General features: G+C 48.1%; 58 protein-coding genes and 1 tRNA gene (2 of these 59 running past the window's edge). 22 read left to right on the top strand and 37 right to left on the bottom strand.

What is annotated here, in order from left to right; all coding sequences use genetic code 11:
* On the bottom strand, positions 1-1,152 hold the 5' portion of the coding sequence (locus tag H8710_RS04060) for a LacI family DNA-binding transcriptional regulator (RefSeq protein WP_249294125.1). Its footprint begins 906 nt before the window's first position; 1,152 of the gene's 2,058 nt are visible here — the first part of the coding sequence; the start codon lies at positions 1,150-1,152; its stop codon lies beyond the left edge, outside the window.
* A 366-nt stretch (positions 1,153-1,518) separates the two neighbouring features.
* Between H8710_RS04060 and H8710_RS04055 the strand changes: the two genes are divergently transcribed.
* Positions 1,519-2,433 (top strand): sugar phosphate isomerase/epimerase family protein, encoded by a 915-nt coding sequence (locus tag H8710_RS04055; protein WP_249294123.1) that lies wholly within the window; start codon positions 1,519-1,521, stop codon positions 2,431-2,433.
* A 388-nt stretch (positions 2,434-2,821) separates the two neighbouring features.
* On the opposite strand, the gene H8710_RS04050 is transcribed toward H8710_RS04055, so the two are convergent.
* The 5 genes from H8710_RS04050 to H8710_RS04030 form a co-directional block, all read right to left on the bottom strand.
* A complete protein-coding gene (locus H8710_RS04050) occupies positions 2,822-3,994 on the bottom strand; it encodes a Gfo/Idh/MocA family protein (protein WP_249294122.1) in 1,173 nt (390 codons plus the stop codon).
* Positions 3,995-4,279: 285 nt separating this feature from the next.
* Positions 4,280-5,266, bottom strand: a complete 987-nt coding sequence (locus tag H8710_RS04045) for an ABC transporter permease (protein WP_249294121.1) — start codon at positions 5,264-5,266, stop codon at positions 4,280-4,282.
* Positions 5,247-6,752, bottom strand: coding sequence for a sugar ABC transporter ATP-binding protein (locus H8710_RS04040; RefSeq protein ID WP_249294119.1), 1,506 nt, complete (start codon positions 6,750-6,752; stop codon positions 5,247-5,249). The genes H8710_RS04045 and H8710_RS04040 overlap by 20 nt, the downstream gene beginning before the upstream one ends.
* Positions 6,753-6,848: 96 nt before the next feature.
* The gene (locus H8710_RS04035; protein WP_249294117.1) at positions 6,849-8,036 is read right to left on the bottom strand and encodes a substrate-binding domain-containing protein; all 1,188 of its coding nucleotides are present in this window, start codon (positions 8,034-8,036) and stop codon (positions 6,849-6,851) included.
* A 43-nt stretch (positions 8,037-8,079) separates the two neighbouring features.
* On the bottom strand, positions 8,080-8,889 hold the full coding sequence (locus H8710_RS04030; RefSeq protein WP_249294116.1) for a sugar phosphate isomerase/epimerase family protein: 810 nt from the start codon (positions 8,887-8,889) through the stop codon (positions 8,080-8,082).
* Positions 8,890-9,707: 818 nt separating this feature from the next.
* Between H8710_RS04030 and H8710_RS04025 the strand changes: the two genes are divergently transcribed.
* The 14 genes from H8710_RS04025 to H8710_RS03960 all read left to right on the top strand — a co-directional run bounded on the left by H8710_RS04025 (position 9,708) and on the right by H8710_RS03960 (position 26,068).
* The gene (locus H8710_RS04025) at positions 9,708-10,730 is read left to right on the top strand and encodes an ABC transporter substrate-binding protein (protein WP_249294114.1); all 1,023 of its coding nucleotides are present in this window, start codon (positions 9,708-9,710) and stop codon (positions 10,728-10,730) included.
* Between the two features lie 102 nt (positions 10,731-10,832).
* Complete coding sequence (locus H8710_RS04020) at positions 10,833-12,386, top strand: sugar ABC transporter ATP-binding protein (RefSeq protein WP_249294112.1); 1,554 nt, start codon at positions 10,833-10,835, stop codon at positions 12,384-12,386.
* Between the two features lie 59 nt (positions 12,387-12,445).
* Positions 12,446-13,441, top strand: coding sequence for an ABC transporter permease (locus H8710_RS04015; protein ID WP_249294110.1), 996 nt, complete (start codon positions 12,446-12,448; stop codon positions 13,439-13,441).
* Positions 13,442-13,836: 395 nt separating this feature from the next.
* Entirely contained in the window at positions 13,837-14,019 is a 183-nt protein-coding gene (locus tag H8710_RS04010; protein WP_249294109.1) for a CopG family transcriptional regulator, read from the top strand.
* A 382-nt stretch (positions 14,020-14,401) separates the two neighbouring features.
* Positions 14,402-14,881, top strand: coding sequence for a ribosome maturation factor RimP (locus H8710_RS04005; protein ID WP_249294108.1), 480 nt, complete (start codon positions 14,402-14,404; stop codon positions 14,879-14,881).
* 3 nt (positions 14,882-14,884) lie between these two features.
* Complete coding sequence (gene nusA, locus H8710_RS04000; RefSeq protein ID WP_249294106.1) at positions 14,885-15,997, top strand: transcription termination factor NusA; 1,113 nt, start codon at positions 14,885-14,887, stop codon at positions 15,995-15,997.
* A gap of 110 nt (positions 15,998-16,107) precedes the next feature.
* Entirely contained in the window at positions 16,108-16,371 is a 264-nt protein-coding gene (gene rnpM / locus H8710_RS03995) for an RNase P modulator RnpM (protein ID WP_249294104.1), read from the top strand.
* Positions 16,364-16,684, top strand: coding sequence for a L7Ae/L30e/S12e/Gadd45 family ribosomal protein (locus H8710_RS03990; RefSeq protein WP_249294102.1), 321 nt, complete (start codon positions 16,364-16,366; stop codon positions 16,682-16,684). Before rnpM ends, H8710_RS03990 begins: the two co-directional genes overlap by 8 nt.
* Positions 16,681-19,269 (top strand): translation initiation factor IF-2, encoded by a 2,589-nt coding sequence (gene infB, locus H8710_RS03985; protein ID WP_249294100.1) that lies wholly within the window; start codon positions 16,681-16,683, stop codon positions 19,267-19,269. The genes H8710_RS03990 and infB overlap by 4 nt, the downstream gene beginning before the upstream one ends.
* Positions 19,270-19,437: 168 nt before the next feature.
* Complete coding sequence (gene rbfA, locus H8710_RS03980; RefSeq protein ID WP_249294098.1) at positions 19,438-19,794, top strand: 30S ribosome-binding factor RbfA; 357 nt, start codon at positions 19,438-19,440, stop codon at positions 19,792-19,794.
* 60 nt (positions 19,795-19,854) lie between these two features.
* A complete protein-coding gene (locus H8710_RS03975) occupies positions 19,855-20,805 on the top strand; it encodes a DHH family phosphoesterase (RefSeq protein WP_249294096.1) in 951 nt (316 codons plus the stop codon).
* 89 nt (positions 20,806-20,894) lie between these two features.
* Positions 20,895-21,812 carry a tRNA pseudouridine(55) synthase TruB gene (gene truB, locus H8710_RS03970; protein WP_249294095.1) on the top strand — a complete coding sequence of 306 codons (918 nt, stop codon included), beginning with the start codon at positions 20,895-20,897 and terminating at the stop codon, positions 21,810-21,812.
* 6 nt (positions 21,813-21,818) lie between these two features.
* Positions 21,819-22,736: a bifunctional riboflavin kinase/FAD synthetase gene (locus tag H8710_RS03965; protein ID WP_249294094.1), complete on the top strand. Its 918-nt coding sequence runs from the start codon at positions 21,819-21,821 to the stop codon at positions 22,734-22,736.
* A 74-nt stretch (positions 22,737-22,810) separates the two neighbouring features.
* Complete coding sequence (locus tag H8710_RS03960; RefSeq protein ID WP_249294093.1) at positions 22,811-26,068, top strand: UvrD-helicase domain-containing protein; 3,258 nt, start codon at positions 22,811-22,813, stop codon at positions 26,066-26,068.
* 47 nt (positions 26,069-26,115) lie between these two features.
* Here H8710_RS03960 and H8710_RS03955 read toward each other — a convergent pair whose 3' ends face one another.
* The 5 genes from H8710_RS03955 to H8710_RS03935 are packed head-to-tail and all read right to left on the bottom strand — an operon-like array spanning position 26,116 to position 29,542.
* Entirely contained in the window at positions 26,116-26,448 is a 333-nt protein-coding gene (locus tag H8710_RS03955) for a carboxymuconolactone decarboxylase family protein (RefSeq protein ID WP_249294092.1), read from the bottom strand.
* Positions 26,449-26,450: 2 nt separating this feature from the next.
* The gene (locus H8710_RS03950; RefSeq protein ID WP_249294091.1) at positions 26,451-27,623 is read right to left on the bottom strand and encodes an iron-containing alcohol dehydrogenase; all 1,173 of its coding nucleotides are present in this window, start codon (positions 27,621-27,623) and stop codon (positions 26,451-26,453) included.
* Positions 27,624-27,654: 31 nt separating this feature from the next.
* On the bottom strand, positions 27,655-28,032 hold the full coding sequence (locus H8710_RS03945; protein WP_249294090.1) for a MerR family transcriptional regulator: 378 nt from the start codon (positions 28,030-28,032) through the stop codon (positions 27,655-27,657).
* A gap of 14 nt (positions 28,033-28,046) precedes the next feature.
* Positions 28,047-29,009, bottom strand: a complete 963-nt coding sequence (locus tag H8710_RS03940) for an aldo/keto reductase (protein WP_249294089.1) — start codon at positions 29,007-29,009, stop codon at positions 28,047-28,049.
* Complete coding sequence (locus H8710_RS03935; protein ID WP_249294088.1) at positions 29,009-29,542, bottom strand: flavodoxin; 534 nt, start codon at positions 29,540-29,542, stop codon at positions 29,009-29,011. The genes H8710_RS03940 and H8710_RS03935 overlap by 1 nt, the downstream gene beginning before the upstream one ends.
* A gap of 199 nt (positions 29,543-29,741) precedes the next feature.
* Here H8710_RS03935 and H8710_RS03930 point away from each other — a divergent pair.
* Positions 29,742-29,825: transfer RNA gene (locus H8710_RS03930), tRNA-Leu, on the top strand.
* Between the two features lie 157 nt (positions 29,826-29,982).
* Here H8710_RS03930 and H8710_RS03925 read toward each other — a convergent pair.
* The 9 genes from H8710_RS03925 to H8710_RS03885 form a co-directional block, all read right to left on the bottom strand.
* Positions 29,983-30,459, bottom strand: a complete 477-nt coding sequence (locus H8710_RS03925; protein WP_249294087.1) for a tetratricopeptide repeat protein — start codon at positions 30,457-30,459, stop codon at positions 29,983-29,985.
* Between the two features lie 70 nt (positions 30,460-30,529).
* Positions 30,530-32,221 carry a recombinase family protein gene (locus H8710_RS03920; RefSeq protein WP_488154043.1) on the bottom strand — a complete coding sequence of 564 codons (1,692 nt, stop codon included), beginning with the start codon at positions 32,219-32,221 and terminating at the stop codon, positions 30,530-30,532.
* 38 nt (positions 32,222-32,259) lie between these two features.
* Positions 32,260-32,445 (bottom strand): hypothetical protein, encoded by a 186-nt coding sequence (locus tag H8710_RS03915; protein ID WP_004849804.1) that lies wholly within the window; start codon positions 32,443-32,445, stop codon positions 32,260-32,262.
* A 270-nt stretch (positions 32,446-32,715) separates the two neighbouring features.
* Entirely contained in the window at positions 32,716-34,056 is a 1,341-nt protein-coding gene (locus H8710_RS03910; protein WP_249294086.1) for a virulence-associated E family protein, read from the bottom strand.
* Positions 33,941-34,681, bottom strand: a complete 741-nt coding sequence (locus tag H8710_RS03905; RefSeq protein ID WP_144124320.1) for a CHC2 zinc finger domain-containing protein — start codon at positions 34,679-34,681, stop codon at positions 33,941-33,943. The genes H8710_RS03910 and H8710_RS03905 overlap by 116 nt, the downstream gene beginning before the upstream one ends.
* A 47-nt stretch (positions 34,682-34,728) precedes the next feature.
* Positions 34,729-36,201, bottom strand: a complete 1,473-nt coding sequence (mobQ, locus tag H8710_RS03900) for a MobQ family relaxase (protein WP_079746603.1) — start codon at positions 36,199-36,201, stop codon at positions 34,729-34,731.
* Between the two features lie 2 nt (positions 36,202-36,203).
* Entirely contained in the window at positions 36,204-36,521 is a 318-nt protein-coding gene (locus H8710_RS03895; RefSeq protein ID WP_207697956.1) for a DUF3847 domain-containing protein, read from the bottom strand.
* Between the two features lie 286 nt (positions 36,522-36,807).
* On the bottom strand, positions 36,808-37,011 hold the full coding sequence (locus tag H8710_RS03890) for a hypothetical protein (RefSeq protein WP_004614949.1): 204 nt from the start codon (positions 37,009-37,011) through the stop codon (positions 36,808-36,810).
* Positions 37,012-37,157: 146 nt separating this feature from the next.
* The gene (locus H8710_RS03885; RefSeq protein ID WP_120474617.1) at positions 37,158-37,382 is read right to left on the bottom strand and encodes a helix-turn-helix domain-containing protein; all 225 of its coding nucleotides are present in this window, start codon (positions 37,380-37,382) and stop codon (positions 37,158-37,160) included.
* A 302-nt stretch (positions 37,383-37,684) separates the two neighbouring features.
* Here H8710_RS03885 and H8710_RS03880 point away from each other — a divergent pair, with 302 nt between their 5' ends.
* The gene (locus H8710_RS03880) at positions 37,685-38,725 is read left to right on the top strand and encodes a DUF6076 domain-containing protein (protein ID WP_118392959.1); all 1,041 of its coding nucleotides are present in this window, start codon (positions 37,685-37,687) and stop codon (positions 38,723-38,725) included.
* 225 nt (positions 38,726-38,950) lie between these two features.
* Here the strand turns inward: H8710_RS03880 and H8710_RS03875 are convergent, their stop codons facing one another.
* From H8710_RS03875 to H8710_RS03840, 8 genes are all read right to left on the bottom strand, one after another.
* Positions 38,951-41,335 (bottom strand): ABC transporter permease, encoded by a 2,385-nt coding sequence (locus H8710_RS03875; protein WP_249294085.1) that lies wholly within the window; start codon positions 41,333-41,335, stop codon positions 38,951-38,953.
* 14 nt (positions 41,336-41,349) lie between these two features.
* The gene (locus tag H8710_RS03870; RefSeq protein ID WP_249294084.1) at positions 41,350-42,015 is read right to left on the bottom strand and encodes an ABC transporter ATP-binding protein; all 666 of its coding nucleotides are present in this window, start codon (positions 42,013-42,015) and stop codon (positions 41,350-41,352) included.
* A 5-nt stretch (positions 42,016-42,020) separates the two neighbouring features.
* The gene (locus tag H8710_RS03865) at positions 42,021-42,281 is read right to left on the bottom strand and encodes a hypothetical protein (RefSeq protein ID WP_249294083.1); all 261 of its coding nucleotides are present in this window, start codon (positions 42,279-42,281) and stop codon (positions 42,021-42,023) included.
* A gap of 490 nt (positions 42,282-42,771) precedes the next feature.
* Complete coding sequence (locus H8710_RS03860) at positions 42,772-43,803, bottom strand: sensor histidine kinase (protein WP_249294082.1); 1,032 nt, start codon at positions 43,801-43,803, stop codon at positions 42,772-42,774.
* Positions 43,800-44,492, bottom strand: coding sequence for a response regulator transcription factor (locus tag H8710_RS03855; RefSeq protein WP_249294081.1), 693 nt, complete (start codon positions 44,490-44,492; stop codon positions 43,800-43,802). Before H8710_RS03855 ends, H8710_RS03860 begins: the two co-directional genes overlap by 4 nt.
* A 211-nt stretch (positions 44,493-44,703) precedes the next feature.
* A complete protein-coding gene (locus H8710_RS13500; RefSeq protein WP_249294080.1) occupies positions 44,704-44,835 on the bottom strand; it encodes a helix-turn-helix transcriptional regulator in 132 nt (43 codons plus the stop codon).
* 190 nt (positions 44,836-45,025) lie between these two features.
* On the bottom strand, positions 45,026-45,928 hold the full coding sequence (locus H8710_RS03845) for an SIR2 family NAD-dependent protein deacylase (RefSeq protein WP_249294079.1): 903 nt from the start codon (positions 45,926-45,928) through the stop codon (positions 45,026-45,028).
* Positions 45,873-46,661: a protein-ADP-ribose hydrolase gene (locus H8710_RS03840; RefSeq protein WP_249294078.1), complete on the bottom strand. Its 789-nt coding sequence runs from the start codon at positions 46,659-46,661 to the stop codon at positions 45,873-45,875. The genes H8710_RS03845 and H8710_RS03840 overlap by 56 nt, the downstream gene beginning before the upstream one ends.
* A 361-nt stretch (positions 46,662-47,022) precedes the next feature.
* Here H8710_RS03840 and H8710_RS03835 point away from each other — a divergent pair, with 361 nt between their 5' ends.
* Positions 47,023-47,358, top strand: coding sequence for a winged helix-turn-helix transcriptional regulator (locus H8710_RS03835; RefSeq protein ID WP_249294077.1), 336 nt, complete (start codon positions 47,023-47,025; stop codon positions 47,356-47,358).
* 474 nt (positions 47,359-47,832) lie between these two features.
* On the opposite strand, the gene H8710_RS03830 is transcribed toward H8710_RS03835, so the two are convergent.
* The 6 genes from H8710_RS03830 to H8710_RS03805 form a co-directional block, all read right to left on the bottom strand.
* Positions 47,833-48,459, bottom strand: coding sequence for a superoxide dismutase (locus tag H8710_RS03830; protein WP_249294076.1), 627 nt, complete (start codon positions 48,457-48,459; stop codon positions 47,833-47,835).
* A gap of 380 nt (positions 48,460-48,839) precedes the next feature.
* Positions 48,840-49,913, bottom strand: a complete 1,074-nt coding sequence (locus H8710_RS03825; protein WP_249294075.1) for a TRM11 family SAM-dependent methyltransferase — start codon at positions 49,911-49,913, stop codon at positions 48,840-48,842.
* A gap of 424 nt (positions 49,914-50,337) precedes the next feature.
* A complete protein-coding gene (locus H8710_RS03820) occupies positions 50,338-50,436 on the bottom strand; it encodes a dCTP deaminase/dUTPase family protein (RefSeq protein WP_249294074.1) in 99 nt (32 codons plus the stop codon).
* A 23-nt stretch (positions 50,437-50,459) separates the two neighbouring features.
* Positions 50,460-51,215 carry a recombinase family protein gene (locus H8710_RS03815; RefSeq protein WP_249294073.1) on the bottom strand — a complete coding sequence of 252 codons (756 nt, stop codon included), beginning with the start codon at positions 51,213-51,215 and terminating at the stop codon, positions 50,460-50,462.
* Positions 51,215-51,502 (bottom strand): hypothetical protein, encoded by a 288-nt coding sequence (locus H8710_RS03810; protein WP_249294072.1) that lies wholly within the window; start codon positions 51,500-51,502, stop codon positions 51,215-51,217. The genes H8710_RS03815 and H8710_RS03810 overlap by 1 nt, the downstream gene beginning before the upstream one ends.
* A gap of 165 nt (positions 51,503-51,667) precedes the next feature.
* Positions 51,668-51,808: a hypothetical protein gene (locus H8710_RS03805; protein ID WP_249294071.1), complete on the bottom strand. Its 141-nt coding sequence runs from the start codon at positions 51,806-51,808 to the stop codon at positions 51,668-51,670.
* A 149-nt stretch (positions 51,809-51,957) separates the two neighbouring features.
* On the opposite strand from H8710_RS03805, the gene H8710_RS03800 reads away from it, so the two are divergent.
* From H8710_RS03800 to H8710_RS03785, 4 genes are all read left to right on the top strand, one after another.
* Positions 51,958-52,131, top strand: coding sequence for an antitoxin (locus tag H8710_RS03800; RefSeq protein ID WP_249294070.1), 174 nt, complete (start codon positions 51,958-51,960; stop codon positions 52,129-52,131).
* A 222-nt stretch (positions 52,132-52,353) separates the two neighbouring features.
* Positions 52,354-53,592 (top strand): DNA polymerase IV, encoded by a 1,239-nt coding sequence (gene dinB, locus H8710_RS03795; RefSeq protein WP_249294069.1) that lies wholly within the window; start codon positions 52,354-52,356, stop codon positions 53,590-53,592.
* 4 nt (positions 53,593-53,596) lie between these two features.
* Positions 53,597-53,845 carry a hypothetical protein gene (locus H8710_RS03790; protein WP_249294068.1) on the top strand — a complete coding sequence of 83 codons (249 nt, stop codon included), beginning with the start codon at positions 53,597-53,599 and terminating at the stop codon, positions 53,843-53,845.
* On the top strand, positions 53,845-54,420 hold the full coding sequence (locus tag H8710_RS03785) for an SOS response-associated peptidase (protein ID WP_249294067.1): 576 nt from the start codon (positions 53,845-53,847) through the stop codon (positions 54,418-54,420). The genes H8710_RS03790 and H8710_RS03785 overlap by 1 nt, the downstream gene beginning before the upstream one ends.
* 145 nt (positions 54,421-54,565) lie before the next feature.
* Here H8710_RS03785 and H8710_RS03780 read toward each other — a convergent pair whose 3' ends face one another.
* The 3 genes in view from H8710_RS03780 to H8710_RS03770 are tightly spaced (at most 25 nt apart) and all read right to left on the bottom strand, a layout consistent with a single transcriptional unit that may run on beyond the window.
* Positions 54,566-55,084, bottom strand: a complete 519-nt coding sequence (locus H8710_RS03780) for a hypothetical protein (RefSeq protein ID WP_249294066.1) — start codon at positions 55,082-55,084, stop codon at positions 54,566-54,568.
* Positions 55,085-55,107: 23 nt separating this feature from the next.
* A complete protein-coding gene (locus H8710_RS03775; protein WP_249294065.1) occupies positions 55,108-55,824 on the bottom strand; it encodes a hypothetical protein in 717 nt (238 codons plus the stop codon).
* 25 nt (positions 55,825-55,849) lie between these two features.
* A protein-coding gene (locus H8710_RS03770) for an N-acetylmuramoyl-L-alanine amidase family protein (protein WP_249294064.1) crosses the window boundary here: on the bottom strand, positions 55,850-57,064 show its 3' portion. It continues 1,014 nt past the right edge of the window; 1,215 of the gene's 2,229 nt are visible here — the last part of the coding sequence; its start codon lies beyond the right edge, outside the window; the stop codon is at positions 55,850-55,852.

The raw sequence follows: 57,064 nt of genomic DNA, 5'->3' as shown, positions 1-57,064 counted from the left end.
AGTGTAATGGAAAGAGATAGCCGCCGTATATTTACCATCCCGGATTTGTTTTTTTTCACCGTCGGTGAGCTGAAGCTGGTCCAAAGAAGCTGCCTTTTCTCCAAAAGGCCCGCGGCCGATGCCGATAGTGGAGGCCCGCACCCGCAGCTCAGTGGGGACAACGATATGAGCCCGGTTATCTTCTTTAGAGCTGCCTGTTCCTCCGTCACTGGGCTGAATATGCTTTAAGAGCTCCTCTACCACATGTTCGCCAATTTTGTCGGTATTCTGAGCCACTGTCGTAATGTGAGGTTCCAGCAAAGCCGCCCACTCAAAGTCGTTGAATCCAACAATGGACAAGTCTTTGGGGCAGGAAATATTGTTGGCGTCAATAAACCGGAAAATGGCAATAATGGTTTTGTAATTTGCCGCAAAAATAGCGGTGGGCGGGTTTGAGCCTAAGAGCAGGGTTTTCAGTGCACTGAAAATCTGCTCGTCGGTAGTCAAATCCGACACCACATAGCGGGGGTCGAAGCTGATATTGTTTTTCTCCAGCGCTGAGCGGTATCCGTTGATCCGCTCTACATTGGATTCCGAGTTCCGATTGCCGCAAATTAGAGCGATGTTTTCGTGCCCACTTCGAATTAAATGGGTAGTCGCCTTATAAGCGCCGCCAAAATTATCGGAAGTGATAACGTCTGCGCCTAAGCCCTCTATATCTTTCCCCACCAATACCACGGGGATTTTCAACTTGCCCAATTGCTTTGTAAGCACCGTCTCATCTGCGTCAGGAAAAACAATGACCCCCAGAGCGCCAGGGGAAGAGAGCAAAAGCTGCTGATAGATTTCCAGCTTTGCCCCATCTTTGCCATAATCCACTGAAATCAGAGAGATGCCTCTCTGCTTTAGCCCTCGCTCTATTTTCTCCTCCACTTCCAATTGAAAAGAGTTGTGGATATCTGAAGCCAGCAAAACCACAAACTTGCGATTTGTAGCCAGAGCGACCGCCTTGTTCTTCTTGATGACAAAATTAGGTGGAAACTCCAGCGCTTCGATGGCGTCCTCTACTCGTTTGACTAGTTCCGGACTGACATATCTGGTTTTATTTACAACGTGGGAAACAGTGGCGGCAGATACCCCCGCCATTTTTGCGACATCGTTGATGGTAGCCATAATGAATCCCCAATCCTAGATAAAATAAATAAAATCCCAAAAATATACTTTTTATTTTTGCACAATTTTTATAATTTGCTTTTTATTATTATTTTAACGCGATAAAGCCACTCTGTCAATAAAAAATAGAAAAATTTTTGCGTTTTACCAGAAAAAGGCATAAATTTTGCCCCCTTTCCGTTGACTTTTTTACAAAAATGTGATAGGATAAAAACAAGAATAAAGGATTTTGCGCAAAGACAGAAAAATGTATTCGTTTTCTTTTTTGATGGGGAAAACTTAACAAAATAGTTTCTTTGCGGTCACTAATTTTAGTGAATCCTTGTATTAAAATGGTATTATAACAGAAAAAGGAGAATGATCGGCATGAAATTAGGATTTGTCAGCGCAATTTTAGACACCTATTCCTTTGAAGAAGTCATCGACTTCGCAAGCAGCCACGGTTTTGAATGCGTCGAGATGGCCTGCTGGCCCGGCGGCAAAGCGGAACGCAGGTATGCGGGCGTCAGCCACATCAACGTGGATGACATGAGTGAAGAAAATATCGCATACATCAAAGACTACTGCGCCAAGAAAAACGTAGAGATTTCCTCTTTGGCCTTCTACCCCAATACAATGGATGAAGACTTGGAAAAAAGAAACGCAAATATCGAACATTTGAAAAAGGTTATCATCGCTTCTCACAAGTTAGGCGTTGGCATGGTCACTACTTTTATCGGCCGGATGCAGACGAAAAACGTCGACGAAAACATCGAGGAGTTCAAGAAAGTTTGGCCTCCCATCATCAAATTCGCGGAAGAAAACGATGTGAAAGTTGCCATTGAAAACTGCCCCATGCTCTTCGGTTATGATCAGTGGCCCGGCGGACAGAATCTGTTTACTACCCCGGCTATCTGGAGAAAATGCTTTGAGATCATCCCCAGCAAGAACTTCGGCCTCAACTATGATCCTTCCCATTTCGTATGGCAGATGATTGATTACGTCAAACCTATCTACGAGTTCAAAGACCGCATCTTCCACGTCCATTATAAAGACATTAAGGTCTACCGGGACAAACTTAACGACTGCGGCATCATGGCCACTCCCCTTTCGTTTATGTCCCCGAAACTGCCGGGCCTCGGCGATGTAGACTGGGGTAAATATGTATCCGCACTCACCGACATCGGCTACGATGGATATACCTGCCTGGAAATTGAGGACAAAGCCTTTGAAGGCAGCAAAGAACGCGTCGAAGCTTCTCTGGATTTAGCAAAACGCTACATCGAGCAGTTTGTAATCTAAGCCCTTCATTATTTCTCATAAAACTACAACAACGCACCAAATTTTATAGGATTGCCTTTTACAGCACATATGAATAAAGATTTAATGAGTATACGCTCTTCCGAAATTTTATCAATATCGTTTCCCCGTCTACTCTCCAGGTTCCAAACAAATAAAAGCACGAAGCGGAAATAGGAAAACCGCTTCGTGCTTTTTGTTCCGGATGATGGAACCCTTAACTGGAAATAAACGAATTGAGCGCTATGGCCTGTTGCCAGCATGCAAACGTTAGGAGGCCCGCAGCTAGCAACGAGCATATGCATGTTAAGGAAGAGGTTGGAAGACCTTTTTGCAACATTCTCATATCATTGCCGATGTTAAGAAAGACAGGGCGTCAACAGAGCCTTTCTTATACACAGGGCTCCCATTTACCGGATTCAGAAGATTTCATAACAGCATCGCAAACTTTCTCGACCTGATAGCCAACCTGGAAGTTAGTGGTAGGCTGTTTGCCTTCGGTGATGGCTTTGATGAAATCGTAGATTTCGATGGTCTTCAGTTCGCCATAACCGATGTTCATACCGGGAATATTCCAAGTAACTTCGCCGTAGAAGTGGGCGGGACCGGTGTAGATGGTTTTGAAGCCACGGCGGTCGTCGGGATCTTTGGCGAAGCAGACTTGCAGCTCGTTAAGCCGCTCGTAGTTGAAGCAGATAGAACCTTCGGTTCCATGGAGCTCCACAGTGATAAAGTTGTTACGGCCCCAGGCGTTACGGGTCGCTTCAATGCTTCCCACAGCGCCGCTCTTAAATTTAACCAGGAAGGAGTTTTCGTCGTCTACATCAACAGGCGCTTTCTTGGCGTCGGGTCCCAATTTCACAGTACCCAGAAGGTCTACTCCGCCTTCCTGAACGGGTCTCTCGGTGATGTAAGTTTTAACGGTGGAAACGACGGAGTCAATGTCTCCTGCCAGCATCTGAGCAATGTCGATGACATGGGAAGCGATGTCTCCCAAAGTTCCGGCACCGGCAATCTCTTTCTGGAATCTCCAGGAAAGCGGAGAGGATGGATCAGCGGACCAGCTCTGGAGATAAGTGCATCTGACATTGAGGATTTTACCGATGGAGCCTTCGTCGATGAATTTCTTGGCGAGAACCAGAGCGGGAACTCTTCTGTACTGATAAGCGTTCATTGAGATAACGCCCTTCTTCGCAGCCTCAGCAGCGGCGGCAGCCATCGCCTCGGCGTCTTTGCGGGTGCTTGCGATGGGTTTCTCACAGAGAACATGTTTGCCGGCATTCAAAGCGGCAATAGCGATAGGAGCATGGGCGTTGTTGGGAGTACAGATACTGACGATGTCGATCTCAGGATCATTTACAACATCATGCCAGTCAGTGCACCATTTTTCATATCCAAATCTCTCGCAGGAATCTTCCGCGATTTTGGGGTCGATGTCGCAAAGGGTTTTCAGCACCGGATATGCGGGAGCCGGCCAGAAAAATTTCGGCATATTGGAGTAAGCAACGGTGTGAGCCTTGCCCATAAAGCCTGCACCAACCAGAGCAACGTTTAATCTTTTCATTTCAAAAACCTCCATTTGCAATTGTGTTTAATGTACTTTTAAAGCGTTTTCTCCTTTTTTCCGAAAACAGGTGAAAACGCAGCCAATACCTGTGAAAACTTAGCCTAATAAGTTACTATAAACCCTTGAAATTACGGCATTTTTTCTCACTGAATTCAACGCAGAAAGTTTTGCGTAAATTTTTCCTCATATTTATAATATCACTCTAAAAAGCCTTTGTCAACTATTTATAGGTAAGAAAAATTATTGTTTTTGCTAATATTTTATGAATATTTTTCTGTATTTTTATGCTTTCTTTTTCCGCTGGGCCATGTTGTTCATGGCAACGGCCAAAACGATGATTGCGCCTTTGACAACCGTCTGCTGAGAGGTTGTCAGACCCGCCAAAATCAGACCGTTGTTGATAACGCCCATCAAAATGGAGCCAACTAGCGCACCGATAACCGAACCAACACCGCCGCTCATTGCAGTACCGCCCAAAACAACCGCCGCGATAACGGACATTTCGTCTCCATCGCCGAAGGAGTGGCGTCCAGAGCCCATACGTCCCGCGTAAAGGATACCAGCAAACGCCGCGAACGCGCCGGACATCATGAAAATCATGATTTTGGTCTTGACCACCTTGATGCCGCTGTAGCCAGCAGAAGTCTCATTGCCACCGACAGCCAACGTATGGCGTCCGAAAGGCGTTTTGTTGAAGATAATAATGCCGACAACATAGAACAAAATAGTCCAGAAAATCAAAACCGAAATTCCGCCTATATAGCCTTGGCCGAAGATGGTGTTGAAGGTGCCGTTTTTAATCGGAACAGCCTTAGTATCGGTGATCCACATGGCGCTTCCCCGCAGGACGTACATCATGCCGAGAGTAGCCAGGAAGGATGGGAGCCGCAGCTTAGTAACCAGCAGTCCGTTGATCGCGCCCACAGCCACACCGAAGAGGATGCCAACGACAAGCGCAAGGGGAATCGAGTTGGTGGTCTGGAGAATCAGCGCCACCAGCATCGCCGTCATAGCCGCTACAGCGCCGACAGTCAAGTCAATTTGTCCCGCTGCGATGACAAAGGTGCCGGCGACAGCCATAATCGAAATCATCGCCGTCTGTCTGAGGACGTTCATCAGGTTGGTTCCATTGAAGAAGTCCTTGCCCAGGATAATGGCGAAAAGCAAAAGTACGACTACAAATACGATGTACACCATGTATTTGCTCCATTGGATTTTCTTAAAAAATGGAGTTTTGGGTGCTGTAGCACTAACATTGTTGGATGGCATTTTGAAGTTCCTCCTCCGTCTGAATATCTCGGCGGGCGATTTCACCGGTGATGCGCCCGTCAAACAGGGTGATAATGCGGTCGCAGACCGCCATTAGCTCGGTGAGCTCCGAGGAAACGAACAATACAGCGTTTCCTTCATCAGCAAATTTGCGGATAATGTCGATAATTTCAGATTTTGCACCGATATCGACACCCGCCGTCGGTTCATCCAGCATCATGATACGCGGCTTCATATTGAGCCACTTGGCCAAAACGACTTTCTGCTGGTTTCCTCCGGACAGCTCACTGATAGTTTTCTTGATGCCGCTTGTGACGATGTTTAGCTGACTGACGTTTTCAGTAGTCATCTGGTCCGCCGCCTTGTCGTTCACAATCGGGGTGTGACGGTATACCATCTTTTTAAGGATGGGCAAAACAGCATTATCCTTCACGGTATGCATCAAAACAAGTCCCTGTTTTCTGCGGTCCTCGGGAATCAGGGCAAATCCGCTGCGGATGGCGTCCGAAACCGAATTGGTACGGACTGGCTTCCCATCTACATAGACTTCCCCTCCCTGTTTCTTACGGATGCCAAAGAGGGTCTCGAGAATTTCAGTGCGTCCGCTGCCCATCAGGCCGGCAAAGCCTAAGATTTCTCCTTTTTTAAGTGAGAAAGAAATATCGTTAATTTTGTCGTTGATCTTCAGGTTTCTAATATCTAAAATATCTTCGCCATCCGTATCATACGTTCTTTCCACCCACTCAAACTTCTTTTGAGAAGATTCGCCGCCTACTAAATGGGAGATAATTTTTTCCAAGTTCATGTTTTCGATCGAATCGGTCAGCACCAGCTGGCCATCCCGCAGAATCGTAATCGAATCTGCAATCTCCAAGATCTCATTCATCCGGTGAGAAATATAAACCATAGAAACGCCTTGAGCTTTCAAGTCCCGCATGATCCGGAACAGTTGGGCCGTCTCGGAATCAGAGAGAGACGCTGTAGGTTCATCCAGAACAAGAATTTTAGCATCCTTGGACAAAGCTTTCGCAATCTCAATCATCTGGCTCATACCGACGCTCAGTTGGTTGACAGTCGTCGTCGGGCTTACGTCGATGCCCAGATTATTGAGAATTTCTTCCGCTTTTTTGTTCATCGTTTTGGTATCGCGGATCCCAAATTTACTCAGCTCCTGGCCGAGAAAAATGTTTTCTGCCACCGTCATGGTCTGAATTAGAGAGAGTTCCTGGAAAATCATTGCGATACCGTTGTTTTTCGCGTCTGTGGTATTATGAATTTCCTTCTTTTCCCCTCTGACGTAAACCTCACCGGAATCCTTAGTATAAACACCGGTCATGATTTTCATTAAAGTTGATTTGCCCGCGCCGTTTCCGCCAACCAGCGCATGGATCTCACCTTGCTGCAAGGTAAAATCGATGCTCTTCAAAACGGGAACCGAGGCAAATGATTTACAGATCCCTCTCATCTCCAGTATTGTTTCACTCATTTTCACCACTCATTTCTTGAAAAGAATAGCCTGCGACCCCTTTCCATCACAAAAACTGATGTAGGACAAGAGCCGCAGGCTCAGCAGATTTACAAATTATTTAGCAGCGTCTACGAGAGCCTGAGGAGGATCTACGTGGTAGACATCTTTGTAAGCCTCGAGTACGTTGGACTGGTCGACGCGTTTCGCGGGAACTGCAACGTAAGCAGGAGTTTCTTTTCCAAGCAGAGCGTAAGCCGCGAGCATAGCTTCAGCGACACCCTGGTCATAGGGAAGCTGAGCGCCCAAACCGAGGACATTGCCTTCCGCGATTTCGATGGCGACGTTGTTGCCAAGGTCGATAGTGCTGAGGAGAATATCACTGCGGTTAGCTGCTCTCAGAGAAGAGAGGACGCCTTCACAGGGGATATCCCAGTGAGCGAAGATCGCCTGTACTTCAGGATGCTGAGTCAGCATGGCATCAGCCACGACATCACAGGCGTTTTCATCCTGGAAGCCCATCTTGGCGACGATTTCGATGTTCGGATATTTTTCAGCCATCGTCTTTTCGAACGCTTCCAGTCTCTGATTGGTTACGAAGAAGTCAACATCATAGAAGATAACGCCAATTTTGCCTTCGCCGTTGAGCGCTTCACCGATCAGGTCAGCAGCGATGATGCCGTTGCCGTAGTTATCAGCGGAGACGGTGCCGACATAGTCTGTGCCAGCGGTAAAGCCGGTGGGAACGTTATCCATGAACACAATCTTGATGCCCGCCTCGGAAGCTCTGCGGTATGCGTCGGCTGTAGCGGTGGCATCGGTCGGGATGGAAACCAGAATGTCGGGTTTCTTCGCCATGATGGTTTCGATGTCGGCAACCTGCTGTTCAGCGGAGAAATCCGCGTCGGTTGTGGCGACGATTTCGATGTTGAGAGCCTTAAACGCATCGGTCAGGCCCTGCAGCTGGGAAGCAGACCAGTCATTTCCGCCGTAGTGGAAGGAAATACCAGCTTTGTAGCCACCCTCACGGATTTTTTTGATCTCGTCATCGGTCAGGCTCAAAGAAGTTGCGGGTGTAGCCGTCTCACCGTTAGGACCGGTGGATTTGATCTCAGTGTTCTCGCCCTCGATCTTGAGAACTTTCTGCGCCTCGGCGATAGCGTCGTCGCCTGTGTCAGACTGGGACTGAGAGGACGGCTCGGAAGAAGATTCGCTGGAGGAATCTCCGTCGCCGTTTCCACATGCGGTCATGCCGACTGCCATGGTCGCTGCCAACAGGATGGCCAAAAGTTTCTTGATTTTCATTGTTCTTTCTCCCCCTATTTTGAATTTACAAGGCGCCGTTCAATTATAATTTGCCTTGCAGATATTTATAGGATGTCTCGCATGCTTCGCATGGATCACCCGAATACCCGTCGATTTCCACCAGCCAGTCTCCGCTGTAGCCTCTGCTCTTCAGGAAGGAAATGATGGCTTCCAAATCGATTTCGCCAGTGCCCAGAGGAACAAACTCGCCGTTTCTCAGGTCTTTAAGATGAACGTATTTGATCCGGTCGTAGTATTTCTGGATCAACTCAAGAGCATCTCCGCCGCCCGCTACCAGATGGGCAATATCCGGGCAGAAAGCAATATCAGTAAGCGAGAACAGTTTGTCGATCTGCTCAGGGCTCTGAACGATACAGCCCAGATGCGGATGATAACTGGGAGTCATTCCATATTTTTTGACAATCTCAGCCGCTTTGTCTAGCCCGGTGGCCAGGAAAGCGTAATCAGAATCCTTGATGCCAGCCGCTCGGACAGCGCCGCCGCCCAAAACGATGTGTTTGGCGCCCAATTTGGAGGCCAATTCGCAGGTGTTCTCGATGCGGAAAAGCTCATCGTCAAGAACTTCCTTATATATGTAGCTGGCACCGATATAAACACCCATCAGGGTAACGCCGTATTTTTTCAACAGGTTTGATAACTTATCGGGATCGTCTTTGTAATCATCCAAATTGCCATCAAAGATTTCAACCGAATTGTATCCCTTTGACGCAATTGCCTTAATGGCCTCTTCCATATCGCACATGGTCACATAGCGGACATCCTTAGGGCCAACCACACCGTTTCCGTGTCCAACCAGCGGGCCAAATGCATTGGTCATATAACCGACTTTCATGATATGTACGCTCCTTTCTTCAACGGGGTCTTACCCGCCCGCAGCCGGCAAAATATTTTTCTATATTTTTCTGACTGCTCACTATACTGGCTTTTTTTACCTGAATCGTCAAGAAAATAATTTGAGGAAAAATTCACTTGAATTCAGTTTAGTAAATTTTACGTAATTTTCTTTTCACCTATACATTACCACTAAAAAACTCCAATGTCAACAACTTTTATGAAAATTGTATAGATTTTTTTCATGTAAAAATGTAAAAATACAAAAAAGTCCGTTGCCATGGGCTTTTTTGCCATCTATCTATTAAAAACAATTTTGAAGGATTGGCAGTTTTTAAAATTCTTACCGCAAATCACACAAAAAATATTGACATTCTATCTGTTTTGGTGCAAAATAGATATAGAGATGCAGAAAAATTTGCGCAATTAATTGAAATTTGAAGGGTGCTGTTTCTATTTTACATTTTAAAATTGTTTTTTCATATGGAAATAGAAAAATTAAGAAAAATCAAAAACGATTGCTGATAACCATTACCTTTATGCCAACAAACATTCTCTTCCTTATATAAAGTAGTGCTTTTTTCATCCATTGTCCGATATATTATAGGTATAAGCAGGCTCTTTCATTTTCAAACGGCTTCATTTTCGTATGTTATGGATTCTGATGCTATTGAGAACCGGTTCCGTTCTGCTATTGTTGCCCACAGTCAGAACCATCCCCCAGTGGTTTTCAAAATTCTGTTCCGCTTTCTGAAAAGAGAACCATTCTCTTCATCGTCAGATCCATTTCAGGCTAATATTTCTTTTAGGAGGATTATTATGAAAAAGGTTTTATGTGCAATGCTTGCCGCGGTCATGGTGACCATGTCTCTGACATCCTGCGGCGACAACGGCGGTTCTTCTTCTGATGCGAGCCCCTCTGATTCCCAGAGCAGCGCAAGCGCCCCTGAAGGCAACAACACCACTGCAAATCCTGATGGCCCCATTGCAATCGTTGTTCCTGCTGCCGAACACGGTTGGATGGCCGGTATCGCTTACTTTGCAGAACAAAAATGCAAAGAAATGGGTTTAGAGGAAGGCACCGGCTACAAACTGGTCACTTCTGCCAACGTCAATGACCAGGCTAACCAAATTGAAGAGATGATCGATTTGGGCGCTTCCGCAATTGTTTTGCTGCCTCACACTGACGAAGTATCAGTAGCTGCGCAGAAAATTATGGATGCCAACATCCCACTCGTTGTCTTCGACCGTAAAGTGACCGGAGATTATACCGCCTACCTGGCCGGCGACAATCCCGGCATCGGCACTGAGAGCGCCAAGCTCATGGGCGAAAAATTGGGCGGTGAGGGCACCATTGCAGTCCTCAATGTCCCCAGTTCCGGCTCCGTCAGCACCGAGCGCGTCGATGCCTTCAAAGCCGAAATGGCGAAATCCTATCCCAACATTAAATTGGTCGACTTTACCGCGGATGACTTCACTCAGCAGTCCGGCCTGAAAACCGCCACCGACGTTTTGGTTGCAAACGAAAAGCTGGATGCCATCTTCTCCATCGATGACGAGTCTTCTCTCGGCATCCTCCAAGCTATCAACGACGCCGGCCGCACAGACATTAAATACCTGTCCGGCGCGGGCGGAAGCCAGACCTACTTCCAGAAGATCGACGAGGCCGAAGGCATCGAACTCTTCACCGCTACTTACAGCCCCAGCATGATCAAAGACGCTATTCAAGCGGCAAAGGACATCGTGGACGGCAATGATGTCGCTAAAGATAACATCATTCCTCCGACCATCGTCACCAAGGACAACGTGAGCACCGTTCTCGACGCAAATTCCCCGTACTAAAATGAAAGCAGGGGCACCCCTGCTGAGCGGCGAAGTCCCCCGCCCGCCGGGGCGGGGGAACTTTTCCGCCGATCGGAAATCCGTAAAAAGGAGTTGATTCCTGTGACAGAGCAGACAAACCTGCTAAAAGACGTAACCCCGGTTGTCGAGATGAAGGGCATTGAGAAGTCCTTTGACCGCAACCAGGTGCTCCACGGAGTAGATTTTACGCTGAAAAAAGGGTCGATCCATGCGCTTCTGGGGGAAAACGGCACGGGAAAGACCACCTTGATGAACATTTTAGGCGGAGTGCTCCCGCGGGACGGCGGAAGAGTTTTCATCCACGGCGAAGAAATCACCATCACCTCCCCCCATATGGCGGCGGAACAGGGAATCGCCTTCATCCATCAGGAACTCACCCTTGTCAACGACATGAATATCTATGAAAACCTTTTCCTCGGCTGTGAGATCAAACACGGCATCGTTGTCGGCCGGAAGGAAATGGCAAAAAAAGCTGCGGAAATTCTCAGCTTGATGCAGGTAAACTTAAGCCCTCACACCATGGTCCGGGATTTGAACGCCTCCTATAAGCAAGTGGTGGAAATTGCACGGGCTTTGATGAAAAACGCACGGGTCATCATCATGGACGAACCCACCGCGTCTTTGACCGATGTGGAAATCGAACACATCTTCACCATTATGCGCTCTTTAAAGGAAAAGGGCGTCAGTTTCATCTTCATCTCTCACAAACTAAACGAAGTAATCGAAATCTGTGACGCATATACCGTCATGCGGGACGGCCGCGTGGTGGCCAGCGGATCAATCGACAACAGCGGCCAAGAGAAAATTTCTGAAAACGACCTTGCAAAACACATGGTCGGCAAGGAGCTCTCTTACGACGACCTTTACGTCCAGAGGGAATTGGGCGGCGTCCTGCTGGAGACTAAAAATCTCAGCAGAGAAAACGAATTTCATGACATCAATCTGACTTTACATAAAGGCGAAATTTTAGGAGTTACCGGACTTTTGGGCGACGGGCGAAGCGAGCTGTTTGCAACTATCTTCGGCTGCAATCCAAAATACGGCGGAAAGATCCTATTAAATGGAAAAGAAGTCAAAATCCATTCCACACGAAAAGCCCACCGTTTGGGAATCTCTTACGTTCCCCGGAACCGAAAGGAAAACGGCATCGTCAAAGACCTTTCAGTCTCCCACAACATGTCCCTCCCCATCCTCGAAAAGCTCCGGAATTTTCTGTTCATCAGCCGGAAAAAAGAGCGACAGTCCAACGAGTATTACGTCAATGCACTGAATATCAAGGTCAGTGACATCAATAACTCTATTCTGAGCCTGTCTGGCGGCAATCAGCAGAAAGCGGTTCTCGCTAAGGCCTTGGGCTCCCTGCCCCAGATCATCATTCTCGACAACCCCACCCAGGGCGTCGACGTAGGCGCGAAATTGGAAATCTACAGCATCCTCATGGAGCTTTCAAAGCAGGGTGTCAGCGTTGTCGTCCTCTCCAGCGAGGCTCAGGAGATCCTACGGGTCTGCGACCGAATCTACGTCATGTGTGAGGGCGAAATCCGCAGGGAACTGAGCCGTTCCGAAGCCACTGAGGAAAAAATCATGGTACTTGCAACCGGCGGAACGCTTTCCGATGAAACGCAAACAGCCTAACAGACAAAATACAGGGAAAGGGCTCTCCCCTTCCAGGGTTGGAGACGGAGGAATCAATTATGAGCAATAAAATGGAAGCGGTCAAAGCGCCGTCTAAATTCGATTGGAAGAAATTTATCAGCAACAACACCGCTATTATCGCCTTCATCGTGCTGTTTATTTTGGCGGCAATCTTTCGTGGGCAGACCTTTTTAAAGCCCAGCAACCTGATTGGCGTTCTGCGCAATAATTCCATCATCGGCATCGTGTCCTTGGGCATGACGCTTGTCATCATTGTGGGCGGCATCGATCTTTCGGTGGGTTCTCAGCTTGCTATTACCGGCCTCATCGCCCTGACAGTGTTCAACGCCACCCAGAGCATCCTGCTGACCATCCTCACCGCCGTCATCGTTGGCGTGATTTTGGGTTCCTGCACCGGCTTCCTGGTGGCTCGGTTCAATATTCCCGCCTTCATCGTGACTCTGGGCACCATGACCATCTATCGGTCGGTCGCGCAGCAGCTTTTTAAAGGCGCAGGCTTAGTCGCTGCCGGCGACAGAGCAAAAGCCTTTACAAATATCGCTAACTACAACCTTTTTGGCGTCATTCCCCTGCCGATTATCATTTGGCTGATTTTGAGCGTGGCTGTTTCTCTCTTCACGAGCCATACTTCAGCCGGTCGCCATATCTACGCCGTGGGCAGCAACGAAAAAGCGACAAAACTCTCCGGCATCAACATCCGCACCGTTAAAATCATCGCCTTTATGGTTTCGGGAATTCTCGTCGCCCTAGCTTCCTTGGTTGAGGCTTCCCGGTTGGGGAGCATCAATTCAGCAAACTCCGGCTCCTCCTATGAAATGGACGCTATCGCTGCCGTGGTCATTGGCGGTACCAGCATGTCCGGTGGCCGCGGCCGCATCGTCGGCACAGTGTTTGGCACCTTGACCATCGGCATCATCAACAATATGATGACCTTGATGGGAGTCCCCCCCTTCCTGGTGGGAGCGGTCAAAGGCCTTATCATCATTGTTTCGGTTCTGCTGCAAAAACGGCTGGACACCAAAGAAGCGGCATAGCGTTTCTTCCCTTCACCAAGCGTTTTCCTACCTTTTAAGCATAGAGTTGGCAAGACCCTCTTTCTGCCGTTTGAGCATTGCGGCAGAAAGGGGGTTTTGTCATACTTTCGCTATTTTCTGAATAATTTGATGATTTCGACAGTATTCGTCATCTTAAACGCATGTTTCGACAAAAAATTCCTGCTCTATTGCAGTATACTATAGAAAATTAAGGTCTAGTGTAAGAATTTGTATGTTATTTTCGTATTCAAATATCATATACAAGTTGAAATATAATCTCAAATATATTATTACAGGATATTTTATAATATAATAACTACATCAGTTCATATGGTAAAAATGACTTATTTCTGCGGTTTTCGCCGTAATTGGATCATCTCTGGGAGGTTTGCGACATGGCAAATTTTGTTCCGAAAAAACCACAAAAAGTCGAAAAGGACGTGATTTCTATGCGGATCGATATGGATTTGCTCAATAAAGTAGACTACCTCGCCAGCGACATTGGAATCAGCAGAAATGAATTGCTCAATCAATGTATTACCTTTGCATTGGATCATGTAAACCATTGGAAAGATTAGCAAAAGAGGTGAATGTTGTGGCGGAGTACTGTTTGGACTGTTTTAATAAAATAGAGCATGCCAATTTAACGGAAAACCAGGTGATAGAGTCCAAGTACCCCTCTATTTGTGAAGGATGCCAACAGTCAAAAAAAGTTGTAGTTCGGGTTCGACGTCCCATATTGGGCCGATTCGGACGGAAACAAAGGCCTTCTTTCTAAAAATACTACTCTAAAACAACATAAATTTGTCATAAAATTCCTTGATTTTTTGAATCAATCGTGATATACTATTTACAGTTAATAATATAAGTATGATAGAAAGGCTGGGAGTCATCCCGGTCTTTCGTTTATGTTGGGCGAAATTTTAGCCTAACGTCACGTTTGAAAGGTGTGAGCACTCTGTGAATAAAAGTCAGATCATTGAAACGGTCTGGAACTTGGCAAAACCCATCACCGATGAGCTGGGGCTAAAGCTGTGGGATGTCCGGTTCGACAAGGAAGGTGCCAGCTATTTTCTGCGCATTGTCATCGACAAAGAGGGTGGCGTGGATATTGATTCCTGCGAAGCGGTTTCCCGCCGAATCGACCCCATTCTGGACGAGGTGGACCCCATTGATGTAAGCTATTACTTAGAAGTGTGGTCTGCCGGCTTAGAACGGGACCTGACACGGGATTTTCACTTTGAACAGAATGTTGGAAAGCCTGTGACTGTCGGCCTTTTCACTGCCCTTAACGGCAGCAAAGAGCCAGTATGCACGCTGAAAGAATATAAGGGCAAAAGCATTGTTGCCGTCGACCCCGATGGTCAGGAACACGAGTGGAAGCTTTCAGAGCTCCGGTTTGTGCGGCAGTATTTAGAAATTGATTTTGGAGGAAAATAGAAAATGAATAACGAGTTTTTTGACGCGCTGGAGCTTTTGGAGACCGAAAAAGGCATCGAAGCGGATTACCTCATCGAAAAAATAAAAAATGCTATTGTCATCGCTGTCAAGCGAGACTACCAGGTCACTGAAAACGTCAATGTTGTCATCGACCCTGATACCCGGAAATTCGGCGTATCCATCGTCAAAAATGTGGTGGACGAGGTCGAAGAGCCGGAAACCGAGATTACACTGGATGAAGCCCTCAAATACAGCAAGCGGGCCAAGGTGGGCATGCCGGTGGAAATCAAGCTGGATCCCAAGCAGTTCGGCCGTATCGCCGCTCAGACCGCTAAGCATGTCATCCGGCAGGGAATCCGTGAGGCGGAACGTTCCCAGATGCTGGAGCAATTCCAGAACAAGGTCTATGAAGTCGTCACCGCCACTGTACAAAAAGTGGAACCTGCTACTGGTAACGCCACAGTGGAAATTGACAAAAATGAAATTCTTCTCTTCAAAAACGAGCAGCTGCCGGATGACAATCTGCGGGAAGGCGACCGAATCAAAGTTTACGTTGTCGATGTTGTAAACCTGGAAAAACGCTGTTCATTAAAAATTTCTCGGACGCATAAAGATTTGGTAAAGCGCCTGTTTGAACTGGAAGTTCCTGAAATTTTTGACGGCATCATTGAAGTGAAAGCGATCTCCCGTGAGGCGGGTTCCCGCACCAAAATCGCAGTCTGGAGCAAAAACACCGACGTGGACCCCATCGGTGCCTGCATTGGTCCCAAGGGAAGCCGAATTTCAGCAATCGTCGATGAGCTGAAAGGGGAAAAGATCGACATTGTCAAATGGCACGAAGACGAAGCGGAGTTTATTAAGGAAGCTCTTTCCCCTGCTACCGTCATTTCAGTGAGCATCCTGGACCCTCAGGAAAAAATCTGCAGAGTTATCGTTCCTGACAACCAGCTGTCCTTGGCCATTGGAAACCGGGGCCAGAACGCAAAACTGGCAGCCAAACTGACCGGCTACAAAATCGATATCCGCTCTGAAAGCGAAGCAGACGAAGAAGACCCCCTGTTCACTGATTTACCTGAAGAACCCGTTTCATTGGAAGCGGAAGAAATAACCGAGTAAAAGGGAGGGAAAAGTTTGAAGGAAAAGTCTTTCAAACTTTTGGTTTTGTACCTTGCGGGGCGCTGCTCGCCTCACAAAATACAACTCCCAAGAAAGGAATGATCTCTAGGATGAAACGTGTCCCACTGCGTATGTGTGCAGGCTGCGGCGAAATGAAAGACAAGCGGGAGCTTACACGGGTTGTAAAATCCAAGGAGGGCGAAATTTCGCTGGACCTTACCGGCAAGAAGGCGGGACGCGGCGCCTATGTCTGCCCTTCTCTCGAATGCCTGAAAAAGGCGAGAAAATCCCGCCGGATCGAGCGCAGTTTTAGCTGCAAGATACCCGACGAGGTCTACGACCTGATGGAACAGGAGATGCAAAAGCATGAATGACCGCTTTTATGCAACATTGTCCCTCTCCATGCGGGCCAAAAAACTCCTTTACGGATTCGACACCGTCAAAGAAGGAGTGCAAAACGGCAGTGTCAGGTTGCTGCTTACCGCTTCCGACCTGTCGGCGAAAACCGTGAAGGAAGTCGCTTACCTTGCCGGCAAGCATAATCTCCCCCATCTGCCTCTAGACAAAACTATGGAGGAAGTCGCCGGGACGATCGGAAAAAAAACCGGCGTCATCGGAATGGCAGATCAGGGATTTGCCGATAAACTGATGCTTATCCACAACGAAACGGAGGAACCCAATATATGACGATAAAATACAAAGTAACCGACGTTGCCAAAGACTTAAGTGTGACCAATAAAGAAATTATCGAGCTGGTTGCAAAATACTTTGGCGGCGAACCCAAAAAGGCCACTACTGCCCTGAGTGAAGAGGAATTAAACGTCATCTTCGAATACTATACCCAGAAAAATGAAGTAAAGGATTTTAATGCCTACTTCAATTCCCGGATGGAAAAACCTAAAGAGGAGAAAAAACCAGAACCTAAGGCTGAAAAAACAGTCTCCAAAGCTCCTGCGGAAAAAGCAACTCCAGCCAAAACGGCTGCGAAGGAGAAGCCCGCCGCAAAAGCCCCAGAAAAACAGGCTCCCAAAGCAGCTCCCGCCCCGGAAAAGAAACCAATGCCGGCAACAGCGACCGCAAAACCCGCCGCTTCCCAGAATCCCCGCCCTGTTGCTAAGGAAGCGCCAAAATTTGATCCCAATAAAAATGGCCGCTTTGACCGGAAGCCGCAGTTCGATGCCCCCAAGCCGAAACCACGTACCGAACAGAAACCTCAGCCCCAAAAACAGAACGCCTTTTTGGGCCAGAACCGTCCCGCAGGCCCCGCTGTCACCAGCAACGAGCCGGTGGAGAAGGAGCGTACCGTCCGCCATGTGGACACCCGGACAGTGGACGTAAACCTGGACAAATACAACGAACATTATGAGCAGATCGCTCCTCAGGGCCGCATCAAGGACAATCAGCAGAAAAAACAGAAGTTAAAGCAGAAGTCCCAGATGAAAAACAAGGCAAAATTCTCCACCAAACGGGAGACTGAGGCAGAAAAGCTCCAGCGCCTCGCCTTGGAGCGCGCCAGAAAGCAGCAGCTTAAAGTCCTTATCCCTGACGAAATCACCGTCTCGGAGCTTGCTTCCCGCCTGAAAGTCACTGTCACCGACGTCATCAAAAAACTAATGATGCTGGGGGTTATGGCGGCACAGCACGAAGTCATCGACTTTGACACTGCCTCCCTGGTAGCCATGGAATACAACGCAAAAATCGAAAAAGAAGTCATCGTCACCATTGAAGAAAAGCTCATTAACGATGAAGACGACGATACCGCCGATTTGCAGGAAAGAAGCCCTGTTGTTGTAGTTATGGGCCACGTTGACCACGGTAAAACCTCTCTGCTGGACCGGATCCGCAATGCCAATGTCACTTCGACCGAAGCGGGCGGAATCACCCAGCATATCGGCGCCTATCGTGCCAAAGTGGGCGACCGCTATGTCACCTTCCTGGACACTCCCGGCCATGAAGCTTTCACCTCGATGCGCGCCCGCGGTGCCGCTGTTACCGACATCGCCGTATTGGTCGTCGCCGCCGACGACGGCATCATGCCTCAGACCGTCGAAGCTATCAACCACGCCAAAGCGGCCGGCGTTTCCATCATAGTCGCTATCAACAAAATGGATAAACCCACCGCCAACCCTGATAAAGTCATGCAGGAATTGACCGAGTATGAGCTGGTTCCCGAGGATTGGGGCGGCGATGTCATCTGCGTCCCCGTTTCCGCCGCAACTGGTATGGGTATTGACAATCTGCTGGAAATGATTACGGTTGTAGCCGACGTGCAGGAACTGAAAGCCAATCCCAAACGCCTGGCTAAAGGTACTGTGGTCGAAGCCCGCCTCGATAAAGGCCGCGGCCCTGTGGCTACCCTGCTGGTTCAAAATGGAACTCTTCACACCGGAGACGTACTGATCGCTGGCACATCTGTCGGTCGTGTCCGTCAAATGATCAACGACCGGGGTCAGGTCGTCACCGAGGCCGGCCCCTCTATCCCTGTGGAAATCACCGGTATGGCAGAGGTTCCGGCAGCAGGAGATACTTTCAACGCCGTTGAAGACGAGCGACTCGCCCGCGAACTTGTGGAGCAGCGCCGTCAGGAGCAAAAGGAACAACAATTCAAATCCTATCAGAAAATAACTTTGGATAACCTGTTCAGCCAGATTGCTGAAGGAGAAATGAAAGAGCTTCCCATCGTCGTCAAAGCGGACGTTCAGGGTAGCGCCGAAGCTGTCAAGCAGTCTCTTGAGAAGCTTTCCAACGAGGAAGTGCGCGTTCGCGTCATTCACACCGGCGTTGGTGCAATTAACCGCTCCGATGTAATGCTGGCAAACGCCTCCAACGCCATTATCATCGGCTTTAACGTCCGTCCCGACCCCGTCGCCAAAGAGGACGCCGCCCAGGAAGATGTAGAGCTTAGAATGTACCGCATCATCTATGATGCCATTGACGACGTGAAAGACGCCATGAAGGGCATGCTCGCCCCCAAAACCCGCGAAGTGGAACTGGGAAGAGCAGAAGTCCGCTTGGTTTACAAAATTACAAACGTCGGTACCGTGGCTGGTTGTTATGTTCTCGACGGCAAAGTGGCCCGCGATGCACTGATTCGAGTAGTTCGCGACGGTATCGTCATTGCCGAGGACAAAATCGATTCGCTGAAACGTTTTAAAAACGACGCTAAGGAAGTAGCTCAGGGCTATGAGTGCGGAATCGGCCTCGACAAGTTCAACGATATCAAGGAAGGGGACATTTTCGAGTCTTTCATCATCGAGGAATACCGCGACTAGTTGCGGAAAGAATAGTTATATTCCCAGCAAAAGACACAAAGGTTGCGGCGGAAAGTTTATTTCCGCACATCCGCCGGGCCAAAGGCGCAGCTTTCCTGCGCCTTTGGCCCGTTTTGGGAATCTTAAGTGAAAAAGAAAGGACCTGTTTGCAGGATCGGTATCATCCATATGCCAAACTATAAAGTAGGACGCCTGTCCGAGGATATTAAACGGGAAATGAGCGCCCTCATCCGGGAGCTCAAAGACCCGAGGGTTTCCAAGATGCTCAGCATCGTCCGATGCGAGGTGTCCAGCGACCTGTCTCACTGCAAAGTAAACGTTAGCGCGCTGGAGGGTGAAGCAGCCACCAAGGAATCCATCAAAGGCCTTCAATCTGCCAGCGGATTTCTCAAGCGTGAGCTCTCCAACCGCCTTCACCTGCGCAAATGCCCTGAACTTCATTTTATCGCTGACAACTCCATCGCTTACAGCGCCAAAATCAATGACATTTTAGAACATCTGGACCATCACGACTCGGATGAATAGAAACGACAGCATCTGAATCGCCGCAGCTTGAGCGGCATCGAGAAAGGACAGCGGATTTTTATGAGAATTAATCGGAAGGAAACGGCGGCACGGCTTATAGAGCAGGACGATATCCTCATCCTCTGCCACCGCAACCCTGACGGAGACACCCTGGGAAGCGGCTACGGGCTTCATTTTGCTTTAAAGCAGATGGGAAAACGCTCTCGGGTGCTTTGCAGCGACCCTATCCCAGCTAAAATGGAATACTTGAGGGGAACAGAAACCTTTTCCGATTTTCCTCCCCGTTTTGTCGTCTCGGTGGATATCGCTGATGAGCAGCTATTCGGAGATACGCTTTCCCCCTACCGCGGCGGAGTGGATTTGGCCATCGACCACCACCCTTCCAACTCTATGTTCGCTCAGGAAACCCTTTTAGACGCGGGAGCTGCCGCCACTTGCGAGATCATTTACCATCTGCTGTCAGATATGAATGTCTCCATCACTCAGCAGATCGCAGATTGTCTTTATACCGGCATCGCAACTGATACCGGGTGCTTTAAATTTGCAAACGTCATCCCCGACACCCATCGAATTGCAGCCACACTCATCGAAAGTGGCTGCCGGTTCCAGAAAATCAACAAGCAGCTTTTCGAATCTAAAACCCTGGGAATGATGGAATTGGAACGACAGGTTCTCAACACACTGGAGTTTCACGCCCAAAATCGTATCGCCATCATCTGTGTCACGCTCAAAATGCTTCAGGAAACCGGCGTTTCCGAGGCGGAGCTGGACGGTATTTCCGGCATTCCCCGCAAAATCGAAGGCGTACAGGTGGGAGTCACCATTAAAGAGCGTGCTCAAAACGAATACAAACTGTCCATTCGCAGTTCCGAGTTGTTGGACGCGTCCAAGTTCTGTGCCCTTTTCGGAGGAGGCGGCCACGCCCGGGCGGCAGGCTGCACCATCTACGGCACTCTTTCGGAAGTTCGAAAACAAATTTTATCCGCTTTACAAGAGGCGCTCTCTCACTAAATAAAAAATCCCCGCCCTGTAATAGACCGCGCCTACAGGTGCACTTTTCTATTATAATTGCCGTGTGCGGCGGCAGAACGGAGTTTCCCATGGCCCTCCCTTCCAATGTAAATGGAATTTTATGTATTGATAAACCTCAGGATTTCACTTCCTTCGACGTAGTAAAAAAACTCCGCGGTATGACCAAAATTAAAAAGTTGGGTCACGCCGGTACTTTGGACCCTATGGCGACTGGTGTGCTTCCTGTCTTTTTTGGCGCTGCCACCAAGGCATGTGATATTCTCCCTAATCAGAATAAGCGATATACTGCCGCTTTCCAGCTGGGGATGACCACAAACACCCAGGACATTTGGGGCGAAGAGCTTTCCCGGCGGGAAAGCCATGTAGCAAAGGACGACATCCTTGCCCTGCTGCCCCGCTTCCGCGGCGACATTGAGCAGACCCCTCCCATGTTTTCCGCCATCCAGATTAATGGACAGCGGCTATATGACCTGGCCCGGAAGGGTATCGAGATAGAGCGCCAACCCCGCCCCATCCATATTTTCCGGTTTGAGCTCCTTTCCTTCGATGAAGAAAGCCAGACAGGCACACTGGACATCGGCTGCTCAAAAGGTACATATATCCGCACACTCATTCACGATTTGGGAGAAAAACTGGGCACAGGCGGCGTCATGACCGCTCTCACCCGTACAGAGGCCGCAGGATTTACGCTTCAAGACTGCCTGACCTTTGATGAGGTGGAGGAGCTTCTCCGTACAGAGCGCTTTACAGAACGTCTCCTGCCTGTGGACAAGGTCTTTGAAAGCTATCCCGTGATTCGGCTGAATGCCGTTCAGTCAGGTAAATTTTTAAACGGTGTCCGCCTGGATCTCAACCGGGTCATCCATCCAAAGAACGCAGATACCTGCCGGGTCTATGACTCTGAAAATAAGTTCCTGGGGTTGGCCGACTGCTGCGGAGACACGATGGAGCTCGTCCTCCGAAAATTTTTTATCGAAAGGAAGTAAACGGCTTTGCGCATATACGATCAGATTCCCTCTCTCCGTCAGAATACTTCGGTGGCGCTTGGCTTATTCGACGGCCTTCACCGGGGCCATCAGCAGGTCATTTCCAAAGCGGTCTCCTATGACGAGAGCCTCACGCCGGCGGTATTTTCTTTCGATTATGACAACCCTGCCCTTATCTCTAAGCCGGATTTCAAAACCCTTCTCTCCCCCACTCTCAAAATTGAGCTTTTAGAGAGTTTTGGTGCGAAACTTTTTATCCATCCGCCCTTTTCATCTATCAAAAACTTACCTGCTTCCCGTTTTCTGAGGGAGATTCTATGGGGCGCACTTGGCGCCAAAGCGGTTTTCTGCGGATACGACTACCGGTTCGGCCAAAACGCCGAGGGAGACACTGAGATGCTCAAAACTTTTTGCGCCTCTCATGCCATCCACTGTGAGGTGGTTCCCGCTTTGACGGAAGACGGCATTCCCATCAGTTCCACCCGTATCCGAGAATGTATTCACGAGGGAAAAATGGAATGGGCTCAAAAGATGCTGGGACATCCCTACACCATCGATTTCCCGGTGTCGGAGGGTCGCAGGCTGGGCCGCTGCCTGGGCTTCCCAACCATCAACCAGCCTTATCCGGAGGGAAATATTCTCCCCCGGTTCGGCGTTTATGCCGCCCTGGCACAAATCGATGGAAAACAGTATATAGGCGTGACCAACGTAGGCGTCAAACCCACCGTCGGCGCAAATAATATCCCGGCGGCGGAAACCTACGTGGTGGGCTACGAGGGTGATTTATACGGTAAACGAGTTCCCTTGTCCCTCATCCATTTCATCCGCCCAGAACAAAAATTTTCCTCAGTAGAAGAAATGAAGGTACAAATTACCCGGGATACCCAGGAAGTCACCCGGATGCTGCAAAATATGTTAAGATAATAGATAGGCCCAGCCCGAAAAGCGGCGGCCTATTTTGCTATTAGAGACGATAAAACGGAAAGGTCGGGAATGTTATGAATATTATTGCAGATCTGCACATTCACTCCAAATACTCGCGAGCCACCAGCAAAGACGGCGTTCCTGAGTTTCTCGACCTGTGGGCGAGGAAAAAGGGCATCGGCCTTCTGGGGACAGGGGATTTTACCCATCCCGTCTGGCGGCAGGAACTGAAGGACAAGCTCGTTCCCGCAGAGGACGGCCTGTACCGCCTGAAGGACGAGTTTCTCGCGGAGGGTGCGACGGCCTTCGGCGGCGACGCGCCCCGATTTGTCCTTTCAGGGGAAATCAGCTCCATCTATAAGAAAAACGGCCGGGTCCGCAAGGTCCACAACGTGATTTTACTGCCCAGCCTGGAGGCGGCGGAACTTCTCTCCCACAAGCTGGAAGCCATCGGCAATATCCACTCCGACGGACGGCCGATTTTGGGATTGGACAGCCGGGATCTTTTAGAAATCACCCTGGAGACCTGCCCCGAGGCGGTGTTCATCCCCGCCCATATCTGGACACCTCATTTCTCTCTATTTGGTGCGTTTTCCGGCTTCGACACCATCGAGGAGTGCTTTGAGGACCTGACGCCCCATATCCACGCGCTGGAAACCGGGCTTTCCTCCGACCCGCCTATGAACTGGCGCATTTCGGCTCTCGACCGGTTCGCCCTCGTCTCTAACTCCGACGCTCACTCTCCGCAAAAACTGGGCCGGGAGGCGAATTTGCTGGACATTGATTTGAGCTACCAAGGTATGGCGGACGCTTTGCAGGGGGCGAACCCCAAAGGACTTCTGGGCACCATTGAGTTTTTCCCGGAGGAGGGAAAATACCATTACGACGGGCACCGTAACTGCGGCGTCTGCCTCAAACCCGTCGAAACCGAGGAATACGGCGGCAAATGCCCCGTCTGCGGCAAAAAAATCACCATCGGTGTGGAACATCGGGTGGAACAGCTGGCCGACCGGGAGGAAGGCTTTGTCCTGCCCGGCGGGCGCCCTTTCGAGAGCCTGGTTCCCCTGCCCGAGGTGATCGGAGCCTCCACCGGCCTTTCAGCGGCGGGCAAAAAAGTCGCCGCCCAGTATGAAGCCCTGCTGGAAAAACTGGGTCCTGAATTTTACATCCTGTGTGAGGCGCCGCTAGAGGACATCCGTCACGCCGCAGGCCCCTGCGTCGAAGAGGGCATCAAGCGTCTGAGGGAGGGCAAGGTAGAACGCACCCCCGGCTACGACGGAGAATACGGTAAAATCGGCCTTTTGGACAAAACGGAAATCGACGCTTTAAGCGGTCAGATCAGCCTCTTCGGCGCACCTGCAAAAAGGAAAGCCGTCCCGAAGCAGAAGGCCCTCAAAAAGAAAGCGCCCGAAGCGGAGATCGCCGAAGAGATCGCGGTACCTAAGCCAGAAGAAAAGAAAAGCGCCCTCAGCGGCCTCAACGAGCACCAATTGGAGGCCGCCGCCACAGATGAGCCGACAGTGGCGGTCATCGCCGGCCCCGGCACTGGAAAAACGAAAACCTTGGTAGCCCGCATCGCCTATCTCGTGGAGGAAAAGGGCGTGGAACCGTCTGCAATCACGGCGGTCACCTTTACCAACAAGGCGGCGGGTGAAATGAAAGAACGCCTCTTGGACTATTTTCAGAATAAACGAACTGTCAACGCCATGACCATCGGCACATTTCACTCTATCTGCCTGCACCTGCTGGAAAAACAGGACAAAAACGTCACCCTCATCGGCGAATATGAGGCGCTGGACACGGCCGCTCAGGTCATTCGCACCCTGGAACTGAAAATCTCCCCCAAGCAGTTTTTGAGCGAAGTATCAAAACTCAAATGCGGCAAACAGAGCGATTTGCTCTCTGGAGAAGCCGCCGAGGCCTACGATTCCCGTCTGCGAAGCATGGGCGTTTTGGACTTTGACGATTTGCTTTTGCAGGTCCTCCTCCAATGGGAGGAAGGAAACACCGGCAAAAAGGCCGTAAAAACCTTTTCCTACCTGCTGGTGGATGAGTTTCAGGACGTGAGCGACATTCAGTACCGCCTCACAAAAGCCTGGAGCGCACTGGGGCAAAGCCTCTTCGTCATCGGCGACCCGGACCAGTCCATCTACGGATTCCGCGGCTCCGACTCCCGATGCTTTCAGCGGCTCTCGAAAGATATGCCCGCCCTCAGACAAATCCGCCTAACCCAGAATTACCGCTCCACCCCAGAAATCCTTCGCTGCGCCCTCCCCGCCATCTCCCAAAACGAGGGTGAGGAGCGGATTCTTCACCCCAACCGCAAGAACGGTGATCCGGTACAGCTGCTGACAGCACAGTCTCCCTTGTCTGAGGGAATTTACATCGCTAAAGAGATCAACCGGATGGTGGGAGGCGTGGATATGCTGGACTCCCAGGCCTTCTCCGCCGGTCACGAGGCCGAACAGCCCCGCAGCTTCTCCGATATCGCCGTGCTCTACCGCACCCACCGGCAGGCGGACATGATCGAAAAATGCCTGCGGAAAGAAAGCATTCCCTATGTGGTCATGGGACGGGACGATTTTCTCGCCGACCCCAAGGTCCGGGGAACTGAGGCATTTTTCCGCTTTCTCTTAGAGCCGCGGGACATTCCCGCTCTCCGCGCGTCGCTCAGTATGGCGTTTCATTTCCCGGAGGACTTGGCGGCCCGTCTGGAATCTCTGTTTCTGGAGCGCACCATCTCCGACCTAGCCTCCTCCGATGCAGAAGCTGTCTTTGAAGAGTACGCAGAAGTGGGCCACTGCCAAAAGTGGATGGAACTCATCCGCAAATATCTTCCTCGCGTGCAGAAAGAAAAGCCCCGCTCCCTCCTGGAGGACTGGGCGGAGGAAATGGAATGGACGGACGAGGAGCCTCTCGGCCGGTTTATGAACATGGCGGTCTTCCACCCCAATATGGCGGCATTTCTCTCGAACCTCCTGCTGGGAGAAGAAGGAGATCTGTCCCGCAACGCCCAGCAAAGCTACACGGCCGATTTTGTGCGGCTGATGACTCTCCACGGTTCCAAAGGCCTGGAATTTCCCGTTGTATTTCTGGCAGGAGTAAAAAAAGGCACCCTTCCTCTGGAATCGGCAGCCCATCCCGCCGATATCCCCGAGGAACGCCGGCTATTCTATGTCGGCATGACCCGAGCCAAAGAAAAACTCTACCTTCTCTCCTCCCCTTCTGAACCGTCGGAATTTTTGTCGGACATCCCGGAACCCCTGCTGCAGAAAAGCCCGGTCACGGAACGAAAATTCCAGTACGAAGGAAAACAATTGAGCCTTTTCTGACGAAAAAACGTCTCCCGTGTAAAACAGGAGACGTTTTTTCATATTGCCTATTCCTCTGTACTTTCTTCGTAAACTTCTTTGGCGAGCCGCAGAGCCGCCCACCCTTTGGGCCACCCGGCGTAAAAGGAGGCGTGGGTGAGAATCTCCGCCATCTCCTCTTTGGTGACGCCGTAGCGCTTGGCGTTTTGGATGTGGAATCTGAGCGAACTGTCCAACACGCCGCTGGCCATCAGCGCTGTCACGGTAACGATGCTCCGGTCTCGGGCGGAAAGAGCTTCCTCTCTCGACCAGATTTGACCGAACAGCACGTCGTCGTTCAGCTCAGCGAATTTCGGGGCAAAACCGTCCATCTCATCCCTTCCAGCTGTTACTTTTTCCATATTCATTCCCCCATGCTGTCTTTTAAAATAGTCAGAATGTCGTCGTTGGAAAGCACTTTATAACCCCCGTCCATGATGAAGGAGCCGCGGGCGATGCCGTCCAGCATCTCTTCGGTGACGCCCAGTTCTTTGATATTCATCACAAGCCCGATTTCCCGCATATAGCGTTCCATCCGCGTCAAACCCTCACCAGCAATTTGTTCGTCGGTTTTGCCGTCCGGAGAAACGTCCCAGACGTTCACAGCGTACCGTTTGAACTTTTGAAGTCCATAAGGCATAATAAAGCGGTAATAAGGAATAGAGATTGCCGACAGGGTCATGCCGTGGGTGGCGTCGGTATAAGCGCCGACAGACTGCCCGATCATGTGCACCATCCAGTCGGTGGATTTTCCCTTGGCCACCAGGGTGTTGAGGGCCCAGGTGGCGATCCACATGATATTGCTGCGAGCCTCGTAATCCGTCGGGTTCTCGACGGCGATTTTAGTGCTGTGGATCAGGGATTTAAGCAAACCTTCCATAATGTAATCGGAGGTGTTGTCATCCTCCCCGGAAAAATACTGCTCCAGGATGTGGGACATAATATCGAAAAATCCCGCAATCATCTGGTATCTGGGCAGCGTAAAAGTATAGGTGGGATTGAGGATGGAAAACTTCGGAAACACATTGTCGCCGAATACATGGCCGATCTTGAGCTTTTGCTCATGGTTTGTGATGACCGAGCCTCCGTTCATCTCCGAGCCGGTGCCCACCATGGTCAGCACACAGCCCACCGGGATGATTTTGTTGTCCACGTCCTCCATGCGGAGATAGTATTTGTCCCAAGGGTCCTCCTCGCAATAAGTAGAAACGGAAACCGCCTTCGCGTAGTCGCAGACGGAGCCGCCGCCCACAGCAAGGATCAAATCCACCTTGCCTTCTCTCGCTCTTTGACAGCCTTGGTAGAGCTTTTCCGCGGTGGGATTGGGCATGACACCCGGATCCTCAATAATCTCCTTGTCACAGGATTTGAGGATTGAGACCACCTGGTCATAGATGCCGTTTTTCTTGATGGAACCTCCCCCATACACCAAAAGCACATTTTTCCCATAGTGAGTGAGCTCTGCGCCTAAATGTTCCAAAGCGTTCTCTCCAAAATAGAGTTTTGTGGGATTGGAATAACTGAAATTACCTAACATACGTTGATTCTCTCCTTTGTATCGAAAAATTTTACTTGTCCCAAGTGAGTTTACCTGTCTCCGCCGCGATTTCATACCGGGCAATTTTGTAGTTGAGCCGCTGAAGCGTCTCATCGATCTGCCGGCGCTGCTCTACCAGATTGTCCCGCTGCTCCACCAAAAGCTGGAGCCGGGCCTGAATGGTCTCATCCCCTTGCTGAAACAGCCGCACGTATTCGATCATAGCCTCCACCGGCAGCCCGGCACTCCGCATGCATTTTGCCAGCTCTACCCACTGCAGGTCGGTCTGTTGATAGTCCCGCATTCCTCCGGGAGTACGGGTCACCGGCGGGATCATCCCCACCCGCTCGTAGTAACGGAGGGTGTCCTGGGTAATTTGATACTTTTCGCTGACTTCTTTAATGGTCACAGTGTCTTACCCCCTCACAGCGCCCCCACGATCTTGTGGGGAAGATACAGCTCTTCCAAATAAGAAACATCTTGTTCTGTCAGTTTCACGTCAAGCGCTTTAACCGCATCATCCAGATACCTAGCCTTCGTAGTCCCGATGATGGGAGAGGCCACCCCCTTGGCAAACTGCCACGCCAAGGCGATTTGGGTCATGGTAACGCCGTACCGCTCCGCCAGCTCATGAACGCGGAGGACAACTTCATAATCTGTTTGCTGACTGCCATCGTATTTAGAAGCGGCAGCTTTATCAGTCCTGCTGCGCAGCGTGTCCGCTTTCCATTGGAGGCGCGCAAGTCTGCCTGAAGCCAACGGGCTGTAAGGAGTGCAGGCCACATTCATTTGCTGACAGATAGGGATGAGCTCCCGTTCGTCCTCCCGATACAACAAATTGTAGTGATTCTGCATCGAAATAAAGGGCGTCCAGTCGTTGTCCCGCGCCGCAAGCTGCATGTTGTAAAACTGGTAGCCGTACATGGCGGATGCTCCCAGCGCCCGCACCTTGCCCGCTTTTACCAGACTGTGAAGCGCCTCCATCGTCTCCTCCACGCTCGTACCGTAATCGAAGCGGTGGATAATATACAGATCGAGATAGTCGGTACCCAGCCGTTTCAACGTACCGTCAATTTCCCGCAAAATGGCCTTTTTTGAGAGATGTCCGTCGTTGAAGTAAACCTTGGAGGCCAAAACCACCTGATCCCTCGCGACGTTGTTTTTGATGGCCCGCCCCAGGTATTCCTCGCTGGTCCCCGCGGAGTAGGTATTGGCGGTATCGAAAAAATTAAGCCCAAGATCAAGGGCATGTTTGATGATGGCTTCACTTTCCCGCGGATTCAGCGTCCAGTCGTGCATTTTGCTGGCCGGGTCGCCGAAACTCATGCAGCCTACGCAGAGGCGGGAGACCTGGATGTCCGAGCTCCCTAACTTGACAAACTCCATTACAATCCCTCCAAATTATTTTTTAGCCAAGCTTTGATCGTCCGTTCCGCATCCTTCACCTCTGTGCCGCGAATAGGAAGTCCTTTTAAGACCTTAGTCATGGGACATATTTCTTTCAAATCGCGCTCGCTTTTACCCATTCCGCTGCCCTCGTGGGTACAGAAGGGAAAAATGATTTTACTGGAAAAATCATAGGCCTCTAAAAAGGTCCAAACTGGCATAGGCATAGTTCCCCACCAATTTGGAAACCCAAGAAAAATCATATCGTAACCGCTGATATCGACGCCTTCCGCAAGCGCAGGTCTAGAGCCCACTCTAAGTTCATTCTGAGCCTCAATCGTACATTCTTGATAGACGAAAGGATACTTTTTAACTGTTTTTATCTCAAACAAATCTCCATGGGTTTCCTCTGCGATCAATTTTGCAGCAAGCTCAGTATTACCTACAGTAAGGTTCACGAGTTTTCCATTAAAGTAGTTCTCTCCCCTATGGGAAAAATACGCCACCAGTATTTTTTGTTTTTCGGTGCTCATTTTCAGCTCCCCTGCCTTTCTGTAGCAAGTATAATACCTTGAGTGCACTCAAAGTCAAGGCTTAATTTTATAGTTCATAAAATATTTTCAATTGATTTTCATTACCTATAGACTATCGCCGACATTTTGACTGAATTTATTGACAATTCCTCCCGTCTATGTTATAATTAAAAACAGTCTGAAAATTTTATAGTTATATGCGGATATGGCGGAATTGGCAGACGCGCTAGACTTAGGATCTAGTATCTTCGATGTGCAGGTTCAAGTCCTGTTATCCGCACCAAATATCAAAAAATCCGAACCATACAGGTTCGGATTTTTTACTTTTTCGGCATAAAATGGAAAACCGGAGGAAAAGAAGCGGAACTTTTTCCCGGTGTTCGTTGTTTACTGATTATATTAATCAAAACAAATCGATATAAAAATAGATGGCATATTTTTCAATGACCAATTAAAATATTTTTAATGCTTTTATTTATTTCATCTTGGTCAAGGCCTTTTGCAATCAGTGGCTGTATCACTTCACGGCTCTCTCTGGTGTGAGGCAATGTCTCAGCAAGGTCATTGGCTTTTTTCACCTTTCCGCACTTCAGATACAAAAAGCAGAGAACTGCGCGAGCCGTTGCTTTTTGTTTTTCGTTGATAGAAAGTGGAAGTCCCCTCTCTATCAATTCGACCGCTTCCTCTGAATTACCTTGTAAGGCCAATACGCCTGCCAATCCAAGAATCATACCGGGTTTATTCGGATAAATGAGCAGCGCATCACGGTAAATTTTTTCTGCTGCACAATAGTCGCCAGCGAGCTGATATGAGCTGGCCGTTTTGTGGATGTTATAACGAGTTTCCTCCGCACGAATAACATCCATACCAACCAGCACATCGATACTTGTCTCAAATATATTGGCAAGAGCAGGCAAAAAAGTGATATCTGGATAGCTTTCACCCCGTTCCCTTAATTAAAGATATTGTTGGGTAAAAAAAGAAAGGTCAGTCGATTTTGCCGATGAAGCGGTAGTAGATTTCTACTTCCTGCTCACGACTTCCGTCCTCGCCCTTGACAGCTTCGTGGACGGTTATTTTTTCAATTAGAGTGTTCAGAAGTTCGGCGGTCAGCTCCACAGGGTTGACATACTGTTTCATTAGGGCAATCCACTTTTCAGCATCCGCTGCGGTCTGTACGGCGGCTTCCATCATTTCGTGAAGCTGTCTTATTTTTGTTTCAAGCTCCTTTTGCTCGTTCTGGTACTTCTCGGACAGCATATTGAAATTATACTCGGTTATGCGTCCGGCAGACCAGTCCTCATACATTTTAGCAAACAGCCCGTCAACCTCGGCTTTACGCTTTTCCGCCTTTTTCAGCTCCGCAGCCTGCTTTTTCTTCGCAGAGTTTCTTTCTCTGTCGCTGGCATTGAGCAGCCGTTTCAGCAGCTTGTCCTCGTCTTTCTGTGCCAACATAGACCAGTATTGCAGTCTTGCAAGCACATAGGCATACAGTACATCATAACGGATATAGTGCATGGAACACTGGCGTAATCCCTGTCCGTTCTTGCTGCAATGGTAGTACCCGTATGGGTTCTTATTCTGCTTGTTTTCCCCATAGGCTAAAGACCATCCGCAGTCTGCACATTTTATCAATCCTGCGAAAATCTGTGTTGTACCATTTCTGCGTTTCCTGCGTCTGCTTGCAATCAGCTCCTGAACTTTTTGGAACACTTCTTCGGAAATGATGGCTTCGTGGGTATTTTCCACACGATACCATTCTTCCTGCGGCTTCCGCACTTTTTTCTTGTTCTTGAATGAAATGTTGCTCTGCTTGTTGTGAACGCTGTGACCGATGTAAGTTTCCTCTTTCAAAATGCTCTTGACCTGTGCAATCGTCCACGCATAGGCTTTTTCTGCGGGCGCACCGGCGTAGATATTGGCGAAAGTCCCATATCTTTCATAGTTCAGCCAGCCGGGGGTAGGTACTTTTTCTTCCACCAGAATCCGTGTAATGCTGGCGGCACCCCTCCCGTGTACGGCAAGGTCAAAAATCTTTTCTACAATCCAGCGTGTTTCCGGGTCGATCAGAAGATGACCTTTTTTGTCCGGGTCTTTTACATAGCCCAGCGGTGCATAGGCTCCATAGTGTGCGCCATTGGCAAATCTTGTGTGCATGGCAGCCTTGACCTTTTTGCTGGTCTGTCGGGCGTGCATTTCATTCAGGATGTTTAAGAACGGTGCAAGCTCGCTTTCTCCGTTGATGGTGTCCACATTGTCATTGATGGCAATGTAGCGTACTCCCTTGCTGGGGAAATAGATTTCCGTGTACTGACCGGTCAGGATATAGTTTCTTCCCAGACGGGATAAGTCCTTTGTGACAACGCAGTTGATTTTCCCGTCCTCGATGTCATCAATCATCCTTTGGAAACTTGGACGCTCGAAATTTGTCCCACTCCATCCGTCGTCAATGTACTCGTCTACAACGGTCAGCCCATGCTCTGCGGCATACTGCCTAAGCATCATGCGCTGGGTCTGGATGCTGCCGCTTTCTCCCTGCAATTCATCGTCACGGCTCAATCTCAAATAAAGTGCGGTGTTATAAATCGTTGTATTGTATGGTTGTTTCATGGTTAAAAATCCTCCTTCTAAAAGAAACAACCCACGCTTATACAATACTCGCTGGTACAAGTATATCATAAGCGTGGGCTGATTGACAGTCGTTATTCCGTATTTTTTCAGGAAGCGGCGGCAGCGTGCTGGATCACATCTTCCAGCAGGCTGTCAAGCGGCTTCCCATCCTGTGCGAAATGCTCCGATACCTTGATACGGACTTTCCCCATGACAAAATACTGGGTGCCGTCTTTTTCGGTAAGCAGGGTGCCGCTGTTTTTGTTATTGCTCTCGTTTTTGCTTTTTGCCATAGGCAGTTACCTCCATAAATGAAATATGCCCGACAAGGGAATGTCAGGCAGGTGTACAGCCGCAGACTGTCTCCATGTCAACCGAACCGTGTCAACCGGCAGAAAAGACTTTGAAAACAATCCATAGGCGCTCTATGATTACTTTTTACTTTTTCTTTGATTTCTTGGTTGACATGGTTGACAAAGGAGAGAAATGCCCCAAATATCAGGCTTTTCCCCGTCAACCGGCTGTCAACCGAAGCGTCAACCAAACTGTTAACCGGCGGCTTTTCAGAATGGCAGTTCCATTTGCCGGGCTTCTTCTTCCGTGATTTCCTTAAAACCGTCCCCCTCCGGCGGGGCTTGGTTGACACGCTCCCAGCCTTTTTGAGAACCGTATTTCTTATACCGCTTCGGGCTTTTGTAGGCTGCCCAGCCCTGTATGATGCCGCCCGCAATGCCAGTATTCATAATCTCGCAGATTGCCCGTGTCTCCCAGTCTGCCGGGGAATTTAAGTTCCCCAGCGCTTCCTCATAAAGCTGCTTGGAGCATACCCTGTCACCGGTGTAGTCCTCCAAATAGGCGTAGATCATGCCAGCTTGTGTGTCCTCCTGCATGAAGTCCTGCTGGTGGGCGTTCAGGTATCGGTTCATTTCTATGCTGAATGACAGCTTATACTTCCCACTGCGGTAAACCGTCATGGCTTCCGCCCACATCTGTTCGATATACGCCCTCGCCGCCGCTTCATCATCCAGTATGTGAACCTCCGCCCGTTCCGGGTACACCGTCACGGGGAGAAAGCGCCGGTTGCCGGTGCGGTCACGGGGTAAAAAGTCCTGCCGGTTGGTCGTCCCTCCGAATACACATTGCCGCAGCCGGTCTGCCGGGTGTGTCTCATACGGCACTTTGTAGGTTTCTTTCTGGCGGCTTAAGAATGACTTGATTTCCTCAATACTCTTGGCGTTGGCTGTGGCGATCATCTCCGACATCTCGATAATCCAATGCCCTTGCAGCTTGCGGTACACATTTTCATCGTCCAGCTTCTTCAAATCGTCTGAAAACCATTCGTCCCTGCCTGCCAGCAGCCGGAAAAAGGTAGATTTCCCGGCTCCCTGACCACCAACCAGACAGAGCATGACCTCAAACTTGCTCCCCGGTCTGAATACCCGCCGGATGGCTCCCATCAGGAACAGTTTCAAGGCTTCATAGGTGTATTCGTCCGTATCGGCTCCCAGAAAGTGATGCAGGGCGTAACGGATGCGCTCTGTGCCGTCCCATTGCAGGCTGTTCAGGTAATCCCTGACTGGATGGTAGCGGTTTTCATTGGCAACAATCTTGATGGCGCTCTGCACCTTTTTCTCGCTGGTAAGCCCGTAGTTTTCTTCCAGATACAAAAGCAGGTAGTTCATGTCCATGTCGGTCAGCGTGGTACTGGTGCGCTCCCAGCCCAGCGGCTTCACAATGTCAATCTGCTCCGTCAAAAGGTTCAGGCGCAGCGCCCCGCGAAACAGAGGGTCACGCTGGAACACCGTCAGGCAGTTTCGGATGCTGTTCTTCACGCCGCCTTTCTGCGTCCCCTCTAATGTTTCCCGGATTTCTGCCGGTGTTTGCGCCGGTTCCATTGTGTCCATCGTCCTTTTGACCACTTCCTGCGTTTCCGGCGGCAAGCTCTGAAATTCGCTGTTCAAGCCGCAGCACCTCCTTTCCCTGTGCGGCGATCAATGCCGCTTTTTCTTCTATTTCTCCGTATAACAAAATATCCAAAAGGTATTCTGTGTAGCTTATCCTCTGCAACGCTTCCACAAAAAGAGGATGCCAGATGGCATCCTGCGGCTGTGGGGCGTATGCTGTTTTCCAATGCTCCAGCAGGCGCAGATAATCGCATAGCACCCGGAAACAATACCGTTCCGTTTCCTGAAATCTCTGCTCCGCTGATTTTTGTCGGGGCTGTGACCTGTTGTGACGCTTCCTATCTGGCGGTGCATTGCCGGGTTTCTCATAGGAAACGCCGAAGTCCTTCGCAAGCCTGACCGCAGCTTCCCGTTTCCCCAATCCATGCAGCAAAGCGGCAAAGTCGATCACATCCCCGGAAGCCCCGCAGCCGAAGCAGTAAAAACGGCTGTCCACTTTCATGCTGGGCGTGCGGTCATTGTGGAATGGACAGCAGACCATGCCGTTTCTCCCCACCCGGATTCCATAGAATGAAGCAGCCTGCCGGGTGGTAACAGACTGTTTCACCGCTTCAAATACATTCAAATGCTCCCTCCATAAAAATACCGGCAGCGGTAAAGCTGCCGGTTATATCATAGCTCCATCTCATGTTTCTTTCTCTGTACTTCCTGTGGCTGCTCCCTCCGGCGCAGTGCGGTATCTACGGCGTTCTGCACCTGCCGCAGCCGTATGACTTCCTCCCGGAGTGGCTTGTGCTGCGGAGACAGTTCGGCATACTCTGTTTTTAACTGTGCATATTCCTGTTTCCATGCTTTCAGGGCAATGGGTTTTCCGTCCAGTTTTTCTTTCAGAATACGGCGGGCGGCATAAAACAGCCGTAACTCCGCATCGTGGGATGTTTCAAATTTCTCCCTCTGTTTCTTAAACTTGATATTGTTCAATTCCGTATGAACAGGTTTTAGCCGCTGGTAATTCTCGCCCTCCCGTATCAATTCCTGCAATTCCTTTATCCTGGCAGATTTCTTTTTCATGGAGCCGCTTAATGCTTCAAATTCTTCACTGACAGAGGAAAGACGCTCCTGCAAATCCTCTAATGTGAGCAGCTTGTTTTCCGTCAGATAATTGACGGCTTCGGCAAACTGCTTTAAGTTTCCGGTTCTGGCTTTATTGCTCCATGCCCCTGCGTTGCGCTGGTTGTAATAAGCGATCAGCAGGTCGGCAAGGCTCGGTGTCTGCGGTTTGGAAAGTTCTTCTTTTACCTCTGCCATCCAGACAAACAGGGCTTTGATCTTCTTCCTCACATCCTGCATGAGCCGGTTGGTGGCTTTAATCCAGCGGTTCAGTTCCCCTTTCTCGGTGCGGATGCCCTTTGCTTCCATCTGCCGGACATTAGCTCCCTCGTGGACAGTAGGTATCAGGTCAAGCCCCTGCCGCACATAGGAACGGTGGTCGATACGCACATCCAGCCCTTTTTCCTCAAATTTTGTATTAACGGCAGCCGCCCACTGCTCCCGCCAGTGTTCCAGCGTTTCCGGCTCATGCCAGTCTGTTGTATGGACAGCGTTAAACATATAATCGCCGTTTTTATCCCGGATTCGGTTTCCATCTTCATCAAGAAGATATTCCCGCCGCTGTTTTTGTCCCCATGTGCCATCCGGGTTCAAAGGGCGCATGGTTGTCATCACATGGAAATGCGGGTTAGGGATACCGCCGTCCTCTTTCTCCGGGCTGTGAAAAGCAAGATCGGCAATCATGCCTTTTGCCACAAACTGCTCCTGCACGAACTTCCTCGCCAGTTCCATGTTTTCTTCCAGCGTCAATTCATTCTGCATGGCAATATCAAAGGAATAGGCAAGCTGTGCTTTTGGATGTTTCTCGCAGCTCTCCACAGCATTCCAGAGGGTCGCCCGGTCAAGATATATTTCCGGCGCATGGGGCGGCAGCATGATTTCCGAAGCGATCACGCCGCCCTTTTTGGTGTAATCGCTGACTTCTCCATAGTAGCTGCTGTAAAGACGCTCCCCGGCTCGGTAGGCTGCGCTGGCAATGGCGCTCTGACCGGCGCTGCGCTTTATCTGTGCGATTGAAAAATGATAAAGTGCTATCCTTAGTCACCGCCTTTCTCCTGCCCGGAAATACGGGCGTGGTTTTCTACGGCAGACCGGATGAAATGTTCCGCCTGCGGCAGATTCAAAATGCTTTCCATGAGGGAATAAAATTCCGCTTCGGATAGCTCCTTTGTCTGTGGTGCAATGCTCTCAATAGCTGCCCCACGGGTAATCAGCCGGTGCGTCCTCTGTTTCCGGGAACCGCTTTCCAGATACGCCTGCCGGTTTTTCAAACGCTGCATTTTCCGTTTTTCCCGTTCCAGCAGGACAGTGGTTTTTTCATATTCCTGCTTCAACTGTTCCAAAGATTTTTCCATGTTCTCACATCCTTTGCTTATAAGATAAAGAAAGACCATCCGCAGACAGTCCGTGTGTCAGTGCTTCTATAAAACCCGATGAAAAGGGAAAACCGCAGAGCGGATTTCTCTTTGCGGCGGGTACACAGGGGATAGCCGCTTTAGCGGCGCAAGGGGGTGTAGCCACCTTGTCGGAGCGAAGCGAACGCAGACCTCGGATTGCTGATTTTATCAGCGGCAGAGGTAAGCTCCGCAGGACGCACGATACATGGTCTTTAGACTATGTATAGAAGTGCGCCCTTAGTTCCTAAGGGATTTTGCCGTTTCCGGCAGTTTTGTCCTTTTTCTTGGAACGCTTAGAAAGGTACTTCGGGCAGTCAACCACAACCGCCCGGAAGCTCTGTTTACATTCGTGCTGGCATTTCCGGCACAGTTCGTTGTAAGTGATACGGCTGCGGTCATTTAAGAAGAACGACCATTCCAGCCGCCGCTTGTTGCTCATTCTTGCCATAACCGGCTCCTTTCTCCGTTTCTATCTGATGTACGCAGATAGGCTGTTTTGGTGTAGCGTTTCGGTATCATTTTTAAGGTTTTTTCCCTCTGTATACCCCTTTGTAAAGTGCGGCAGTATTGCAGTCAGGGAATGATAACTCACGCTTATTTGTCGCTTCTCGGTACGGTTTCGGAGCCTTTTGCCATCCATTCAAAGAAAGCAATTTTGCTGACCTTGATAAGTCTGCCCCTGCGGAACGCTGGAAAGCCGGGTGTGTGTACCAGCTCATAGGCGCTCGCTCTTGAAATTCCCATAATCTGCTGAATGTCCGCCACATCCAGAACCAGCGGTAAATCCTCGTAGCTGTTCAATCTCTTTTTATCGTTCATTCTGTTCCTCCCATAAATCAAATAGGTTAAAATGCTTCCTGCTGCCGTTTTCCCCAAAAGCCGTTTTCCTGCCCCATTCCTGCGGTGTTTCCCTGCATTGGTGCGCCGGATGCGTCACTTCTCCTGCCGGTCATATCCCTTTTGGACGGTCATTCACTTGTCAAGGTACTGTGCGGTACGAAATTACCAACTGCAATCATCATAGCGTACTATCCTTGACAAAACAATGATTCTGCGATACCATGAGTGTAACGGATATAACTGAATTATATAATTACCATAAACAAAGGCAGGGGATAGGGATGGAGAATCAGTTTATACGACATGAGCCATGTTTTGAGAGGATTTTGTTTGTCCTGACGCTGGACAGGAAGAAAATGAAAGAGCGGATTTTGATTGGGGAAGAACAGCAGATCCGCTTCCGGCTGAACGGGAGCCAAAACACAGAGGTGCTTTGTGATATGACACGCCCGCTGGGAACTTTTTTGATAAACTTTGAGCGTGACACGGACAGAGATTGGAACTTATACGGGCTTTCTCCGCTGCGGCAAGCCCTCCACTCCAACCGATGGAAACAGCCGGAGCTGGAGCAGGCGGCAAGCGAATTTCTCTGGGGAAAATATCTTAGCAATGACCCTCTGAAAATGTATGTGGCGTTCCGTATCTGGAACAGCTATCTGCTTTCCAGAGAACCCCGTGACCGTAACGCTGCCTGTGACCGCTTCATGGATAAAATGAGCAGCCTGACCGGGGTATTCCATAACGAAGCCATGAGCTTTGACAGGGAGACAGGAAAACCGAAACATTTTCAAGCTGGCAGCCTTTATTTCAAAGGCGCACCATCAGAAGATACCCGGCTTGACCTCTGGTTCCCGGACAACCGTCGCACAGAAGAATGTGTGTCTGCCTATGCGTCTCTCTACCCGTTGATTACCTATTATCTGAACAGGCTGAATGACTGGGGGCTTTGCTTCCGGCAGTGCAAGGTCTGCGGGAAATATTTTCTGGCAAAGAGCCAGCGGTATGAGCTGTGCAGCGACAAGTGCCGCAAAGCACAGGCGCTTCAAAACAAGCGGGAATTTGACGAGAGGGCAAGAGAAAATAACTATGACCTGCTTTATAAAAATGAATGCCAGAACTGGCGCAACAAAATAAACCGGGTAAAAAATACCGCAGGCTTTCCGGCTGACTGTCTGGAAAAAATACAGGCTGCCTTTTCCGACTTTAAGAAAGAAGCCTTACAGAGAAAAAAGGCTGTAAAAACAGGAACAGCCAGCCCGAAAGAATTTGCGGACTGGCTGTATCAGCAGAGTAATGTAATTGTTGAGCTGACCGAGATATGAAAAACTTTCTATCGTCAATTTCGCATTATTGCAATAACAGATTGCTTCTTCCATGAATGGTAATATTATCATCAAACTTTTGGAAGAACTATAAATGTCCGAGGTGCCTTTGATTTCGACAGAAAAACAGGCTGAATTGTTACAACGCTCGGACATTTCAAAAATCTTTTTGAGAAATGGCGGAAAAAGCGGGGCAGCATACGCCGCCCCGCCGATCTCAAAAGGTCATTCCATTGTCTTAATGCGGTCTACAAGAGATTGCTTTTTCAGATTTCCAGTTGTGTAAGAAATCAAGGTGAATTGCACAATCAGCAGGATTGCTAAATATATCAATACGATCAGCCACGGAAATGAATAGTAAAAGTATGGATTCATCGTTTTCACAACGACCTGTACGGATAGGAAGCCCAGTCCAGTCCCCAAAACCAATGTTACCAGCGTAGCAAAAACTGAATACATTAACCCCTCATAGCACAGCATTTTGATAAGCTGCTTTTTACTCAAACCAATCGCCTGTAACATTCCAATTTCCTGCCTGCGGGACAGAAAGTTTGTGATTGTCGTATTGACAAGGTTGATTAAAGAAAAGCACACGACAATAACAGCCACAATCAACAATACCCCGAAAGAAAGTTGTTGAAGTCCGCTATAATAAGTGATACTTTCTTTTATGGTTTCCATAACCAAATCGCTATTTCCGTCTATCAGTTGATTTAATGCAGCTTCAACCGTATCAAATTTTTCCATATCGGTAATTACGGAAATCGTACCTGTGCAATCTATCTCGGTCGCTTCATTCATAAGCTGCTCTGGAAGCGCAAAGCATTTTGAGAAGCCGGAGTAAGAATATTCGTTTACAATGCCCATGACGGTATAGGTCTTTGTGCGAATTTGGCCGGATTTGGTTTTATAGTCCACTTCGACGGTATCACCCAACGCAGCCTCAATATCATAGAGATCGGCACGCTCTTGAAGCAAGACAATTCCATTGCCTGCCACCAGTTCATCATAATCAATGGTGCCTGCAATTCGTTCTTCCTCTAAATTCTGCTGCTCATCCCGGCAAAAGCCCTGAATCCATTTTCCAGAATTACCATTTACAAGATATTCTGCGTCTGTGTAATACCAGCGCTTGATTCCTGTAACCCCATCAATAGATTCTACTGCATTTACAAAATCGGCATTTAGAAAATTCTTTTGCTGCAATCCAGACAAAGAAATACCGGCGGTGTCCCACGATTGATTTGCATTGAGCTGGATGTTAAATTCACCGACAGGGAACGCCCTGCCTCTTGCCTCTGCAACGCCATCATAGGAAACTAACATTGTCGAAATCAATACAACCAATACTCCGCCGAGTGAAAGAGAAAGTATTGTTAAAGTGGACTTTGCCTTTTGTCTGGACAGATTCATTTTAGCAAGTGAAGCAGGCGTTATTTTACGGTGCAACACGGAACTTTCTTTCATTTTCCCTTGATAATCGGAATATCGCAATGCTTCCAGCGGAGATACTGCCGCAGCTCTTTTTACAGGAGTATGAATAGCAATCATCACAATAATAAATGCAAAAAGACCAACCCCGGCCGTCACACATAAAGTAGTCAGCCAGTACCAACCGGCAGGAATCAGGAAGTACCCAATCACATTTCCAATAACCAGACCAATCGGGATAGCAATGGCAGCAAGTAATTTTCCCTCGCGGTAAACCATCTTTTTGATCTGTCGTTTTGTAGTTCCGATTGTGCGAAGCTGTCCATAGTTACGGATACTGCTTGCTACTGAAATATAAAAAATCGAATAGATCACAATGCCGGAACCAATGAAAGTTACAAAACCAATCAAGAAATAGAACAGCATATCGCTTCCGTGATTTTCGTCCTTTAAGTTAAAATATGTGGAACGGACAATCACACTATCATCGGAAATTTTTAATTGCTGCGCCAGAGTGTTTGCATAGTTGGTGGCTTCTTCCTCGCTCATATTTTGAGCGCCTTTCAGCCCAATGTAATAATCAATCATGCCCTCGTCGCCATACTGCTGTCTTACTAATTCTTTCGATATAATGGCTGTATAGCGCCCAATATCGCCGGTTTTCACATCTAAGATTCCCGTCAATTTGAAATCATGGGTAGTGCCGTCAGAAAAGGGGATTTGAATTGTCTGTCCCAATTCATTTGAATAGCCCAAACTATCCAAAAAGGATTCCTGCACTACAATTTCATTCTCCGAAGCTGGTAAATCTCCCGAATAGGGCATACTTTGGGATTTTAGCATATCTGCATTTGCATAAGTAAAATTCACGGTTGAATGGTTTACCTGTTCAGAAAATGCGTTGAAAAATTCTCCAACCCACGCAATTTCTTCTTGCTTGTATAGTTCCTGTCCCTGTTGTTCAGAAATCGCATGATACATAATCTGCGCTGTTTTTTGGTTGCGGTTCTGCGTTTCCTGCATAACCCCAAAACCATAGAGGACAATAGCAGATAGCAATGCGCTGGCAAGTGCAATCGTCAAAACAATAAAGATATTTCTTTTTCGATTCGCCGATATACTGCGGTTTGATATGCGCTTTACTATGCCGCTGGTGTCATTCTCAAAAGGCCATGTCATAGCCTGCCACCTCCTTACTCCACAATCTTGCCGTCCTCAATGCGGACAATCCGATCTGCAAGACGGGCTATGTCGTTATTGTGGGTAATCATCACAACAGTTTGCCGGAACTCCGCGCTGGTGCGCTTGATAAGCCTCAGCACCTCGGCGCTGGTCTTACTGTCAAGGTTGCCGGTCGGCTCGTCGGCCAGCACGATAGCCGGTTTTGTAATCAGGGCGCGGGCGATAGCCACACGCTGCTGCTGTCCGCCGGAAAGATTGTTCGGCATATTTTTCAGTTTATCTTCCAGCCCCAGCAAGTGAACGATCTCGTCCAAAAACTTCTGATCCACCGTGTCCCCGTCCAGCTCCACCGGCAGGACAATGTTCTCATACACATTCAGGATGGGAACAAGGTTATAGTTCTGGAAGATAAAGCCGATGTTGCGGCGGCGGAAGATGGTAAGCTGTTCGTCGTTCATTTTCGACAGTTCTTTGTCCCGGACAATCACATTGCCGGAAGTAGGGGTGTCCAGCCCGCCCATCATGTGAAGCAGGGTGGACTTGCCGCTGCCGGAGGTTCCCACAACGGCCACAAACTCGCCGTCCTCCACGGAGAAGTTCACGCCGTCAAGGGCGCGGGTGATGTTCGGCTCTGTGCCGTAATACTTTTTCAGGTCGATAGTCTGTAAAATGCTCATAAAATTCAATCCTTTCTTTGTTTGTTGTAAATGCGGAACGCTGCTGCGCCGGTGGCCGCCAACTGTACCAGAATCAGCACAGCGAACAGGCCGAAGCTCTCATAGTAAAACAGTTCATCCCAAAACAGGAGAACATCACAGAGAGCAGTCAAGGCAACCACCCAGCGGATGTGCCGGGCCAGCCATTGCCGGAACGCCAGCACAAGGGCAACGGGCGGGACGATCAGCAGCGCCAGATTCAAAATCAAGGTCGGGGTCAGTTCCATTGCGTCGCCTCCTCACTTTTGTTGATTTATAAATTGAAATTATATATACCTGAAAGCCGATTAACAGAATCAGCGTAATACTTTGGGGAGGACAGAAGCAACTGTCCTCCTGTTGGGAAGTGTTCAGCCTTATTCAAGGACTTGAGGGTTTTCTACATAAGAGCGAACTACTGTACCACAATTTTTGCAAATTACATGAATCAAATTTTCGCCTTTAAGTGTCAAGGCTTTATTTGGTTGAACTTTTGCATAAGTGGATTGAATCCCCTCAACAACATCTTTGCCACCACATCACGGACAAACATACTGTTTCTGCTCATTCATAGAACGCGCCTCCTTTCTTGTTGATAAGGCTATTGTAAACCCCAAATGTCCGCGAAATGTTACAGCGGCCAAAAAATTTCATTGAAAATCGGGGTGAAATGTTACAGCGCTCGGACATTTCAAAAAAATTTACGGCGGGCAGCCGGAAATGGCCGTCCGCCGCGTTCTATTTAGTCGGCAGCATAATAGAAAATTCCGAACCCTTGCCCGGCTCCGAAACCACTTTGATATAGCCGCCCTGCCGCGTTACGATCTCGCGGGTCAGATACAGGCCAATGCCCACGCCCTGCTGTTCGTGTACTTCTTCCTCACGATAGAAGCGCCGGAAGATGGCGGCCTGATTGCTTTCGGAAATGCCCTTGCCGGTGTCGGTCACTTTGATCTCCACATACATTTCCCACAGCACCACCGACACAGAGATTTTCCCGCCTGCCGGGGTGTACTTCACCGCATTGTCCAGCAGGTTAAAGAGGGCTTCGGATGTCCACTTGCTGTCATGGGAAACGGTCAAATCCTCCGGGCAATCCACGGACACGGCAATTTCCTTTTTCTCCGCTGCATACACGATCCCACTCATGGCCTGCGCCACAGTATCAAAAAGGCGGCCCGGTTTCTTGTCCAACTGGATCACGCCCGTTTCCAACCGGGAGGTTTTCACAAGGGCCTGAAAGAGAAAGTCCAGTTTATCCGTCTGGCTGCGGATTCCCCGGATAAAGTCAGTGCGCTCCGTCTCGGTCATAGTCTTTTCCAGCAGGGTGTCCGTCGCCATTTTCAGATTGCTTACCGGCGTTTTCACCTGATGGGAAATATCCGATACAAGGGTCTGTAATTCCTGCCGTTCCTCATCCACAAGACAGCGGTTCTCCTGCATGATTTGATAGAGCTTTGCCAGCCGGTGTCCGATTCTAGCAAGCTGGGTTTCGCTGTCCTCTGGCCGCTGGGGCGCTTCATTTCCGGCGATCATGTGGTCTAAGGTCTGGCACAGGTCAGCGGTAAACTGCGACAGCCGCTTTCCAAACGCCTGCGTCAGTACAAAAATCCCCACAAAGGCGCACAGCAGCAGCGCCCCGCCCGTCAGCAGCACCGCCGTCTGTTTTGTCACAAAAAACAGGGCTATGGTGATCCCGGACATGGAGAGGGCAAGCCCTATTGCCACCCGGCCAAACAGCCGCCTTACCGAGAGGTTTTGAAACTTCATTTTGCCTCGCCTCCCGTCCATTGATACCCCATGCCGTAAACAGTCTTGATGTAGGGTGCGCCGCCGTCAGATTCAATCTTGCTGCGAATCCGGCTGATGGAGGTTGTCAGGGTGTGTTCGTCCACAAACCTCTCGTCTATATCCCACAGCTTTTCCAAAAGCTGCCCACGGGTCAGCACTTGCCGGGGATTTTTGCGGAACAGGTTCAGCATTTTATACTCCATCGGGGATAGGGTCAGGGGCTTGCCGTTTAGGGACGCCGTCTGCTCCGAGAAGTCCAGAAACAGCCGCCCGTCGTCGTAAATGTCCTTGGCCGGTTTGTGGTGTTCCAGCATAGCGAACATGGCTTTGATTTTTCGCTGCAAGGCCCCGATCACAAAGGGCTTTGTGATGTAGTCCACCGCGCCCACCTCATAGCCCCGTATCTGGTCGCTCTCCTGATCGTTGGCGGTCAGGAATATTACGATGGTGTCCGGGTGCTGGGGCTTTATCAGCTTGCACAGCTCAAAACCGTTCCCATCTGGCAGGTTAATGTCCAACAGCACTAAATCAAATTCCCGATGGCGGATGGCGTCGGCTGCGGTTCTGGCATTTAGAGTAGAAGTCACGCCGTAGCCGTCTGCGGTCAGGTTATAGGCTAACATCTTATTCAAAAAACTGTCGTCCTCGACAATTAAAATCTGCTTCATATCCTCACTTCCTTTGCTTTTTGCAGATAGTATAACAGGCAAATGTCCGAGAATTGTTACAAGGACAAATATATTCATCATTTTACAGCTTTTTTATGTGTACTGCAATTTTATAAAAGAAAGGACAGCAGTATCATCAAATTGCTGTCCTTGCGGTTTATTATAGCTGGTAGTGTATAAGCGTGGGTTCATCATATTTGGTGTGGTATCTTTAACTATGGGAAACTCCCCGTTCCCATTTGGAAACACTCTGCGGCGTAACTCTGAGATACTCTGCAACGTCTTCCTGCGTCAAATTTTTAAGTATGCGATATCTCTTTAGGTTTTCCGATAAATGCAACATAATGGCCCTCCTTTAAATCTGAATTCTATATGAATATTATATCTGGAAGAGCCATTAATTCAATAACTTATTAGTTGTTGTGAATTCAACTAAATTATATTAGCTTCATCGCTATGATGAGTATTTTTCCACAGAATATCATCGCTCATAGCTCTTTCATCCATAGCAGCTTGAAAAAGAGCATAGCCGGTTATTTCCGGAAAGGCTCTTTTCCTTTTTGGCACAATAGCCGCATCAGTACAGTGCCGATATCTTCTCTGATACAAATCGATTGCTGTTTTAGTCCGCTGGGGCAGTCAATTTCACCGGAATTGAGGCAGGCGTAAACAGATTTCGAATTGTGAAAAGCCATCTGCCAAAAGGGGTATTTGATGATACCCGGAGTGTTGTAACCGACACCTAACTCCCAAAATAGGATATGCCGATTTTCACATTGGCGGATAAAATCATCATACCGCTTTACGGCGCTGTGCCACTCCTCATCTTCCACAAAACGGCTGTCTATCCGTAGATTCATCGTCATGGGTTTTCCGCATACTGGGCACCTGGGGATAAGCCCAGACGGAATACGTTGCTTCCTTTGCTCCGATGCCATACGTTTTATCACGATTTCATTGTCATATGTTTTATGATGACAAGGAGTAGCACATTGAAATAAACCATAGTCTCCCTGGGTGCAGAAGAGCCGTTTTTTGTCAAAGCCGGCCTTCTGAAAGCAATGATCCACATTGGTGGTAATGATAAAATAGTTGGTATCCCCGATTAGCTTCAATAAATCTTCATACACTGGCTTTGGTGCATCCTGATACCGATTGAGGACCACATATCGACTCCAATATGCCCAGTATTCTTCCAGCGTCTCATAGGGATAAAAACCTCCGCTGTACATATCATGAAAACCATAAGCTTTGGAAAAATCAGCAAAATACTTCTCAAACCGCTCTCCAGAATAGGCAAAGCCCGCGGATGCGGAAAGGCCTGCTCCCGCGCCGATTACAATAGCGTCCGCCGCGTCAATTTCTTGTTTGAGTCGGATTTCACTCGCGGTCAAAGATTTTTTGATAGATTGTTTCGTCTCGCTCTGTAAAGACATTAAAAATCACCTTGATTTCATTTTGGGAGTACTGTATAAAATCCCTTACCGTGTGAACAGCAATTTGGGCCGCTTTTTCTCTCGGAAAATGGTATTCCCCCGTTGAAATACAGGGGAAAGCAATGGAGCGAATCCCCTTTTGCTCTGCTAATTCCATACATTTTCGATAACAGGACTCTAACTGCCGGGAGTGGAGTGCCGTTACCCGTCCAATCACTACCGGCCCCACCGTGTGGATAACATACCTGCACGGAAGGTTGTATCCCGATGTGATTTTTGCCTGTCCAACCGGTTCTTGGTGTCCCAAACGCTTCATGATTATATAACATTCCTCGCGGAGCTGGAGACCTGCCGCCGAGTGAATCGCATTGTCCACACAGCCGTGGCAAGGGCAAAAACAGCCGAGGAGTTCGCTGTTCGCCGCATTGACAATTGCGTCTGCATGCAAGCGGGTGATATCGCCCCGCCAAAGCGCCAGGTTGGGGCCGGAAATAGTGGGAAGCATCATTGCATCTATAATCTCCTGATCCTTCTGCTCCGCTTGCAGCAACTCGTCCTGAAGGGCAAGGAATCCGCTGTCAAGAGGCATAGGAGGACGCAGATTCATCAGAGAACGCAGCAGCCGACGCTGAGAGGCTTCATCCTGTTCCCATCGCTCTGCAAAATCCCGATATTGGGGCATCTCATAAAGTAGTAAGGCAATTAATGTCCTTATCATCCCAATGCGATCCATTTAGTCTTCTCTTCTTCTACTTTCTTTATAAACTGCCTGACGGGATAGGGCTCCGGCCGGAGCCGCTGGTTTCTCTCCGAGCACCTTTGCTCTATCTCTGAAGACATTAGCTTCGTGTCTACAGACTTTGGATACATTTTAATGCCACCGTCATATTGGCCGTTTTTCCAATATCATTGTACATCGTTTTTTCTGTCTGGCAAGCAGGCACTTTTTCCTTTGGTCTGTTACTTTTTTGTGACTTTAGGAATTTTGGAATGTTTTGAGTAAAATTTTTATGTTGTTGACAGTAAAGGAATGCTGCACTACAATATAGATGTAATTTTCTATTTGAAAGTATAGCAAAAAGGAGAAAATTTGGATGATTTCGAAAGAGGAACTGCCCGCATGCCCAGTAGCGACCACCGTCCAGCTCATCGGAAATAAGTGGAAGCTTTTAATTATACGCAATTTGTTGGAACGTCCGTGGCGATTCAACGAGCTGCAAAAATCTCTTGCTGGCATTAGCCAAAAGGTGCTCACTGACAGCCTGCGTTCCATGGAAAAAGATGGCCTCGTCACCCGCACAGTCTATGCGGAAGTGCCGCCGAGGGTGGAATACGCCCTCTCTGCACTGGGGGAATCCATGCGCCCGATTTTGGACACTATGGCGGACTGGGGCAGCGAGTACCAAAAAATTGTAAAAAATCGTCTGTAAGAACCGATTGAAAAAATACAAAAACCTGCTCTGATAGCATCAGGGCAGGTTTAATTTCAGCAATTCTCTATCTTTTGGTATTCGGTCCCATGGACTCTTTGTGGGTATTATGGTTTTGATTTTGGTTTTGACTGGTCGTGGATGTTTCGTGATCCACGACTTTCATCCGTTGCGGCTTATGGTCGTTTTGGATTTTCTTTCCCATTTTGCACCTCTATTTTTCTGTTATGGGTTTGGCTTTTTCTTTAGTGGTTTTTGCGCGGCCCTGAATTTCCGGTACAGGATCGACATCGTTTCTCGGCCCGTGGTCAATCTCCGGCCGTTTCATACCCTTTTTCGCCAATGCTATCACCTCGGCAATAGTTTTCCACCAAACCTGATTTTTATTACATACAGGTTATCGTCTCCCCATAATTTGCTGCATATCGTAAAAACGTTTTTATTGCAACGGATGTTCACCGCTTTGGAATAAGGTTATCTTCCCAGATAACGGTCCTCCACTTTATCCCAATCAATGACACAAAACCAATTTTTGATATACTCCGCCCGCAAGTTCTGATACTGTAGGTAGTAAGCATGCTCCCAGACATCAATTAAAAGCAGAGGACGCAGAGGAAGCGGTGTATCCTGGTTCGGGGTTGTGACAATCCTCAAAGTGCCATCGTCGTTGGAAATAAGCCAGGCGTACCCCGAACCAAATACCGAGGTCGCCGCCTCCGTCATTTTACTTTTCCATTCCCCAAAAGAACCAAAGGAATTTTCAAACGCTTGCAGCAGAACTGAACCCGGTTTTGTCTCAACACCCGTCATTGAATCAAAATATAACTGATGGTTAAAAACACCGCCGCCGTTATTTCGCACACTCTTTTGAATTTGAGGTGGCAGCTTTTCCAGATGTGTTAGGAGCTGGTACAAGGTCCAATCGTGCAAATCAGGATAGGGGGCCAAAGTTTTATTGAGATTTTCTACATAGGTTTTCAGGTGCCGGTCATGATGAAAATGAAGGGTGCAAGGATCGATATGAGGGCTAAGCGCTTCATAAGGATATGGAAGCAGCATCAAAGGAAACGGATAGTGGGCCGGATCTGCGATGACATTCATTAAAAAACCTCCGATAATCAAATTTCCATACAGTGTATTCAGGTAAGAGAAAGAAGATGATTACTGCTTGTTTCTCAATATGATGTGATGGGATGAAAGGGTCGCCTGATTAAATTTTTTAGGTGCAGGTACTTTCGTTTCAGCGATTGTAGTCGATTACTTCCAAAACTATCTCTGCTGTTTTGTGCTACGACCAAGGAAAAGTATGTCATTTCACTGTCTGCAATAAAAAAGCCGCCCGCATTTAAGATGCAGACAGCTTTAAAAATTTTATCACATTTGGTATTATAACAAATATTATTGACTTATTTTGTCGAAAATGCTCCTACTATTATGGAAATATATCGGCTTTTTGTTCTTATGTCTTCCAGTAAAGCCGACTATTTCCGCGCTATCAAGATATCCCGTTTAATGGCCTGATCCACCCGGTGCTCAAACTTGTCATAGGGCCCGCCAGCCAAAACAGTAAATCCATTTTTCTCAACCGCTCCAGCCATCTCTTTTTTAGGCAGTACAAAGGCGTTCCAAGAAAGAGCCAATACCCCGCCCTGTTTCAGCACCTTCCACCAGGCCGGCAGACAGGCACAAATTAGTTCTTTGGGATTGCGGGTAAGCGATCCAGAAGTTTTTCCGTCAGCGGACTTCCAGTCCCCAGCCACGTTGCCATGGGCGACGCCATAAGGCAGATCCCCTACAATCATATGAAAACTATTTTTTTTGAAGTACCGATCGGTAAACCGGGAATCCCCTGCTACCATAGTGAGATGCCGCAACTTGTCTGGGTTCTTCCATTCCTCTTTTGTAGAGGCAAATTCAAAACGGTGAACCTTCGCCTGATAAGATTTATTTTCTCCGCTGAGTTTCTCGATACTATGGCTGTGTTTCCATTTTTCTGACTCGAGAAACTTCTTGAAATAAACGCTGGCCTCATGTACCGTTTTCTCTCCAATTTCTACGCCGGAAACATCGAATCCACATATGAGTCCCTCGTACAAAGTAGTCCCCTTGCCTGAAATTGGATCTAAAAGCCGAAATTGTCCATTTTCTCCCGCAAAACTGCTGGAATAAAGTGCTGCGTTGAGCATAGTACGGGTAAAAAGCTCATTGGTCTTGCCACTGTATTTCAAAATGGTGCTGATACTGGGGTTAAAGAACGCGGCATCAACTTTGGAGACAGGGTGAAGCACTTTCTGGGCTTCTCCGCATGCCTCTACCGTAAAAATTGCGTAGCAGAAAGAGAGGCGGGATAAAATTCCCATTTCCCGGCGGGTGAGAGTCTCCTCCGCGTCTAACATATAATAAGGAACTTCCGCTATGTCTTCACAGCGAAAGTTTTTACAGGAAGTGGAAAATGCATTCGCCGCAATCGTTAGTTCTGCCAGGGAAAGCTCCTTCGAAGCATCGAAATACACCCGGTTGTGTCCAGGATTCGCCAAAATTGCATATGTAACCATGTTATGACCTCGCAAAATAAAGAGGGCGCTTTCCGCTCATAGAGGAATGAACGGTAAAACACCCTTTGTAATTTGTTGAAAAGTGTTATTGTCTAATCGAAAAATGTTGGTTTGTCTAATCTAAAAACGACAGAAAAAATATCGTTATAAAATGCCAGTTTTATATACATTTTTCATAGACGCTTTTCGGATTAAAAAGGCGGCTTTGGGGGCTTGAGAACCTTTTTTGCAGAAATAAAAAACACCGGAACCATCTTTTTGCAGACAATTCCGGTGTTAATTCTTGCTGTTTTCCGATTGGTCAAATTGTTGTTTTTGGTCGGACAATTTGCAAATCCGGAACAGAGGGTGACACAGTATTCTGCAATTAAGATTGATCATATTATAACATCATTGCATAAAAAGTCAAATAGCTTTTATTTTTCTATTTTCCTGTTGATCCAAATTCCCCGCTACCTCGTTCTGTGTCTGACAAACGATCAACCTCTTTAAGCTCAACATTCAGATATGGCTGGACGATCAATTGGGCGATACGCTCGTCCGGTTCTATGATTTGAGATTCATCGCTGTCATTGTGTAAGGCATGTGGTTTCCCCGAAAAAGCTGCCCGGAATACAAATTGTATCCGGCGTATATTGGGCGCGTGAGGATTACTCTCACGGTATAGGCATTTGGCTTGCAGCCATGTTTTCCAGTGTACCCTTTCAAGCGGCAAAGCTCAGCGACAGCAGAGAGATTGCGATATTCCAGATAGCGATTAAAAATATATTGGACGATTTCGGCCTCTTGCGCATTGATTTTGAGGCTATCCCCATCTATATCGTATCCCAGCACTTCGGAACAGGTGCGCTTTCCCTGCCGGGCTCTTTCCAGCATGGCGGCTCGGACACGTTCTCCGGTAATCTCACGCTCCATCTGGGCGAATACGCTCATAATTCCCAGCATAGCCCGCCCCATGGCGGTGCCAGTATCAAAGGGCTCCGTACAGCTTTCAAGAGAGATTCCAAGGCGCTGGAATCTCTCGCAAATTTGATAAAGATCGGCGACGCTCCTAGTAAATCTGCTCAAAGCCCAAATTACCACAATATCAAATTTTCTCTCATCCGCATCGCGGAGCAATCGCTGCATATCGGGCCGGTGATCGATGTCCTTTCCAGAGATACCTCTATCCGCATACACGCCGTATACTTCGTACCCTTTAGCTTGGCAATGGGAGCGGATCGACCGCTCCTGCGCTGCCAGACTATATCCCTCTTCTGCCTGTTCTACCGTGCTCACCCGGATATAGATCGCGGCTTTCATTACGCCTGCTCTTTTGCGTTTACCCAATCTTCCAGGCCGAAGCTATTCAGATCGCGCAATTGCTCTTCGGTGCTGATTTCCTTCCCTTGTTCTACGAAAAGCTTTTCTACAGCTTCACAGTCCATATCGATCCAAGGAGTGCTTTCGAAGCAATCTTCCCAATTATCGCTTTCGGTGCATACGATATCACCGCAGGTGGTAAGCGCGAACTCCCGGCATTCCGGGCTGTATAGGGCGACTTGTCCTTCGTTGTAAGCTTCAAAGTTCATAGCATAATATTTTTTCATTTTATTTTCCTCCCATTATTTCTTCAACAAATATACGATTACTTTTGCGATTCCAAAGGCGATTAGAATCGTTCCCAATATCGTCAATGCGTTCATTTCGCCCTCCTTGACTTTTTCTGTTGGAGTTAATATAATGGGGGTGGGTGGATTCCCACTCCCAGTGATTTAGTGGAGCAGTTTGTCGATCAGGATAAGTATTGCTCCGACTATCAAGTCTATCAGGCCGCTGATTAAGATGGTGCGAACATCAATCTTTGGCTTGGTAGTCTTTTTGTTTTGCGGCCTTTGCCGCTTTCGCTTGCTCATTTTTATCACCCCCTCTCTATGCTTCTATTATATATCGTGTACACGATATTTCCAATTGGCAAAATATACAATCTTGTACAAGATATTTTATGGATTTTCATCGTGTACAAGACACTTGAGATAAGGTATAATGATTGGGAGGTGATAAAATGGGAACGAAAATAACTGCGTATAAAAATAAATATCAAGCTGAAAAATATGATAGGATAATTGTGCAGGTGAAAAAAGGCCAAAAGGAAAAAATAAAGGCCCACGCCGAAAGTCGCGGCATGAGCTTGAACGCTTTTATTGTGGAGGCGATTGAGAAAGAGTTGAGGGAATAGAGGTTGCAATTGCGATTGTGTTGCGATACAATATTCTTTGCAAAAGCCGAACCAATCAAGCCGTGAGGATGTGCGCACATTCTTGCGGCTTTTGGTTTTTGGAAAAAAATATTTGAGCCGGGGGCGATTTGCCTCCGGCCTTTTTGTTTCCAGTAATTACCTTTGAAATCTGCGCTATACCTTGCTATAATAAGAACAGATGTTCAAGGCGAGGTGAAAGACTTGAGAACCATATTGCATGTTGACTGTGATGCCTTTTACGCGAGTGTGGAGGCATTGCACCGTCCGGAGTTGCGCAATAAGCCACTGGCGGTAGGAGGCGACCCGGAACAGAGACACGGCATCATTCTAGCAAAAAATCAGATTGCCAAAAAATACGGTATTCAGACCGGGGATGTGCTGTGGCAGGCCAAGCAGAAATGCAAAGATTTGGTAATCGTACCTCCTGATTTTCGGCTCTATATGCGTTTTTCTCACCTTTGCCGTGACATCTATATGCGATATACAGATCAGGTAGAGCCCTTTGGCCTCGACGAAAATTGGCTTGATGTGACCGGCAGTACCACATTTGGAGATGGTGAAGCAATCGCAAAAGAAATCCAGCAGACTGTTTGGCGGGAACTGGGAATAACCGTGAGCATCGGAGTATCCTATAATAAGATTTTCGCCAAGCTGGGGAGTGATTATAAGAAGCCCTGCGGCATTACGAATATCACACCCGATAATTATAGGGAGATTGTATGGCCGCTGCCGGTGAGCGATTTGCTGATGGTGGGAAGGGATACTAGCCGAAAGCTAAATGAGCGCCGAGTATACACCATTGGGGAGCTTGCTACCACGCCTGTGGAAAATCTTCACCGGTGGATGGGCAAAATAGGAGATATGCTGTGGGTATTTGCGCAGGGGCGCGATGATACTCCGGTGGCGCGTTGTGATACAGAACAGGTCATCAAATCTATAGGAAATAGCACCACGACACCGCGAGACCTCTACAACGATAATGATGTAAGGATAATCCTGCAACTGCTGGCAGAGAGCATTGCAAGGCGGCTCCGGGACCATGGGCTAAAGGGGCGGGTAATCTCAATTCAAGTGCGGGATTGTGCCTTGAAATCTTTTGTGAGGCAGCATAAGATTGGCAGATATACGAGCCTTGCAACTGATATTACGCGGGAAGCCATGGGGATTTTTCATGCAAATTACAAGTGGGAGATGCCGATTCGGAGCCTTGGATTGTCCGTGGGGGATCTGGTGCCGGATACGGTGCCGGAACAGCTTGATTTTATGGGTGATGATATAAAGCGCCGAAAAATGGAGATACTGGAACAGACGGTGGATGGCCTCAAAAGCAGATTTGGCAATTTTGCTGTACAAAGAGGGCTTATGCTGGCGGACAGGGCTTTATCAGGGTGCAACCCCTACGACGATCACAATATTCATCCCGTGAGCTTTTTGAGGTGAGACGATGGAGAGAATTAAGAAATATGTCGATGTGATCACGGAGTTTTCTGCTGATGGAAAGATTCGCCCTCTTGAAGTGCTCTGGGACGATGGCACTCGATATGAAATAGATAAGATATTATCAGTGGATAGGAGAGCCTCCCTTAAAGTAGGCGGGGCTGGCATCCGATATACTTGCCAGATTAATGGGGTGCGGACATTTTTGTATTTGGAAGAAAATAAATGGTTCGTTGAAGCGAAGGTGATGCAATAATGTGTGGAAGATATAATTTTTCAGCGGAAGAAAGCCGGGAGATCAGCAAAATCATTGAAGAGGTGCAGCGCAAATACGGGGCTTCCTCTATAAAGACAGGGGAGATTTACCCCACAAATCAGGTGGCGGTGTTGGTACAAGAACAAAATGAGCTCCGTCCACAGCCGGTAATCTGGGGATTCCCCAACTTCAGGAATAAAGGTGTCATTATCAACGCCCGGTCGGAAACTGCTGAGGAAAAACGGACATTTAAGGAGAGCCTACAGACTCGCCGGTGTGTCGTCCCGACGACCGGATTCTACGAGTGGACGCAGGATAAGGAGAAGATAAAGTATCTTTTCAATTGTCCAAGCGGTGGAGCGCTGTATTTGGCAGGGCTGTATAATGATTACGGAGACGAGCGCCGGATGGTGATTCTCACGACAGCAGCCAATAAATCTGTATCAGATATCCACAATCGAATGCCAGTGGTGCTAAGTGAAAATGAGTTATCCGACTGGATAGGTAATCCCAATAGGGCATTAGAGATTTTGTATAGGCAAGGGCCGTTGCTTGAAAAAGTGGCGGTGTCGTAAATGCAATACAAGAATTCCAAGATGTAATGGTGGATTATAATATAAAGTTTTAGGGAGCAGATATTAATCTACTCCCTATTTTTTAAACATTTATATATTGATATGCGCAGCCTTATTGTTCTATATGTCGGTCGTATTCATCAGCTTAAGTAACCACGCTTTCTTCAAGGAACTTCCACTGTCCATTTTTAAATACATAAGAAAGCTTAAATTGTGTATATTGTAGCCAACCATGCTCATCTGCCCATTGCAATTGACAGAATACAGCCTGATAGTACCTCCCCCATGCTTTTATCTTATATAAATTACGTATTTCACAAACAGGATATGAGCCGACGATATATCCCCCGCTAGTCATCTGAACGGGTTCATTGAAGTTGACCGGAGGATATTTCTTTTCAAGATACTCTAATATTTCCTCTCTCTGATCTTCTGACAAATCGACTTTGTACAAATCAAACAAGGCCACTTCTCCCTCGGTTTGATGGATAGCATTAAATTTAATCAGATAATCATCCATCAGATATGCTGCGATTTTTTGATATAGTATCGGGAGATCACGTTCTTTTTCAAACGAAGGAACCGGCCATATGAAAATCATACTGAGTGCAGCGGTAACAGTCATAACCACAACAAGTATTATCCAAGCTACTTTCTTTCGCATGATTGACATCTTTTACAAAACTTTTACCCAATGGCGATTGTTTGAGGCCAAGTGTCTGAATAGTTGCCCGTTGCTACATCCCTTTCAAAATAGATGGTATAAATGGCAAAATTTTTATCCTGAACTGACCTGTATTCTGTCTCTATGGTATAACTGGAATAGGTTCCGGCTTTTTCTGACAGGTATTTCTCCAACTCCGCCTCATAGTGTGCTTGCTGTTCTACTGTGGGCACGAATGTGTTTTTGTAATCTATAATAACTCGATCCAACTTTCCGGCTTCGTCAAAATATGCTGCAATGATGTCGTTCATTTCATTTTCCATCATAGCCTGATATCCGCCAATAGATTCCATAAAGAGAGAAACATCATAGTACTCTGCATCCGGAATCCACCCGCTCAATTGGGTTCGAAGCGATTGAAGCATTCTTTCTTCCGTTACCTCGTCCGACGATTTTTCTGTGTACTCCCGATTCATATCGATAGACACAAGCCTTCCGGTTTCATCATATCCGTATTCGATCCCATCTTTTGTAAAATAGTCTGTTTTAATGACAGCGTCCACACCATTGACCACATCATAAATCTCAGACATTTTAATCTGTTCGCTGCCTACATATTTCAGAGAAGGATCATCTTTCATAGAAAGCGGAGTCGCCGTCCGCACTAAAACAATACTGACCACGGTGATAATTACCACAAGAACCGCCGTGAGCGAAATCCAAAGGACTTTCTTTTTCATGGTACGCCTCCTCGATTACACACTGTCATCCAACGGCGATTTTTTCTGCCCAGGAACCCCCACCCTCTTTATCAAAATAGATGGTATAAATGGCAAAATTTTTATCCTGAACTGACCTGTATTCTGTCTCTATGGTGTAACTGGAATAGGTTCCGGCTTTTTCTGACAGGTATTTCTCCAACTCCGCCTCATAGTGTGCTTGCTGTTCTACTGTGGGCACAAATGTGTTTTTGTAATCTATAATAACTCGATCTAACTTTCCGGCTTCGTCAAAATATGCTGCAATGATGTCGTTCATTTCATTTTCCATCATAGCCTGATATCCGCCAATAGATTCCATAAAGAGAGAAACATCATAGTACTCTGCATCCGGAATCCACCCGCTCAATTGGGTTCGAAGCGATTGAAGCATTCTTTCTTCCGTTACCTCGTCCGGCGATTTTTCTGTGTACTCCCGATTCATATCGATAGACACAAGCCTTCCGGTTTCATCATATCCGTATTCGATCCCATCTTTTGTAAAATAGTCTGTTTTAATGACAGCGTCCACATTATTTACTACGTGATACAGCTTGGATATTTTGAACTGTTCAGTACCCGTGTAGTCGAGAGAAGGAGCAACTTTTACAGGGGTACGATAAATCCAATTATCTGGTATTTGAGAATATGAGTCATTACTGAAAGATTTATTTAAACAAATCGAACCGTTTCCCACAAAGCGTTGATTTTTAGGATGGTGCGGAGATGTAGGTTCCTTGGCGTTAGGATCCGGTACGCCATAAAGATGCGCATATTGCTCGTTAGCGCTTTTAATAGCAGTCTTTATATCTTGCCCCTGTTCCAAATAGTTAAAAAGAAAGTCTGCATAAAATTCTCCGCCTGCCACCCTATTATAATAACCCATTACTGCTTTAGCGCCCTTATTGTGTATCGCCCCCGCCATAGATTCATTCATATATTTAGTAGTATCCCTCAGCAATTGTTTTCTGGCACTGTAACAGGAAATTATGCACACAAAGTCCAGATTACTGAGCTGTCCTGGCAAATAATCTTCGATGAAATAATCATCTTTTTCTACTGTGACATTTAAATCAGCCCAATATCCATATGAGCTATAAGTGCTTCCATCGCTTAATGTATGGGAAGAGAACATATGATTGTCATTTTTCTTCTGTGCGCTGGGGTCTTGATAAAAACTGACGCCGGGTTCGCCATGACCATGTAAAACAGCCACGTTACT

This window comes from Fumia xinanensis, from assembly GCF_014384905.1.
GTDB classification, from domain to species: Bacteria; Bacillota; Clostridia; order Oscillospirales; family Ruminococcaceae; genus Fumia; species Fumia xinanensis.
The sequence above is the reverse complement of the archived record's forward strand: the minus strand, read 5'-3'. Positions and strand labels throughout refer to the sequence as shown.

What these genes read in the sequence shown, in the direction of transcription:
- H8710_RS04055 (WP_249294123.1), top strand. Translation starts at nt 1,519, where the DNA reads ATGAAATTAGGATTTGTCAGCGCAATTTTAGACACCTATTCCTTTGAA.
- H8710_RS04050 (WP_249294122.1), bottom strand. Translation starts at nt 3,994, where the DNA reads ATGAAAAGATTAAACGTTGCTCTGGTTGGTGCAGGCTTTATGGGCAAG.
- H8710_RS04045 (WP_249294121.1), bottom strand. Translation starts at nt 5,266, where the DNA reads ATGCCATCCAACAATGTTAGTGCTACAGCACCCAAAACTCCATTTTTT.
- H8710_RS04040 (WP_249294119.1), bottom strand. Translation starts at nt 6,752, where the DNA reads ATGAGTGAAACAATACTGGAGATGAGAGGGATCTGTAAATCATTTGCC.
- H8710_RS04035 (WP_249294117.1), bottom strand. Translation starts at nt 8,036, where the DNA reads ATGAAAATCAAGAAACTTTTGGCCATCCTGTTGGCAGCGACCATGGCA.
- H8710_RS04030 (WP_249294116.1), bottom strand. Translation starts at nt 8,889, where the DNA reads ATGAAAGTCGGTTATATGACCAATGCATTTGGCCCGCTGGTTGGACAC.
- H8710_RS04025 (WP_249294114.1), top strand. Translation starts at nt 9,708, where the DNA reads ATGAAAAAGGTTTTATGTGCAATGCTTGCCGCGGTCATGGTGACCATG.
- H8710_RS04015 (WP_249294110.1), top strand. Translation starts at nt 12,446, where the DNA reads ATGAGCAATAAAATGGAAGCGGTCAAAGCGCCGTCTAAATTCGATTGG.
- H8710_RS04010 (WP_249294109.1), top strand. Translation starts at nt 13,837, where the DNA reads ATGGCAAATTTTGTTCCGAAAAAACCACAAAAAGTCGAAAAGGACGTG.
- nusA (WP_249294106.1), top strand. Translation starts at nt 14,885, where the DNA reads ATGAATAACGAGTTTTTTGACGCGCTGGAGCTTTTGGAGACCGAAAAA.
- rnpM (WP_249294104.1), top strand. Translation starts at nt 16,108, where the DNA reads ATGAAACGTGTCCCACTGCGTATGTGTGCAGGCTGCGGCGAAATGAAA.
- H8710_RS03990 (WP_249294102.1), top strand. Translation starts at nt 16,364, where the DNA reads ATGAATGACCGCTTTTATGCAACATTGTCCCTCTCCATGCGGGCCAAA.
- infB (WP_249294100.1), top strand. Translation starts at nt 16,681, where the DNA reads ATGACGATAAAATACAAAGTAACCGACGTTGCCAAAGACTTAAGTGTG.
- rbfA (WP_249294098.1), top strand. Translation starts at nt 19,438, where the DNA reads ATGCCAAACTATAAAGTAGGACGCCTGTCCGAGGATATTAAACGGGAA.
- H8710_RS03975 (WP_249294096.1), top strand. Translation starts at nt 19,855, where the DNA reads ATGAGAATTAATCGGAAGGAAACGGCGGCACGGCTTATAGAGCAGGAC.
- truB (WP_249294095.1), top strand. Translation starts at nt 20,895, where the DNA reads ATGGCCCTCCCTTCCAATGTAAATGGAATTTTATGTATTGATAAACCT.
- H8710_RS03960 (WP_249294093.1), top strand. Translation starts at nt 22,811, where the DNA reads ATGAATATTATTGCAGATCTGCACATTCACTCCAAATACTCGCGAGCC.
- H8710_RS03955 (WP_249294092.1), bottom strand. Translation starts at nt 26,448, where the DNA reads ATGGAAAAAGTAACAGCTGGAAGGGATGAGATGGACGGTTTTGCCCCG.
- H8710_RS03950 (WP_249294091.1), bottom strand. Translation starts at nt 27,623, where the DNA reads ATGTTAGGTAATTTCAGTTATTCCAATCCCACAAAACTCTATTTTGGA.
- H8710_RS03940 (WP_249294089.1), bottom strand. Translation starts at nt 29,009, where the DNA reads ATGGAGTTTGTCAAGTTAGGGAGCTCGGACATCCAGGTCTCCCGCCTC.
- H8710_RS03935 (WP_249294088.1), bottom strand. Translation starts at nt 29,542, where the DNA reads ATGAGCACCGAAAAACAAAAAATACTGGTGGCGTATTTTTCCCATAGG.
- H8710_RS03920 (WP_488154043.1), bottom strand. Translation starts at nt 32,221, where the DNA reads ATGATATACTTGTACCAGCGAGTATTGTATAAGCGTGGGTTGTTTCTT.
- H8710_RS03915 (WP_004849804.1), bottom strand. Translation starts at nt 32,445, where the DNA reads ATGGCAAAAAGCAAAAACGAGAGCAATAACAAAAACAGCGGCACCCTG.
- H8710_RS03910 (WP_249294086.1), bottom strand. Translation starts at nt 34,056, where the DNA reads ATGGACACAATGGAACCGGCGCAAACACCGGCAGAAATCCGGGAAACA.
- H8710_RS03895 (WP_207697956.1), bottom strand. Translation starts at nt 36,521, where the DNA reads ATGGAAAAATCTTTGGAACAGTTGAAGCAGGAATATGAAAAAACCACT.
- H8710_RS03890 (WP_004614949.1), bottom strand. Translation starts at nt 37,011, where the DNA reads ATGGCAAGAATGAGCAACAAGCGGCGGCTGGAATGGTCGTTCTTCTTA.
- H8710_RS03885 (WP_120474617.1), bottom strand. Translation starts at nt 37,382, where the DNA reads ATGAACGATAAAAAGAGATTGAACAGCTACGAGGATTTACCGCTGGTT.
- H8710_RS03880 (WP_118392959.1), top strand. Translation starts at nt 37,685, where the DNA reads ATGGAGAATCAGTTTATACGACATGAGCCATGTTTTGAGAGGATTTTG.
- H8710_RS03875 (WP_249294085.1), bottom strand. Translation starts at nt 41,335, where the DNA reads ATGACATGGCCTTTTGAGAATGACACCAGCGGCATAGTAAAGCGCATA.
- H8710_RS03870 (WP_249294084.1), bottom strand. Translation starts at nt 42,015, where the DNA reads ATGAGCATTTTACAGACTATCGACCTGAAAAAGTATTACGGCACAGAG.
- H8710_RS03865 (WP_249294083.1), bottom strand. Translation starts at nt 42,281, where the DNA reads ATGGAACTGACCCCGACCTTGATTTTGAATCTGGCGCTGCTGATCGTC.
- H8710_RS03860 (WP_249294082.1), bottom strand. Translation starts at nt 43,803, where the DNA reads ATGAAGTTTCAAAACCTCTCGGTAAGGCGGCTGTTTGGCCGGGTGGCA.
- H8710_RS03855 (WP_249294081.1), bottom strand. Translation starts at nt 44,492, where the DNA reads ATGAAGCAGATTTTAATTGTCGAGGACGACAGTTTTTTGAATAAGATG.
- H8710_RS13500 (WP_249294080.1), bottom strand. Translation starts at nt 44,835, where the DNA reads ATGTTGCATTTATCGGAAAACCTAAAGAGATATCGCATACTTAAAAAT.
- H8710_RS03845 (WP_249294079.1), bottom strand. Translation starts at nt 45,928, where the DNA reads ATGTCTTTACAGAGCGAGACGAAACAATCTATCAAAAAATCTTTGACC.
- H8710_RS03840 (WP_249294078.1), bottom strand. Translation starts at nt 46,661, where the DNA reads ATGGATCGCATTGGGATGATAAGGACATTAATTGCCTTACTACTTTAT.
- H8710_RS03835 (WP_249294077.1), top strand. Translation starts at nt 47,023, where the DNA reads ATGATTTCGAAAGAGGAACTGCCCGCATGCCCAGTAGCGACCACCGTC.
- H8710_RS03830 (WP_249294076.1), bottom strand. Translation starts at nt 48,459, where the DNA reads ATGAATGTCATCGCAGATCCGGCCCACTATCCGTTTCCTTTGATGCTG.
- H8710_RS03825 (WP_249294075.1), bottom strand. Translation starts at nt 49,913, where the DNA reads ATGGTTACATATGCAATTTTGGCGAATCCTGGACACAACCGGGTGTAT.
- H8710_RS03815 (WP_249294073.1), bottom strand. Translation starts at nt 51,215, where the DNA reads ATGAAAGCCGCGATCTATATCCGGGTGAGCACGGTAGAACAGGCAGAA.
- H8710_RS03810 (WP_249294072.1), bottom strand. Translation starts at nt 51,502, where the DNA reads ATGAAAAAATATTATGCTATGAACTTTGAAGCTTACAACGAAGGACAA.
- H8710_RS03805 (WP_249294071.1), bottom strand. Translation starts at nt 51,808, where the DNA reads ATGAGCAAGCGAAAGCGGCAAAGGCCGCAAAACAAAAAGACTACCAAG.
- H8710_RS03800 (WP_249294070.1), top strand. Translation starts at nt 51,958, where the DNA reads ATGGGAACGAAAATAACTGCGTATAAAAATAAATATCAAGCTGAAAAA.
- H8710_RS03790 (WP_249294068.1), top strand. Translation starts at nt 53,597, where the DNA reads ATGGAGAGAATTAAGAAATATGTCGATGTGATCACGGAGTTTTCTGCT.
- H8710_RS03785 (WP_249294067.1), top strand. Translation starts at nt 53,845, where the DNA reads ATGTGTGGAAGATATAATTTTTCAGCGGAAGAAAGCCGGGAGATCAGC.
- H8710_RS03780 (WP_249294066.1), bottom strand. Translation starts at nt 55,084, where the DNA reads ATGCGAAAGAAAGTAGCTTGGATAATACTTGTTGTGGTTATGACTGTT.
- H8710_RS03775 (WP_249294065.1), bottom strand. Translation starts at nt 55,824, where the DNA reads ATGAAAAAGAAAGTCCTTTGGATTTCGCTCACGGCGGTTCTTGTGGTA.